Below are 56,519 nucleotides of genomic sequence, written 5' to 3'. Positions count from 1 at the left end.
ACCACGCCGTCGATAACGACGGCGAAGCGCTCGGTCAGGCCAGCGGCGGCCAGGACGGGCCGCGCGTTCTTCGAGCTTGAGACGACCGCGACGGCGACGCCGCCGCGCTCGAGGACATCGAGGACGGCGAGGGATCCGGGGTACGCCGCAATGCCCTCCTCCTCCAGCACGCGCGTAAATACGACGTTCTTGCGGTTGCCGATGCCGCACACCGTGTCGGCGCTCGGGTCGTCGTCCGGGCGCCCCCACGGCACCTCCACGTCGCGGCTGCGCAGGAGCGCCGCGACGCCGTCGTAGCGCTTGCGTCCGTCGAGGTGCGCGAAGTAGTCGCGCTCGGAGTAGGCCGGGCGAATGTCCCACGCGGCGAAGAGCTCGTCGAACATTACCTGCCACGCATGCATGTGGACCTGGGCCGTGGGCGTGAGCACGCCGTCCAGGTCGAACAATACGGCGTCGTAGTCGGCGAGCGCCGGAACGGATGCGCGGGCGGGGTCGGTGCTCCGTGTCACGGGTTCTCCGATCGGTCCGGGGGCCGGTTCCCTCGCCAGCGTAGGGCATCCCGCGGCCCTCGCCGCGCGCGCTCAGCCGGCGGCGACGCGGTCGAGCGTCTGGCGCGCGATCTCGAGCTCCTCGTCCGTCGGGACGACGAGGACCGCCGTGGGCTGGTCGTCGGGCGAGATGCGGGTGATCTCCCCCCGCGGCACCGTCGCGTTCTTCGCCGGGTCGACGCGCACACCGAAGGCGCCGAGGGTCGCGAGCGCGGCGGCGCGCACCCGGGCGACGTTCTCGCCGACGCCCGCCGTGAACGAGATGACGTCGACCCCGCCCAGCTGCGCGATGTAGGCGCCGGCGTAGCCGCGGAGCCGGTGGACGTAGACGTCGAAGGCGAGCCGGGCGTCCTCGTCGCCCGCGTCCGCGCGCGACAGGAGATCGCGCATGTCTCCGACGCCCGCGAGGCCCACGAGGCCGCTGCGCGAGTTGAGGAGCTGGTCGACGCCGTCCACGTCGAGGCCCGCGCGGCGCTGCAGGTGGAGGAGCACGGCGGGATCGAGGTCACCCGAGCGCGTGCCCATGACGAGGCCCTCGAGCGGCGTGAACCCCATGGACGTCTCGACCGACCTGCCCCCGTCGATCGCCGTAACCGACGCGCCGTTGCCGAGGTGGAAGACGATCTGGCGGAGCTCCGCGAGATCCCGGCCGAGGTGGTGCGCGGCGGCCTGGCTCACGAACTTGTGGCTCGTGCCGTGGAACCCGTACCGGCGGATCCGGTGCCGGCGCGCGAGCTCGCGGTCGATCGCGTAGGTGTATGCCGCGGGCGGCATGGACTGGTGGAAGGCCGTGTCGAACACCGCGACGTGGGGGATGTCCGCGAACGCGCGCCGCGCCGCGCGGATCCCCTGCAGCGCCCCCGGGTTGTGCAGGGGCGCGAGCACGGACAGCTCGTCGATGTTGATCTCGACGAGGTCGTCGATCATCGTGGCGTCGAAGAAGCGCGCCCCGCCGTGCACGACGCGGTGCCCCACGGCGGCCGGCGGGTGCGCGGCGAGCGAGGGGCCGTGCACCGCGAAGGCGTCGAGCATGGCCTGAAAGCCCGCCGTGTGGTCGGCGATCTGCCGGTGTGCCTCGTGCGTCGCGGCCGCCAGCGTGACCTGCGGGGTCCCGGGATCCGCCTGCGGGCGGACGGTGTGCACCGCGTGGCCCTCCTGCTCCCCGATGCGCTCGACGAGACCCGACGCGAGCACCCGCTCCGTGCCCATGTCGAGCAGCTGGTACTTGAAGGAGGAGGATCCGCTGTTGACGACCAGCGCGACGCTCATGGGTCAGCCTTCCTGCGCCTGGATCGCGGTGATCGCGACCGTGTTGACGATGTCGTCGACGAGCGCGCCGCGCGACAGGTCGTTGATGGGGCGGTTCAGCCCCTGGAGCACGGGGCCGATCGCGACCGCGCCGGCCGCGCGCTGCACCGCCTTGTAGGTGTTGTTGCCCGTGTTGAGGTCGGGGAAGACGAACACCGTGGCGCGCCCCGCGACGTCGGAGTGCGGGAGCTTCGCGCGCGCGACGGCCGCGTCGGCGGCCGCGTCGTACTGGATCGGACCCTCGATCGGCAGCTGGGGCGCGCGCTCGCGGGCGAACGCCGTGGCCTCGCGCACCTTGTCGACGTCGGCGCCCGAGCCCGACTCCCCCGTCGAGTAGGACAGCATCGCCACGCGCGGCTCGATCCCGAAGCGCCGCGCCGTCTCGGCGGACGAGATCGCGATGTCGGCGAGCTGCGCGCTCGTCGGATCCGGGATCACGGCGCAGTCGCCGTAGACGAGGACCCGGTCGGCGAGCGCCATGAGGAACACGCTCGAGACGACCGAGACCCCGGGCCGAGTCTTGATGATCTCGAACGACGGCCGGATCGTGTGCGCCGTCGTGTGCGCGGCCCCCGAGACCATGCCGTCGGCGAGGCCCATGTGGACCATCATCGTGCCGAAGTACGACACGTCGGTGACGAGGTCGGCCGCCTTCGCGTAGGTCATGCCCTTGTGGGCGCGCAGGCGCGCGTACTCGGTCGCGAACCGGTCGACGTGGACCGCGTCGAAGGGGCTGAGCACGTCGGCGGCCGCGATGTCGAGCCCCAGCTCGATCGCCCGCGCGCGCACCTCGAAGGGCTCGCCCAGGATCGTCAACCGCGCCACCCCGCGTTCCAGGAGGATCGCCGCGGCCCGGAGGATCCGGTCGTCGCCGCCCTCGGGGAGCACGATGTGCTTCAGATCGGCCCGCGCGCGTTCGTGTAGCTGGTACTGGAACATCAGCGGGGTGACGACGGTCGCGCGCGCGACGCCGAGGACGCGCGTGAGCTCGGCGATGTCGACGTTCTGGTCGAAGAGGCTGAGCGCGCGGTTGTAGCGCTGCGCGCTCGAGGCGGCGAGCCGACCGCGCGTGCGCATGATCCGCACCGCCGTCGCGTAGGTGTCGCCGGCCGCCCGGATGATGGGGATCGCGGAGTGGAGCCCCTCCATGAGCCGCAGCATGACCTCCGGGATCGGGAAGTCGCCGTTCAGGACGACGCCCGCGAGCGACGGGAACGTGCCCGAGCTGTTCGCCATCAGCGTCGCCAGCAGCGCGTCGCTCCGGTCGGCGGGGATGATGACGACGTCGCCCTCCTCCAGCCGCGGGAGGACGTTGACCATCGACATCGCCGCGACCGTCACCCCGAGCGCCTCGCGCCCGAGGAGTGCCTCGTCGCCCGTGAGGAGCTCGCCGTCGACGGACCGCAGGATGTCGCCCATCGTGGGGGCCACGAGGAGGCGGTCCTCGGGCAGCGCCCACACGGGCGAATCTCCCGCCACGGTGCGCACGGCGTCCACGATCTCGTCGCGGCGCTCGCCGTCGGCGCGGTTGACGATGACGGCGGCGAGGCGCGTCGCGCTGCGACCCAGCTCCCCGATCGCGAGCGAGGCGATCTGACCCATCTGCTCGGGCGAGCGCGCGGTCGTCACGCCGAGGGCCTCCGTGTCGCCTTGCAGGTGGCGGCCGCCGAGGACCAACAGGACGGGGGTGCCGAGGTTCGCCGCGATGCGGGCGTTGTACGCGAGCTCGGCGGGGCTCCCCACGTCGGTGTAGTCGCTGCCGAGCACGACGACCGCGTCGCACTGGCGCTCCAAGCGCCCGAAGCGGTCGACGATGTCGGCGAGCGCGCGCTCCGGGTCGGCGCGGACGTCGTCGTAGGTGACCCCGACGCAGTCCTCGTAGGCGAGGTCGACGCCGTCGTGGTCGAGCAGCATGTCGAGGACGTAGTCGCGCTCGGTCGTCGATCGCGCGATCGTGCGGAAGACGCCGACGCGCGCGGTCACGCGGCTCAGCGAATCGAGCACCCCGAGCGCGATCGTCGACTTGCCGGAGTGCCCCTCCGCGGACGTGATGTAGATGCTTCTCGCCACGGCTCCCAACCTACCGAGCACGTCCGACATCCGGGCGGGTTCTCAGCCGATCGATGACTCCCGCGCGAGGAGGCGGGCCTTCACGGGCTCGCCCCACGCGAATCCGCCGAGGGATCCGTCGCCCCGGAGCACCCGGTGGCACGGCACGAAGAGCGCGGCGGCGTTGCGCGCGCAGATCGAGGCCGCGGCGCGCACGGCCGTCGGGCGCCCGAGCGACGCGGCGAACTCCGTGTACGTGAGCGGCTGGCCCGGGCGGATCCGCCGGAGCGCGTCCCACCCCTCGCGCTGCAGCGCGGTGCCTTCCTGCCGCACGGCGACCCCGTCGATCGCGTGGGCGTCGCCGGCGTAGTACGCGCGGACGGCGTCGGCCGCGGCGCTCTCGCGCTCGCGCGCCGCGGGAGCGGGCGCGCGCAGCCGCGCCCGCAGCGCGTCGTGGCTCGCCGTCCACCCGGACGCGAGCACGGCGCCGTCGTCGTCGGCGAGCAGGGAGAACGGCCCGTCGGGCGTGTCGATCGTGCAGATGTCGGGCATCTCAGCCTTCCGGTTCGAGGGCGTGGGCCCAGAGGTGGGCGCTTGCGTGGGAGCGCCAGGGGGCGAGCCGCTCGGCCCACGCGCGGAGGCCGGCAGGGTCGGCGGGGACGCCCGCCCTCCGCGCCCCGGCGCGTAGGACGAGATCGCCCGGCAGGATCACGTCGGGATCCTTCGCGACGCGCATGCGCACGTAGTCGGCCGTCCACGGGCCGATCCCCGGCCGGGCGAGGAGAGCCCGCCGCTGGTCCTCCGGGTCGTCGTCCTCGCGCAGCGCGAGCGTGCCGTCCGCGAGCGCGGTCGCCGCCGCCAGGATGGCCGCGACGCGGCGGGCCGGCCCGCGCAGCACCTCGCCGCCGCGCTCCGCGATCTGGACCGCCGTGGGAAAGAGGATCCGCTCCTCGCCGGCCAGGTGGATCCGCTCCCCCAGCGCGTCCGCGAGCCGGGTGAGGTGCGTCCGTGCGGCCGCGACGGAGATCTGCTGCCCGACCATGGCCCGCACGAGCATCTCGTGCGGATCGGAGGCCCCGGGCACCCGGATCCCCGGCGTGCGCGCGACGAGCGGCGCGAGCTCGGGGTGCGCGGCGAGCGCCGCGTCGATCGCGAGCGGGTCGGCGTCGAGATCGAGCAGGCGCCGGACGCGGCAGGCGAGCGCTGCGCGATCGCGCGGATCCGTCAGCTCGGCCGTGAGCCGCACGCCGTCCGCGAGGTCTACGCGAAACCAGGCGGGACCGTGCGCGAGCCGGAGGGTGCGCTCGAAGGCGGACGACGTGACGCGCTCGACTCCCGCGACCGCGCGGGGAGCGAACCAGGAGAGCAGCCCCGGCGCGTCGAAGGGAAAGCGGACGGGGAGCGCCATCGAGATGCGCAGGTCGGGGGCGCGGTGCGGATCCGTGGCCATGCGTTCCCCCTCACACGGGCGACGCCCGCGAAAAGAAAAGACTCTCCGCGTACCCGGCAGAGCCCGGTTACCCTTGCTACGTTTCCGTCCTGGGGGAGTTGGCCTGGATGCCGTCACGCGGAGAGCTGACACCAGCCTAACAGGCCATCGGACCGGGGTCGCACCCGCCGCGGCGTCGCCACCCGTCGCTAGGCTGGCGCCACCCGACCGCGACGAAGGAGCTGCCGTGTCCTCCGTTCCCCTGTCCCCCGAGGAGTTCCGGGAGACGACGACGCGGATCGCCGACAACGTCCGCCGCGTCATCGACGGCAAGGACCACGCGATCCGGTCCGCCCTCGTCGTGCTGTTGGCGGAGGGCCACCTCCTCCTGGAGGACGTGCCGGGCGTGGGCAAGACCGCCCTCGCCCGCGCGCTCGCCGCGTCGATCGACGCGGACGTCCGGCGGATCCAGTTCACCCCGGATCTCCTGCCCGGCGACGTCACGGGCGTGTCGGTGTTCAACCCGGCCGCGCGCGAGTTCGAGTTCTCCCCCGGCGCCGTGTTCGCCCATATCGTCATCGCCGACGAGATCAACCGCTCATCGCCTAAGACGCAGTCGGCGCTGCTCGAGGCGATGGAGGAACGGCAGGTGTCGGTCGACGGCCGGAGCCACGCGCTGCCGCGGCCGTTCCTCGTCGTGGCGACGCAGAACCCACTCGAGATGGACGGCACCTACGCGCTTCCCGAGGCGCAGGTCGACCGCTTCATGATGCGGCTCTCGCTCGGGTACCCGGACGCCGAGGCCGAGGCGCTCATGCTGCGCCAGCGCGACGCCGGCAACCCGCTCGATGCGCTCGAGCCGGTCGTGTCACCGCAGGGCGTCGCGCGCATGATCGCCTTCGCGCGGGGTGTGCACGTCTCCCCCGCCATCGAGCAGTACGCCGTCGCGCTCGCCCGGGCTACGCGCACGCATCCCGGTCTCGTCCTGGGCGCGAGCCCGCGCGCCACCCTGCAGCTCGTGCGCGCGGCCAAGGCGTGGGCGGCCCTCCGCGGCCGCGACTACGTCGTCCCCGACGACCTGGCGCACCTCGCGCGCCCGGTCCTCGTCCATCGACTGATCCCGGCGCGCGCGCCCGCGGGACGCCGCGCGTCGGACGCCGCGCGGGAGATCGTCGACGAGGTCCTGGGGAGCGTCCCGGTGCCGATCGCGGACCGATGAGGCGCGCGCGAGCCGCCGCCGATCGCACGCGGCTGACCCCCGCGGGGTGGGGCATGCTCACCCTCGGCGCGGCGCTCGCGGCCGCGGCGGCGCTGCTGGCGCGGCCCGAGCTCGCGGTCGTCGGCACGGCGCTCGTCACCGGCGCGGCGTGCGCGGTCCTCGTCGTGCGGGCGCTGCCCCTCCCGCGGGTCGCCGCCGTGCGCCTCGCCGACGATGTCGTCGCGGTCGGCGACGCGACCCGCGCCGAGGCGGATCTCTCCGGGCGCGGCCCGCTCGCCGAAGCCGCCATCCTGCGCGCGGGCGCGGGCGTTCGCGTGACTGATCGCGGCGTCGCGGCAGGAGCCCTCACGCCGCTCGGACGAGGCGCGCACCGCGTCGGGCCGGTCGAGCTGCGGGCCGTGGGCCCCTTCGGCGCCGCGCGCCGGAGCGCGCTGCGCGGCGCGCCCGCCACGCTGCTCGCCGTTCCCGCCGCCGTTCCCCTCTCGACCACGCGGGACCGCGCGGCGCACGCCGCCGAGGGCACGCCCGTGCGGGCGCGCCTGGGCCAGGGATCCGACGACCTCATCCCGCGCCCCTACGCGCACGGCGACGCGATGCGGCGCGTGCACTGGCGGGCGTCCGCGCACCACGGCGACCTCATGGTGCGCGAGGAGGAGCGCGACGAGGCGCCGCGCGCGGCCGTCGCCCTCGACACGCGGGACTCCGCGTGGGGCGACGCGAGCGCGTTCGAGGAGGGCGTGATCGCCGCCGTTTCCGCGCTCGCGCGCCTCGCCGCCGATGGGTACGCCGCCGACCTCATCGTCGGCGCCGCGCGCGTGCCCGACGCGCATCAGGGCGCGGGCCGCGCCGCGGCGTGGGCGCTGCTGGCGAGCGCGGAGCGCGCCGAGGGCGACCCCGCGGCCGTCCCCCGCGACGCGGGCGCGATCGTCTGGGTCGGCGGCGATCCGCCCGCCACGCCGCGCGCGGTCCTCGCGATCCACCTCGCCCCGACGGGCCGCGGCGGGCGGGGGTGGCGCGGCGGCGACCTCCGCGCAGGCACCGCCGCGGCGTGGGCCGGGGCCGTCGGCGGCCGCGCATGACGGACCCCGCGCCCCGCCGGCCAGCGCCCCGCCGGCGCCCGAGGCTCGGCGCGCGGGCCGCGGCGCTCGCGTCCGTGATCGCCGCGCTCGCGCCGCTCATGAGCCTGCTGAGCTCGGGGTGGTTCGTCGCCGCCGGCGCGGCGGCCGCGGCCGTGGCGATCGCGGGCGCCATCGGATCCTTCGGCGGCCGCTGGGTGGGCGCCGTGAGCCAGCTCGCGGCGGCGTTCCTCGCGGCCTGGTGGGCCTTCCCCGGGCCCACCCTCGGCGCCGTCGTCGCGGCCGCCACGCGGCAGCTTGTCGACGGGGTCGCGCCGGTCGCGGTCGAGCCGCCGCTCCGCTTCCTCCTCGTCACGGCGACGGCCCTCACGATGGTCGCGGTGAATGCGCTCGTCGCGGCGCGCCTGCCGGTCCTGGCCGTCCTCCCCCTCGCCCTAATCCTCGTCCTGCCTCAGCTCGCCGTCCCGCGCGGCGACCACGTCGCGGAGGCCGTGCTCTTCGCCGCGTGCGCGCTGCTGATGGTCCAGGCGGGGAGCGCCACGCCGGGCCGCGGCATCGGGCCGCGCGTCGTCGCCGCCAGCACCGTCGCGGTCGCCGTCGCCGCGGGCGCGACACTGGGGCCCGCGCTCCCGGTGGTCCCCGCCGCGGACGCCGGGCTGTTCGCGCGCGGGACGAGCGTCGACGTCGACCTCGACCTCGGCGACGACCTGCGCTCGGCCGCGGGCACCGAGATCCTCCGCGTCCGCACCGACGCGGCCTCCGCGCCCTACCTGCGCCTCGCGACCCACGGGGCGTTCGCCGGCGGCGCGTGGGAGCGCTCGTCGACCGAGATCGGACCGCTCGAGGACGGCCTGGCCGCACCGGTGGTCTCGGGCGCGGCCGGGGACGTCCCCGTCGCCGAGGAATCGACCTGGGTGTCGGACGTGACGCTCGAGAACGGGTACCTGCCGCTCCCCGCGGGCGTCGTCGCGGTGACGGGGCAGAGCGCCGGAGCCTGGGCGGCGCGCGACGACCGGACGGCGACCTCCGGGCGACCGGCCGCCGGCGAGACCTACCGCGCGGTGGCCCAGACCCCGGATCCGACGCGCGCCCAGCTCGACGACTCCCCCTGGCTCCGCGACGCCTCCGAGGGCCTCCGGACCCGCGACGCGGCGGGCATCTCGGTCGCGGAGGCCGAGGCCGCCGCGGCGTTCGCCACCGTCGACGACGACGTCGTGGAGGGCCCCATCGGCGCCGCGGCGCGCGAGGTCGCCGGATCCGCACGGACGCCCTACGCGGCGCTGCTCGCCCTCCAGGACTGGCTGCGCTCGGACGCGTTCACTTACTCCCTGAGCACCCCCGTCGACGAGGGATTCGACGGATCCGACGCCGACGCCATCGCCCGCTTCCTCGAGGTGCGCGAGGGGTACTGCGTGCACTTCGCCTCGGCGTTCGCGCTCATGGCGCGCGCCGAGGGGATCCCGACCCGCGTCGCGGTCGGCTATCTCCCGGGCACGCCGACGGGGGGCCGCGTCGACGGGCTCAGCGTCTTCTCGGTCGATAGCGGCCAGCTGCACGCGTGGCCGGAGGCCTATCTCGTCGGGGTCGGGTGGGTCGCGTTCGACCCCACGCCCGGCGTCGCGACCGCCCAGGGCGTCGTGGCGGCAGAAGCCAGCGCCGCGCCGAGTGCGGCCCCCGAGGCCGCCCCGAGCGCGGAGGCCGAGCCGGAGGCCGCGCAGACGCCCACCCCGCCGGCCGCCGCCCCCGCGGAGGACGCGAAGGACGACGCCGCCGGCGGCCAGGCGCCTCGGGAGGCGCCGTGGGCGCTCGTGGCGCTCCTCGCCGCGGCGCTGGTGGCGGCCGCGCCCGCGATCGCCCGGCGCGCGCTGGCGGCCCGGCGCCGCGCCGCCGCGCGCGGGGGCGACGCGCGGGCCGCCTGGAGCGAGGCCCTGGCGGCGGCCGTCGACGCCGGGATTCCCGTGGCCCCGGCCGACACGCCGCGGCGCGTCGCGGCCCGGCTCGCCGAGGCCGGCGCACCGCCGTCCGACGCCGACGCTCTGGCCGCGGCGCTCGAGGCGACCGTCTTCGCCCGGGATCCCGCGCCCTCCGGCGACCTCTCGGGCCCGCTCGACGCCGTCACGCGGGGGATCCGCCCCACCTCCGCCCCCGCACGGGCCGCGGCCGCCATCCTGCCGCGCTCGCTGGTCCGGCCGCCCCGATTGGGCACGATCGCGCATCGCGGGTAACATGGCTCGAGGCCCGATTTCGGGCCGAGGAGGATTCGCCTAGCGGCCTATGGCGCACGCTTGGAACGCGTGTTGGGTGCAAGCCCTCGGGGGTTCAAATCCCCCATCCTCCGCCATTTCCTCGCCCCCGGATCCTCGTCGGTCCGGGGGCGAGGTCGTGTCGCGGCGCCTTCGCTACACTCGCGAGTGTGAACGACGGCGACGAGCGCGCGGACGCCACGCGCCGGGCCGAACGACCGGCCGGGGACCGCACCCGATCCGTGTGGCGACGGCAACTGGTCCTCGCCGTCAGCACGGTCGCGATCGCCACGGTGATCGCGCTGCTGGATCCGCTCCTGTTCACGGGCGCGCCCTTCGTCGTCGGCCTCGCGCTCATCGTCGCGATCACGGTCGGGACGATGGCCGTGCCGTGGCATCGGGTCCCCCGCGCGGGGCTCGCCGTCATCCCCTTCCTGGACATCGTCGCGATCGGATTCCTGTCACACTCGAGCGACGTCCGCCTGGGATTCCTGTGGGTCTTCCCCGTCACGTGGATCGCCACGTATTACAGCCTCGCGTGGCTCGTCGCGGCGATCTGCTCCGTCGGTGTCATCGTGCTCGCGAGTGGCCTCGTCGTGGGGTTCCCGACCGACCAGGCTCTGCGCCTGTTCATCCTCACCATCCCGCTCGGCTTCATCGGGATGACGATCCAGCGCGGATCCGCACGCACGCGCGCGGCGGCGCGCCTGTTGCGCCGGCAGTCCGGCCAGCTCTCCCGCATGCTCGAGCGCGCGCGCCAGGAAGAGCAGCGCCGCACGGCGCTCCTCGACACGCTGCAGACGGGGGTCGCGCAGGTCGAGCGCGACGGCACGATTCGCGCGTCCAACGCGGCATATCGCCGCATGTACGGCCTGGACGCCGTGCCGCAGCTCCACCCCTCGCGCGCGGTCGAGTACCGGGACCGGCGGGGCGATCCGGTGCCCGCGGAGGAGACGGTGATCGCGCGCGCCGCGCGCGGCGAGACGTTTTCGGGCGTGCGGGTGTGGCTGTTCGACGTCGTCGGCCGCTGGCGGGTCCTGGAGGTTGCGGCGCGCTACCGCATGGACGGCATGATCATCGTGACGGAAGACGTCACGGCCGAGGCCGAGGCCGCGCACGAGCGCCGCTCGCTCGCCCGCGTGGTCTCGCACGAGCTGCGCAGCCCCCTGACCGCCGTGCTCGGGCACACGGACCTGCTCCTCGAGCGACCGGATCTGCCCCGCGGCGCGCGCGAGCAGCTCACCGTCATCGAGAGCGCCGCGGAGCGCATGGAGGAGATGATCGCCCGCATCCTGCAGGATCCCGGGCGCGACCCCGCCGAGGACGACACGGTCGTCGACGTGGGCGAGGTCGTGCGGGCGTCCGTGGCGGGCTTCGCCCCCGCGGCCGCCGCCGCGGGGACCGCCCTCGACCTCGCCGCGCGCGACGGCGCCGCGATCCTCGGTAACGGCTTCCGCCTGCGGCAGGCCATCGACAACCTCATCGGAAACGCCGTGAAGTACACGCCCCGCGGCGGCCGCGTCGACGTCAGCGTCGAATCGGACGCCGACGCGGTCGTCGTCACCGTCTCGGACACGGGCATCGGCATCGCGAGCGACGAGATCGCCCACATCTACGACCCGTACTTCCGCGCGAACAGCGCGCGCGACAGCGGGATCCCCGGCACGGGAATCGGCATGGGGGTCGTGCGCGACATCGTCGCCCAGCACGGCGGGCGCCTCGACCTGCGCAGCGTGCTCGCGCGCGGCACCACCGCCACCGTCACCCTCCCCCGACGCGGAGCGAAGGAGCTGCCCGAATGATCCAGACCCCCGACGTCCCGTTCATCGCCATCACGACGCTGGCGTGCGTCCTCATGATCGGCCTGGGCTTCCTCCCGCGCCCGTCGGTCGCCACGGCGATGTGGTCGTTCGCCTTCGCGCTCGGGACGCTCGCGTCCTACGCCTTCCTCGCCGCGGGGCCGGCGGACTCCGCGCTCCTCCGGGGCCTCGGATCCGGCATCTTCCTGCCCGCGAACGCCCTCATCTGGGTCGGCCTCCGCGCGGCGGCGGGACGTCGGCGCACGCTGTGGCAAGTCGCCGTCGCCTACCTCGTCGTCTCCCCCGTCGCGCTCATCGCGACGGCCGGGACGAACGCGTACTCCGTGACGTTCCGCGCAGATTTCGCGGTCGCCGCGGTCTTCGGTGCCCTGATCGTCGTGGAGCTCGTGCGGATGTACCCGACCTACCGCGACGTCGTGCTGCCCATGATGCTCGCGGGCGCGCTGTTCCCCGTCTTTGCCGTCTACGGGATCCTGGAGGGCGTCATGCGTGCCCTGTCGGGCACGACGGCAGCGGATGACCTCGCGGACGTGCGCAGCGTCAACAGCGTCGGCACGGGCGTGTACCTCTTCTGCGCGGTCGTGAGCCTGCTGCTCCTCGCGCGGCACGACGCGCCGGCCGCGTCCGGATCCGCGGGCGGCTTCGACGAGATCGCCCGCGCGCGGCTCGTGCGCGCCCGCGCCGCGGCCGACGAGTGGTGGTCGGTGGTCGAAGTGCGCCTCGACGACCCCGCGGACATCCGCACGGCGCTCGGGGAATCCACCTTCGCGCGCGTCGCGGGCCGCTTCCGCGCGGACGTGCTGGCCGAGCTGCCCGCCGACGCCGACTACGCCGAGGTCGACGAGACGACCTTCGTCGTCCTCGTGCCCCGGTCTCAGGAGGCCGTGCGCCGACTCGTCATCGCGATCCTGGAGCGCGTCTCCCTCCCGGATCCGGAGCGCCGCCTGCCGCTGCGGGTCTCCGCAAGCATCGGGTGGGCGCCCGCGCAGATCGTCGGGTACGAGCTCGACGCGCTGCGCGCCGCCGCGACCGAAGCCGCCAGCATCGCCCGCGCGAAGGGCGGCGACCGCTGGGAGCGCACGACCGCGCCGTGCGACGCCGCGCCCGGGGTGGTGTGAGCCCGCGGCGGCGCGGCGCGGTTGCGGCCCTCGCCGCCGCGCTCGCGCTCCTCGTCGGGTGCCAGGCCGCGCCCGAGCGGGCGATGCACCCCGGATCCCCTCGCCCCACGCCGACGGCCGCGGCGCCGATGGCCCCCGGGGACGGCGCCCCACCCTGGTCCGACGACGCCTTCCTCGCCCCGTCCGGGTCCTCCGCCCGCGCCGCGCTCGCGGCCGATCCCGGGCCCGAGGAGGAGCGCGCGGCGACCTACCTCGCCGACCGGCCGACGGCGAGCTGGCTGACCCCGGAGGCCGCGCCGCCCGGATCCGTCGCCGGTGCCGTGGCCGCGCTCGTCGACGAGGCGGCGGACGAGGGCGCCGCGCTCGCGCTGGTGGTCTACGGCATTCCCGACCGCGACTGCGGCGGGCACTCCGCGGGCGGATTGGACGCGGCCGCGTACCGCGCGTGGGTCGCGGAGATCGCGGGCGCCCTCGACCCCCGCCGCACACCGACGGTCGCGATCCTCGAGCCGGACAGCCTCGGGCTCGCGCGCGAGTGCGCGCACCTCGGCGAGCGCCAGGCCGATCTCGCCGCGGCCGCCTCCCTCCTCGCGGACGCGGGCGCCTGGGTCTACCTCGACGGCGGGCACAGCGGCTGGCTGCCGCCCGAGGAGATGGCCGCGCTGCTCGCCGGCGTCGACGCGCCGGGCGCGATCCGCGGCTTCGCGACGAACGTCGCGAACCACAGGGCCACGGCCGACGAGGTGGCCTACGCGCACGCCGTCTCGGCGCTCACGGGCGGCCTGCACGCCGTGATCGACACCTCCCGCAACGGCGGCGAGACGTCGGCGACCGCGTGGTGCAACACCCCGGGGCGCCTCGTCGGCGAGGATCCGGCGACGCTCGCCGACGCGGTCGTCGACGGCAATCTCTGGATCAAGCCGCCCGGCGAGAGCGACGGGCAGTGCGCGGGCGGGCCGCCTGCCGGAGCCTGGTGGCCCCAGGCCGCGATCGCGCTGACGCGGGGTGCGTCGTGACGCGGCGCGGGCTCGCTCCCGGCGCCGATATCATGGGCCGACACGACGTGAGGGGGACGGAATGAGCAGCACGGCGGACGCGCTGAAGACCGCGGTCATCGTCGAGGACGACCCCGACATCCGGCACCTGCTCGAGAACGTCCTGGAGTCGGCCGGGTTCTCCACGGTCTCGGTCGGCAACGGCATCGACGGCGTGCGCGCGGTCGCGACCTATCAGCCGCTCATCACGACCCTCGACGTGAACCTCCCGGGCATCGACGGCTTCGAGGCGGCGCGACGGATCCGCGCGGCGAGCGACACCTACATCATCATGCTCACGGCGCTCGACGAGGAGGCCGACGTCGTGCTCGGGCTGAGCTCGGGCGCCGACGAGTACCTCAACAAGCCGTTCCGCCCGCGCGAGCTGCGCGCGCGCATCGAGGCGATGCTGCGCCGCCCGCGCCAGGCGGCGCCGCAGGCCGCGCCGAGGCAGGAGGCGTCGGGCCCATCGTTCCCCGCGCCTCGCCCGGCCTCGGCGGATCCGCCCGCCCCCGAGGATCCGCCGGACCCCGCCCGCGCGACGATCCCCGCACCGGTCGCGCCTGCTCCGGTCGCCGAGGTCGTCCGCGTCGCCGAGCCCACGCCCGCGACGCTCCCCACCACCGGCCTCGGCCCGCACACGATGGTGCACCGCGACCTGCTGGTCGACCCGGAGAGCCGGATAGCCCGGATCGGATCCGCGGACCTCGATCTCACGCGGACGGAGTTCGACCTGCTCGCGACACTCATGGAGTCGAAGCGCCGCGTGCGCAGCAAGGCCGACCTGACGCTCGTCCTGCGCGGCGAGTCCTACGTGACGAACTACCTCGTGGGCGACGCGGACAAGCGCGCGATCGAGGCCCACATGACGAACCTGCGCCGCAAGCTCGGCGACAGCCCCGCGGCCCCGCGCTACGTCGAGACGGTGCGGGGCGTCGGGTACCGCCTCACCTCGGACGCGACGCAGGCGGCCTGAGGGCTCAGACCTCGTACCCCTGGTGCCGGCGCAGCAGGGAGAACAGCATCGTCACGGTCTGGAGCACGGTGACGACGCCGAGGATCGGCCAGCCGACCCAGAGGATCGACGACTGCACGACCGGCCCGAGCATCGACCAGATGACCGCGGCGGCGGCGATCACGACCGCGACGAGCACGAACGGCAGCCAATACGTGCTGCGCCCGCCCTTCTCCGCGCGCGCCTGCATCGCCCAGTTGTCGACCTTCTTGCGCGAGAGGAACCGGGTCCACGAGCGCGCGAAGTGGCTGAGGCGGACCCACATGAACAGCTCTGCGGGCACGAGGAGCGCCGCGAAAAGGTAGTCGCGCGCCGTGCGGGTCCGCATGCTGCGCGCGATGCGGAGGTTCAGCGCGGTCGCGACGGCGGGCGGGATCAGCCACCAGGCGGAAAACACGAAGGCGTCGATGGAGAGGGAGCCCGCGAGCAGGACGACGAACGCCAGCCGCACGAAGAGGTTCATGAGCATCGACAGGTTCTCGAGCCACCGCAGGCGGAGATTGGGGTGGAACGGCTGCCCCTTCGTGTCGCCGCGCTGGCCGGGCCACATCAGCTCGATGGCGCCGTACGTCCACTTCACCTGTTGCGCGTCGTAGGCGCGCAGGGTCGTCATGCCGCCCACGTCGGCGCGCGCGAACGGGCTGATCTTCGTGAGGTACCCCGCGCTCTTGATCTGGAGGGACAACAGCGAATCCTCCACCTCACTGTCGCGCACCCACGGGGTGGACTGGTGCCCTTCGGCCATGACCTGCCGGAGGGCCGCGGTGGAGAAGATGGAGAACTGCCCCCCGAGGACCGCCATGTTGCGCCCGCGCAGGAGGTTCTGCATATTGAACGCCGCGAACTGCGTGCGCTGCCCGGCGATGAGGAACCGCGCGATGGATCCGTGCGTCCCGCGGTCGTCGATGGAGTAGATCGCCGAGATCCCGCCGATGCGGGAGTCCGCGACGGCCTCGTTCTCCAGGTGCTCCACGGCGCGCGGATCCGCGACGGTGTCGCCGTCGACGCCCAGCAGGTACTCGCACCCCTCCACGAGCGCGTAGCCGTAGTTCAGCGCCCCAACCTTCTTGTCCGGGTTCTTGCCAATGTCGTGCACGAACACCTCGGTGAACTGGTCGCCCAGCGGGGTCGAGACCTCGTGCGGGCCGGCGAATTCGGAGGCGACGCGCACGGTGCCGTCCGAGGAGTTGTTCACGACGACGTGGATCACGTCGGGAACCCGCGTCTGCGCGAGCAGCGCGCGGAGGACGTCGCCGATCGACTCCTCCTCGTTGTAGGCCGGGATCACGCACCCGATCGTCGAGCGATGCCCCGTCACGTCTTCGAGGACGGCGGAGAAGTCGTCGACGAGGGCGGGGTCGGTGGCGCCCGGGTAGGGCACGAGCGCCTGCGAGTCGCGATCCATGAGCCGTCCGATCAGTGCGGTGGAGGGGGTGCAGGTCGATTCTGCGGGGCGAACCTCTCGCCCCGCCGCGAGGTGGGCGCAAGATCCGCTAAAGGGTTTCTCAGCCGGCGGGGAAGATGGCGATCGGGATCTCCTGGTCGAGCGTCACCGTCTGAAAGTCTCCGCCGTCCGCGGCTCCCTCGATCGCCAGCGTGAGGGTCACCTCGAGCGTCACGCCCGTCGTGTCCGCGGGAACGGCGCCGAGCGCCGTCTCGGGCAGGAGAAGCCCGCCCTGGTAGCTGTTGAGCAGCAGGCCGCGGTCGGAGCGCGTCGTGTCGGCGGGGACGAGGGTGCGCGGATCCGCCTGGAACGCGAGCGGACCGGCGGCGCCGGACGGTGCGAGCGTCGAGGCGATCGCGATGTCCGCGAGGTACACGCGGCGCTTGTCGGCGAGCACCGCCCGCTCCTCCGCGCGGTAGTCGGCGACGTTGACCGCCAACCCGAACGTGTTGGCCGCCGCCGGCGTCCACTCCGACGTCCGCTTCGAGTCGACCGCCCACGCCTCGAGGCGGACCTCGAGCGCATCGGCGACGTCGGAGGTCAGCAGGACGGATCCGTCCGTCGTGAAGTCCGACGCGAACGCCGTGGCCGTCTCGGTGGGCTCGGCGGGCGCGAGCGCCGCGTCGACGGCGCCCTCGATGCGGGCGCAGCCGGCGGCGGCGAGGACGGCGACCAGCGCGAGGGCGGCGGCGAACGGGCGTGCGTGCATGGGTGCTCCGAGAGGAAGGAGCCTGCGCGCCCAATCGGGTTCGGGCGCGCAGGCGGTGGCCGCGCCAGGGCGCGAGGGGGAGGGTACGCGCCTCGGGCGGCGCGCCGTCGCCCGCATCCCTGCGAGGCGACGTGACTATGCAAGCACGGCCGGGCGGGCAGATCGGCCGCCCGGGGCGACAATTGCGCGAGTCTTGCGGCGTCCTTGAGGTCCGGCGCCCTCAGCCCACGAGCGCGATGGTCAGCGTGTCGGTCGCGGTCTGCTTGGCGTACTCGTCCGACGTCGGCGTCGTCTGCACGAGGAGCTCGTAGCGCAGCGACACGGTGATCGAGGCGGTCCCCTCGGGGACCGCGCCGAGGGCGAAGGACTGCGAGTAGCTGTACGGCGCGCCGATGAGGTAGCCGGGGCTCTCGGTCGCGGTGTCCTCCGCGGTCGCACCGCTTTCTCCCGTGGCCGTCTGCACGGCGACCGAGGCCCGCTGGAGGTAGATCCCCTGGCCGTCGTCGGGGTCGATCGAGGCGGTCAGCGACAGGCTCAGCGGCTTCGCGGATCCGGCGGTCCACTCGTCCATCGCGAGATCGGACCAGTACGTCACGTCGATCTCGACCGCCCCCGCCGTCAGCGTGCGCTCGAGGCTCCCCGCCGCGAGGTCGCTCGCGACGGGCGTCGCGGACGGAGTCGCGGCGGGCTCGGCGGCGGTCGTCCCCTGGCCGAAGGTCCGCTCGGCGGTCGGAGTGGGCGCCGCCGTCTGGCCGGGCGCCGCCCAGGGCGCGCTCCCGCACCCCGAAAGCCCCGCCGCGAGCGCGAGAATCGCGATCGCGGCGCCGTGCCGTCGCCCCATGCCGCGTCCTCCCGCCGTCGCGAGCAGTCTAGGGGTCCGTGGGACCTTGCCGCGCGCCGCCCGCCCGGGGCACGGCTCTCGCGCGCGTGTCGGTGCCCCGTGACAGGCTGGGGGCATGGCCGACACCGATCTCGAGACCCGCGCCCTGGCGGCGCTCCGGCGACTCGTCGGGCGGGAGGACGCCGCGTTCCACGACGGCCAATTCGAGGCGATCGCGGCGCTCGTCGGCGAGCGGCGCCGCGCGCTCGTCGTGCAGCGCACGGGGTGGGGCAAGTCGGCCGTGTATTTCGTCGCGACCCGCCTGCTGCGCGATCAGGGCGCGGGGCCCACCGTGCTCGTCTCGCCGCTCATCGCGCTCATGCGCGACCAGATCGAGGCGGCCGCGCGCGCCGGGGTGCGCGCCGTGGCGATCAACTCGACGAACGCCCACGAGTGGGAGGACGTGACCGCGCGCCTGGCGGAGGGAACGGTCGACGTGCTCCTCCTCTCCCCCGAGCGCCTGAACAATCCCGCGTTTCGCGACGAGCAGCTCCCCCGGCTCGTCGAGCAGATGGGGATGCTCGTGGTCGACGAGGCGCACTGCATCAGCGACTGGGGCCACGACTTCCGCCCGGACTATCGGCGCCTCGGCGACCTCATCGCGCGGATGCCGGATGGCGTGCCCGTGCTCGCGACGACCGCGACGGCGAACGAGCGCGTCGTCGGCGACGTGGTCGAGCAGCTCGGCGCGGATCGCGTCACGACGATCCGCGGCCCGCTCGCGCGCGCGTCCCTACGCCTCGGGGTCATCCGGCTCCCCGATGCCGCGTCGCGCCTGGCCTGGCTCCTCGCCCACCTCGACGACCTCCCGGGATCCGGCATCATCTACACGCTGACCGTGTCGGCCGCCGAGGACACGGCCCGGCTGCTCCGCGAGCAGGGGCACGAGGTGCGCGCCTACACGGGCCAGACCGACGCCGACGAGCGCGCCGAGTCGGAGCGCCTCCTCAAGGACAACCGCGTCAAGGCGCTGGTCGCCACGAGCGCGCTCGGGATGGGCTTCGACAAGCCCGACCTCGGTTTCGTCCTCCACCTCGGCGCGCCCTCTTCCCCCGTCGCGTACTACCAGCAGGTCGGCCGCGCGGGGCGCGCGACCGCGTCCGCCGACGTCGTCCTCCTCCCCGGGCCGGAGGACGAGGAGATCTGGCGGTACTTCGCCACCGCCTCGATGCCCGACGCCGAGCACGCGCGGCGCGTGCTCGACACGCTGGGCGACGCGGGCCGCCCGATGTCGACCGGGGCGATCGAGGCGGCCGTCGACATCCGGCGCACCCGGTTGGAGCTGCTCCTCAAGGTGCTCGACGTCGACGGCGCGGTCCGGCGCGTGCGCGGCGGCTGGGAGGCCACGGGCGCGAGCTGGGCGTACGACGTCGAGCGCTACGAGCGGATCGCGGCGGCCCGCCGGGCCGAGCAGGCCGACATGCTCGCCTACGAGCGCGGCGACGAGTGCCGCATGGCATTCCTCCAGAGCCGCCTCGACGACGACACGGCCGCTCCCTGCGGGCGATGCGACGTGTGCGCGGGCGCGTGGTTGGGCGCGGGCATCGACGCGGGCAGGGTCTCGGAGGCGGCCCGGTCGCTCGACCGCGTCGGCGTGCCGATCGAGCCGCGCCGGCAGTGGCCGACGGGGCTCGACCGCCTCGGCGTCCCCCACCGCGGGCGCCTCCCCGCCGAGGAGCAGGCGGCGGCGGGCCGCGGCCTCGCGCGCCTCACCGACCTCGGCTGGGGCGGGCCGCTCCGGCAGCTGTTCGCCGAGGGCGCGCCCGACACGCCCGTGCCGGAGGCCGTCCTGGCCGCGTGCGTGCGGGTGCTGGCCGAATGGGACTGGGACGCGCGCCCCGCCGCGGTCGCGAGCGTGCCCTCCCGCCGGCGCCCGGTCCTGATTGACTCGCTGGCGACCGGCCTCGCGCGCGTCGGCCGGCTGCCCTACCTCGGGCCGCTCCACGCCGCGCCGGCCGAGGCGCGCCGCGGGCCGGCCGGCAACAGCGCCTTCCGCGTGGCCGAGCTCGACGGCCGCTTCTCCGCCGCGGGCCTGGCGGTGCCGCCCGCGCCCGTGCTCCTCGTCGACGACCTCGTCGACTCGCGCTGGACGCTGACGCTCGCGGCCCGCGAGCTCCGCCGGGCCGGCGCGAGCGCCGTGCTTCCGTTCGCCCTCGCCCTCACGTCCTGACGGGCGTGACAGGCTGGCATGACAACGATAAGGAGTCTTCATGCGCGCAGCCGTCGCCGTCGCTCAGTCCGCCGAAGATCCCCTCGCGGGCCTCGCCCTCGTGGAGGACCACCCGCGCCCCGCCCCGCGCCCGGGGTGGACGCGGATCCGCGTCCACGCCGCCTCGCTCAACCCGCACGACGTGTGGACGCTCCGCGGCGTCGGGCACCCGGCGGAGCGGATCCCGATCGTCCTCGGCTGCGACGCGTCCGGCGTCACGGAGGACGGCCGCGAGGTCGTCGTGCATCCCGTCTCCGGCGACCCGTCGCGCGGCGACGTCACGCTCGACCCGCGCCGCGCCATCCTCAGCGAGACATTCGACGGCGGGCTCGCCGACGAGCTGATCGTCCCCGACGAGATGCTCGTCGACAAGCCTGCCGAGATCAGCCACGTCGACGCGGCGGCGCTGGGGATCGTGTGGGGCACGGCGTACCGCATGCTCTTCACGCGTGCCGGGCTCGCGCCGGGCCACCGCGTTCTCGTCCAGGGCGGCGCGGGCGGCGTCGGCAGCGCCTCGATCGCGCTCGCGCGCGCCGCGGGCGCGGTCGTGTACGCGACCGCACGCACGGCAGAGAAGCGGGAGTTCGCGGCGGCGCAGGGCGCGCACGTCGCGCTCGAGCCGGGCGCGCGCCTGCCCGAGCGCGTCGACGTCGTGATCGACACGGTGGGCGAGGCGACGTGGGCGCACTCGATGCGCTCCGTGCGGCCCGGCGGGGTCATCGCCACGTGCGGCGCCACGACGGGAGGCATGCCGCCGGCAGAGCTGCAGCGCGTCTTCTACCAGCAGCTGAGCATCGTCGGCTCGACCGGGTGCACGCTCGCCGAGTTCGAGGCGATGCTCCGGATGGTGACGGCGACGGGCCTGCGCCCCGCGACCGAGACCCTCGCGTTCGACGAGGTCCCGGCGGGCTACGCACGGCTCGACGCGGGCGACGTGCGCGGGAAGCTCGTGGTGGACTTCACGCGCTGACGGACGGCTCCCGCGCGGGCGACGGCCGCGCGGGAGCCCCGCTTTTACTCCTGCGGCTCGGCCGGGGCCGACGCCTCCTGCTGCTGACCCGTCGCGATCCCGCGGCCCACGGACGTGCCCTGGATGACGCTCGACAGGTCGATTCCGGTGGCCTCGCGGACCGTGTCGAACATCGCGCGCATGCCCATGGCGGCCTCGCCGGCCATGTGGCTGGACGCGCCGCCGTCGCCTGATCCGGCGAGCACCGTGACGCTGCCGACGTTGGCGTAGCCCTTGGCGAACTCCGTCATCATCGGCACGAGCACGTCGAGCGAGCGCTGAGCGAGCACGGCCTCCTGGTTCTGCTTGAGCGCCTCGGCCTCCGCGCGGATCGCCGCGGCGCGGGCCTCGCCGGCCAGGCGGATCGCGTCGGCCTCGGCCTGGGCCCGGGCCCGGGCGGCGTCGGCCTCGGCCTGGGCCTGCACGCGGATCGCCTCGGCCTCGCGCTCGGCCTTCTGCGCGTCGGCCTCGGCCGCCTTGATCTGCACGTACGCGTCGGCGTCGGCCTTGCGCTGCTGCTCGTACTCGCTGATGTCCGCCTCGCGGCGCTGCACGTCGGCGGCCGCCTCGGCGTCCTTCATGCGCGAGTACGCGCGCGCATCGGCGCGCTTCTGCTCCTCGTACTGCGCGGCGTCCGCCACGCGCTTGACGTCGGCGTCCAGCTGGGCCTGCCGGTTCTCGGCCTGCTGCATGAGCACGCCCTGCTCGGCACGGGCGCGGGCCAGCGCCTCCGCCTGCTCCGCCTCGGCGCGCGCCTCGCCGACGTCCGAGGCCGCCGCGGCCTGGTTCTTGTCGAACTGCGTCTGCTCGACGAGGGTCTCTTCGCTCGTCGCGATCTCGCGCGCCTTAATCTGCCGCTCGGCGTCGATGCGCGCGATCTCGGCCTGGCGCTTGACCTTCGAGACCTCCTCGGCGCCGAGCGCGTGCACGTAGCCGTTCTCGTCCGTGATGCCCTGGATCTGGAAGCTGTCGAGCACGAGGCCTTGCTCGTCGAGGTCGCTCTTGATGAGCGTCGCGATCTGGTCCGAAAGCTCCTGGCGGTCGCGCATGAGCTGCTCGACCGACAGCGTGGCGACGACGCCGCGCAGGGCGCCCTCCAGCTGCTCGGTCGTGAAGACCTCGATGGCCTTGTCCTGCGAGACGAAGCGCTCGGCCGCGCGCGCGATCGACTGGTTGTCGGATCCGACCTTCACGAGCGCCACGCCCGTCACGTCCACCGTGACGCCCTGGATCGACTGCGCCGTCGGCTGCACCATGATCTGGCGCGCGCGCAACGACAGCGTCTCCGCGCGCTGGGTGATCGGGTTGACCACGGCGCCGCCGCCGCGGATGACCGCGATGCTCGACGTCTGCCCGTCAGACTTGCGCTGCCTCCGGCCGACGATCACGAGCGCCTCGTCCGCGCGCGCCACCTTGTACCAGGCGCGCATCAGCAGGACGACGACGAGGGCGATGATGGCCGCGACCACGAGCAGGATGATCACGACGATCGCGATCCCGGCGCCGCCGAGGGCGGCAAAGAGTCCACTCACAATTCTCCCCTTCTGCGCCCGGCGCCGGCACCCCGACGGCGCGGCGCACCGGACGCCTCTCACCCTATTGACCCGCGGCGCCGGGCGCACGGGGAGATCTGCTCGCGCGGGGGATCCCCAGCGCCGGTTCGTAGACTGGGGGCATGGCTGAGACCCCCGCCCCCGACGCGACGCGCCCCCGCATCACCGCCCTCGACGCGCTGCGCCTCGTGAGCGAGATCCTCGCGATCGCGTCGCTCGCACTGTGGGGCTTTCTCGCGTGGCCCCTGCCCTGGGCCGTCGTGTGGGGCCTGGGCGCGCCGATTGTCGCGATCCTCGTGTGGGCCGCGTTCGTCTCGCCGCGGGCGATCTTCCGGGTGCCGTCGGTCGTGCGCACCCTCGTCGAGGTGCTCGTGTTCGTGAGCGCGACCCTCGCGCTGTGGGACCTGAACCTGCCGTGGGCCGGCCTCGCCGTCGGTGCGTTCTGCGTCGTCGTGGGCGTCCTCACGGGCCGTCGCGCGCTGCGCTAACGGCCGCGCGCGACGGCGCGGCTCAGATGCCCTGCCAGGCGGGCTTGCCGGCGTACGTGTCGCGGTAGTACTCGGCAAGCTCGAGGCGCGAGGCGGCCGCCTCGTCGACGAGAACCGTGACGTGCGGGTGCAGCTGGATCGCCGACGCCGGCAGCATCGCGGTGACGGGCCCCTCGACCGCGCCCCGCACCGCTTCGGCCTTGCCCTCGCCGAACGCGAGCAGCACGAGGTGGCGTGCCTCGAGGATCGTGCCGAGCCCCTGCGTCAGGCAGTGCCGGGGCACCTCCTCGGGGTCGTCGAAGAAGCGCGCGTTGTCGGACCGCGTCTGGCGGGTGAGCGTCTTCACGCGCGTGCGCGACGCGAAGGACGATCCGGGCTCGTTGAACCCGACGTGCCCGTCGGTGCCGATTCCGAGCAGCTGCACGTCGACTCCGCCCGCGGCGCGGATCTCGGCGTCGTAGCGCTCGCCCGCCGTCCGGAGGTCCGGGTCGTCGGCCGGCGGCGTGCGCACGAGCTCGGGCGTGAGGCCGAGCGGCTCGATCACCTCGCGGCGGATCACGGAGCGGTAGGACTCGGGGTGCGCGGGGTCGAGGCCGACGTACTCGTCGAGCGCGAATCCGCGCACGCGCGCGAGGTCGAGGCCCGCCGCGCGCTCCGCGAGCGCCCGGTACACGGGAAGCGGTGTGGATCCGGTCGCGAGCCCGAGCACGGCGTCGCCCCGGCGCTCGATGAGGGCGACGATCGCGTCGGCGGCGAGGTCCCCCGCCGCCTGCGCATCGGGAACGATCACGATTTCAGCCATGGAGGGGGTGCCTTTCGGGACGTGTGGGAGGGGGTTCCGGTCACCGCGGGCGATGCTCGGCCCCCTCAGCATGATGGCACGGGCGCGGGGGCGGGCTCCGCCCGGCGGCCCGACGCGGCGAGCGCGGCGCCCACGGCCCCGGCCGGGACGCCCCGCGCGCTGGGCCTCGAGCGCCTCTGCCGGGAGTCGGGGATCGCGGTCGGGGCCACATCGTGAACGGTTCGTAATCGGACGGCGCCCCCTGCCCCGCCTCGCCGCTTTAGCATGAAGGAATCCGCGCCCGCGCGGGAATTCTTAGGGGAGACCACCATGACCGATCTTGCGACGAAGCCAACCTCGGGCGGCGACGAGCCCGTTGCTGGCACGCCCACCGTCGAGTGGGTCATGCCGCCGGAAGCGCCCCGGCGCTCGCGCCGCCGCATGTGGCTCGGCATCGGGATTCCCGCGGCGGCCCTCGTCGCGGCGTCGGGCCTCGCGGTCGCGTCGACCTTCTTCATCGCGCCGGGCACGACCGCGCTCGGCGTCGACGTCGGCCTCTCGACGGCCGCCGGCGCGGAGGACGCGATCGCGCAGCACATCGCCGAGACCCCGATCGAGGTCACGGCGGGCGGCGCGACGTCCACCTTCACGGGCGCCGAGCTCGGCCTCGCGGCCGACGCGAGCCAGGTCGCGGCCGACACCCTCGCGGAGTACCCGCTGTGGAAGATCGGATCCTGGAACCCCGGATCCGTCGACGCCGACCTCGCGGTCGACACGAACGTCACGGCGGCGGCGCTGGAGGAGGCGTTCCCCGACGCCTACGCGGCCCCCGTCAACGCCGATCTGTCCTTCGCGGACGGCGCGTACACGGTCGTCGCCGACGAGCCGGGCCTCGGGATCGACGTCGACGCGCTGGCCGCGGAGGTCGCAGGCGAGCTGTCGCGCTCGCAGGACGTGCAGGCCCTCGCCGCGGGCGCCGGACAGGCCCCCGCCGCGGACGCGACGATCCGCGTCGAGGCGCAGGTCGTCGAGCAGGCCGCGGCCTTCACCGCCGCGGACGCCGAGGCCGCCGCGGCCTCGCTCAACGACACGATCGCCGGCGTCGAGTTCACCCTCGACGACGACGTCGTCGACGCCGCCCCCGCCGATCGCGTCGCCTCCTGGCTCACGGTCTCGGTCTCGGACGCGGGCGACGTGACCGTCGCGGCCGACGCCGACGCGATCCAGGCCTACGTCGATGAGCTCCCCGAGAAAGTCGACCAGAAGCCGGTCGACGCGGAGGTCGTCACGAACGCGGCCGGCGACCCGCTCCTGTCGAAGGTCGAGGGGCAGGACGGCTACCAGATCTCGTCGACCGAGGGCATCGGCGCGGAGCTCGCCGGGTCCCTCGAGGCGCTCGAGGCGCAGCCGGTCGCCCTGGCCGGCGAGAAGGTCGCGCACGAGACCACCGAGATGTTCCGTCGCGCCGTCGTCAACAAGAGCGAGGGTATGGCGTACTTCTACGAGACGATCGACGGCGGCGACGAGCGCCTCGTGAAGTCGTTCCCCATCGCCATCGGCCGCGAGGGCTACGACACCCAGGTCGGCGAGTTCACCGTGTACGGCCAGCTGACGATCCAGAACATGGGCTCGTGCGACGCGGACGGGAACTTCGTCGAGGGCGGGGCGTTCGACTACTGCACGCCCGACGTGCCCTACCCGACCTACTTCAACGGCGACCAGGGCTTCCACGGCACCTACTGGCACGACAACTTCGGCGCCGGGGCGCGCATGAGCCACGGCTGCGTGAACCTCACGGTCTCCGCCTCCGAGTGGGTGTACTCGTTCCTGCAGGTCGGCTCGCCCGTCTCCGTCCGGGCCTGATCCGATCGGTTCCGCGCGGGCGCGGCGTCCTCTACAGTGACATCATGAGCGAGCTGCACGTCGAAGAGCTGTCGGCCGACACGATCGTGGCGGCGAATAGCCTCAGCCTCAAGCCGGGCCAGGAAGAGTTCATCGCGCCCACCACGTACGCCGTGGCGATGGTCGTCGCCGACCCGCAGAAGACCTGGCAGCGCGTCGTGCTCGACGGCCGCGAGGTGGTGGCGTTCGTGCGCGCCTACTTCGACGACGAGTCGCCGACGGACTACCTGCGCGCGGCGCTGTGGCGCATCAACGTGGACGCGAACGCCCAGGGGCGCGGCGCGGGCCGCTTCGCGGTCGACGCCGTCATCGCGGAGGCACGCAAGCGCGGGCTCTCGCGCCTGACCGTCGTGTACGAGGCGGGCGACGGCGGCCCCGAGGCGTTCTTCCGCCGCGTGGGGTTCCGACCGACGGGCGAGAGCGAATACGGCGAGGTCGTCGCCGAGATCGCCCTCTGACCGCGGCGCACGCACACGGCGCCCCCTCCGGCCCGGGCCGGAGGGGCGCCGTGTGTCGCCTAGACCAGCGAGTCCTCCCACGCGCGGTGCAGCTGGGCGAACCGGCCCTCCCCCGCCGTGAGCTCCGCCGGGGATCCGTCCTCGATCACGCGCCCGTGCTCCATGACGAGCACGCGGTCCGCGATCGCCACGGTGGACAGGCGGTGGGCGATGATGAGCGCCGTGCGATCGGCGAGGAGCGTCTGCAGGGCGTTCTGAATCGCCCGCTCGGAGGGGATGTCGAGCGAGGCGGTCGCCTCGTCGAGGATGAGGACCGCCGGATCCGCCAGGAACGCGCGCGCGAACGACACGAGCTGGCGCTGCCCCGCCGAGACGCGCCCGCCGCGCTTGTTCACGTCGGTGTCGTACCCGTCCGGCAGCTGCTCGATGAACTCGTGCGCGCCGACCGCCTTCGCCGCCCGCACGATCTCCTCGGGCGAGGCGCCGGGACGCCCGAGCGCGATGTTGTCGGCGACCGTGCCGCTGAAGAGGTACGCCTCCTGAGTGACCATGACGATCGCGCGGCGCAGGTCGGCGGGCGAGAGGTCGCGCAGGTCGACGCCGTCGAGCGCGACGCGCCCGCGCGTCGGGTCGTAGAAGCGCGAGACGAGCTTCGCGAGCGTCGACTTCCCGGCGCCCGTGGTGCCGACGAGCGCGACGGTCTGCCCCTCGGGGATGTCGAGCCGGAAGTCCGGCAGGATCGTCTTCCCGTTCGCGTAGGCGAACTCGACGTCGTCGAACAGCAGGTGGCCGCGGGCGCGCTCGAGGGCGACGGGCGAGGAGGGATCCGGCACGGACGGCTCCTCCTCCAGCACGCCGGACACCTTCTCGAGCGCGGCCGAGGCGGCCTGGAACGAGTTGATGAACATGGCGACCTCCTGCAGCGGCGTGAAGAAGTTCCGGACGTACAGGACGACCGACAGCAACAGGCCCACGGAGAACTCGCCCCACGTGATCCGCACGCCGCCCCAGAGGACGACGGCGCCGATTGCGAAGGCCGAGATCGCCATGAGGGCGGGTTCGAAGGTGCCGAACAAGCGGATGACGCGCATGTTGGCGTTGCGATAGTCCCACGCCAGCCCGCCGAAGATCTTCTCGTTGCGCGGTTCCGTGCGGAAGGCCTTGCCGGCGCGGATCCCCGTCATCGTCTCGACGAACTTCACGATCACCTGCGCGCTGATCACGCGGGTCGACCGGTAGGCGACCTGCGACCGCCGGTAGAACCAGCGCATGAGAAGCGCGAGCGGGACGAGCGAGGCGACGATCACGAGCCCCGACTGCCAGTCCACGATCGCGAGCGCGATGAAGGTGAACACGCCGTACAGCACTCCGTTGACGAGCTGGGTGAGCCCGCCGTTGAGCAGCTCGCGGATCGTCTCGAGGTCGCTCGTCTGGCGCGAGATGATGCGCCCCGACGTGTAGGTCTCGTGGAACTCGAGGCTCAGGCGCTGCGTGTGGCGGAAGACGCGCGTGCGAAGGTCGAGCAGCACGTTCTGCGTGACGCGCGCCGCGAGTAAGTCGTACCAGGCGAGCAGCGCGGCGCCCGCGACGGCCGTCACGGCGTAGGCCGAGGCCACGAGCCAGGTGGGCCCCCAGTCGGCGCCGTCGAGCACGGCCGGGAGCGCCGCGTTCAGGCCGATGCCGAGCAGCGCGGGCCCGAGCACACGCACGCCCGTCTGCGCGACGACGACGACCGCCACGAGCACCACGCGCCACTTCATCGGCGCGAGGAGCGAGACGAGCAGCCGCCAGGAGCGCCGGCGGATCGCGGCGCTCTCCTCGCGTGTGTAGTCGTTGCGGTCCTCGCCGGATACGCCCTGCACGGAGGCACCCATCACGCGCCCTCCCTCTCGGTGATGATGTCGATCTCGGAGGTCGGATCCGTGCGCTGGGCGCTCTCCTCGCGCTCGTCGCGCTCGAGGCTCGAGATGACCGACCGGTAGCTGGCCGAGCGCGCCATCAGCGCGCTGTGCGTGCCGACGTCCGCGATGCGCCCGTCCTCGAGGAGCGCGACGCGATCGGCGAGCGCGACCGTCGAGGGCCGGTGCGCGACGACGAGCGCCGTCGTCCCGGCGAGCACGCGGCGCAGCTCGGTCTGGACCCGCTCCTCCGTGTCGACGTCGAGCGCCGAGAGGGGGTCGTCCATGACGAGCACGCGCGGCCGCGCGGCGACGGCGCGCGCGAGCGCGAGCCGCTGGCGCTGGCCGCCGGACAGGCTCATCCCCTCCTCGCCGATCATCGTCTCGGCGCCGTCGGGCAGGCCCGCGACGAACTCGGCCTGCGCCACGTCGAGGGCCTCGCGCATCACGCGCTCGGCCTCGTCCGAGAAGGCGTCGAGGTCGTCGCGGCCGAGGAGGACGTTCTCGCGCACGGACGCGGAGAACAGGGTCGCGTCCTCGAACGCGGTCGCGATCTGGGTGCGCAGGTCGACGAGCGCGAGGTCGCGCACGTCGACACCGTCGAGGGTGACGGATCCGCCCGTGACGTCGTACAGGCGCGTCGGCAGCGTGGTCAGCGTCGTCTTCCCCGAGCCGGTTAGCCCGACGAGGGCGAGCGTCTCGCCCGGGACGAGCTCGAGGTCGATGCCGTCGAGCAGGTCGCGCTCGTGGGGCCGGGCATCCTGGTAGCGGAAGTGCACGCCGCGGAACGCGAGCGCGCCGCGCGGATCCGCGATGCTCCGGGGCTCCGCCGGATCCGTGATCGTCTCGACGGCGTCGAAGACCTCGAAGACGCGGTCGGTCGCGGTCCGGGCGTCGAGCATGAAGGAGAACAGGAAGCCGATCGACTCGATCGGCCAGCGCAGGATCGTCGCCATCGCGAAGAACGCGAATAGCTGGGAGACCTCCATCTGGCCGTTCGCGGTCAGCCAGATGCCCGCGGCGAGGCTGACGGCGAACGCGAGCTCCGGCATGAGCACGAGCACGAAGTCGACGCCCGCGATCGCGCGCGCCTTGCGCATCTCCGTGCCGCGCAGGCCCTCGGCCTGGCGCGTGAAGCGCGTGAGCGCGTGCGGCCCGCGGCCGAAGGCCTTGAGCACGCGGATCCCGTGGACGCTCTCCTCGACGCTCGTCGCCAGGTCGCCCTGCTGGTCCTGGCTCCGGCGCGTCAGCACGCCGTACACCTTCTCGAACCGGAAGCCCTGGATCCACAGCGGGATCCCCGAGACGACGAAGATCGTGCCGAGCAGCCAGTGCCACTGGAACAGCAGCACGGATCCGATCACGACCGTGAGGACGTTGACGACGAGCATGATCAGCCCGAAGGCCATCCAGCGCCGGATGAGGCCGATGTCCTGCATCATGCGGCTGAGGAGCTGCCCGCCCTGCCAGCGGTCGTGGAACTCGATGGGGAGCTTCTGCAGGCGGTTGTAGAACGCCGAGCGCACGTTGAACTCGATGGCCGTCGCCGGCGCCAAGACGAACCAGCGCCGCAGGTACACCATGAGCGCCTCGAGCAGGCCGAGGCCGAGCACCGCGACGGCGCCCCAGACGACCGCGGGCGTCGTCCCGGAAGCGATGGGGCCGCCCACCACCCACTCCAGCACGGTCGGGATCGCGAGCGCGACGATCGACGCGGCCAGCGCCGAGAGGCCGCCGAGGCCGATGCGCGGCAGGTCGCGCCGCGCGAACGGCAAGAGCCGCGCGAGCGCGCGGTGCAGCGGAAGGCGCGCGGGCGCGCCGGAGGTATCAGATGACATCACAGCCCCGTCAGGTGAACGCGGTCGCGGACGCGACAGCCTTCCAGCCTATGTCATCCTGGGCGCGCGCGACGAGGACCCGATGAACCCGCCGCATACGACAGCGGGCGGGGCGCCGGAGCGCTCCCGCCCGCATCCGCGAGGCGTCAGTGGAAGAAGTGGCGCTCTCCCGTGAAGATCATCGTCACGCCGCGCTCCTTCGCGAGCGCGATCGTCTCCTCGTCGCGCACGGATCCGCCCGGCTGGATAATGACCTTGACGCCCGCGTCCATGAGCACCTCGGGGCCGTCGGAGAACGGGAAGAACGCGTCGGAGGCGGCGATCGATCCCGCCGCGCGGTCGCCCGCGCGCTCGACCGCGAGGCGGCAGGAGTCGACGCGGTTGACCTGGCCCATGCCGATACCGACCGTCGCGGAGCCCGACGCCAGAACGATGGCGTTCGACTTCACGGCGCGGCACGACTTCCACGCGAACACGAGGTCGGCGAGCGGCACATCGGGCTCGTCGCCCGCGACGACGCGCCAGTCGCTCGCCACCGACGCAAAGTCGTCCTCGGGGAAGAGGTCGGCGTCCTGCAGCAGCAGGCCGCCCGAGACGAGGCGCACGTCCATGCGCTCCTGCTTCCACCCGGCGGGGAGCTTGAGGAGGCGCAGGTTCTTCTTCGCCGCGAACAGCTCGAGCGCGGCCGGCTCGAAGTCGGGAGCGACGATGACCTCGGTGAAGATGTCGCGCAGGTTCTCGGCCATCTTCAGGGTGACCGTGCGGTTCGCCGCGATCACGCCGCCGAACGCCGACAGCGGGTCGCACTCGTGGGCGCGCAGGTGCGCGCTGGCGATCGGGTCGAGCGCCTTGGGGTCGGCGACCGCGATGCCGCATGGGTTCGCGTGCTTCATGATCGCGACGGCGGGCAGCACCATGTCGTACGCGGCGCGCAGCGCGGCGTCGGCATCCGTGTAGTTGTTGAACGACATCGGCTTGCCCTGCAGGAGCTCCGCCTGGGCGATGCCGTTCCCGCCGACGCGGCTGTAGATCGCGGCGCGCTGGTGGGAGTTCTCGCCGTAGCGCAGGTCGTCGATCTTCTCGGCCTGGATCGTCAGGTGGTCGGGGAGGTGCTGCTCGCCCGCGAGCGTCTCCTCGGCGAACCACTGCGCGACGGCCGTGTCGTACGCCGCGGTGTGCGCGAAGGCGCGGGCCGCGAGCTCCTTGCGCTCGGTGAGCGTGGTCCCGCCCGCGGCGATCGCCTCGATGACGGCGGGGTAGGACGCGGGACTCACGACGATCGCGACGTTGGCGTGGTTCTTCGCCGAGGCGCGCACCATCGCGGGGCCGCCGATGTCGATCTGCTCGACGACGACGTCGCCCTGGGCGCCGGAGGCGACCGTCTCGACGAAGGGGTAGAGGTTGACGACGACCAGCTCGAAGGGCGTGATGCCGAACTCGCCCAGCTGCTCCTCGTGGTGCGCGAGGCGGATGTCGGCGAGCAGGCCGCCGTGGACGCTCGGGTGGAGCGTCTTCACCCGGCCGTCGAGCATCTCGGGAAACCCGGTGATGTCCGCGACGTCGCGCACCTCGTGGCCCGCCTCGCGGATCCGCGCGGCCGTGGATCCGGTCGAGACGATCTCGACGCCTGCGTCGGCGAGGGCCTGCGCGAGCGGCAGCAGGTCGGTCTTGTCGCTCACGGAGACGAGTGCCCGGCGGATCGGAACCCGGTCGCGGCGACGGTAGAGCGAGGGGTCGTGGCTCGGACCGGCCATGATGATCTCCTTGGGGTGGTGCGGGAGGACGCGGCTCAGGCCCGCGCCCCGGTGAGGTCGATGTCGCCCGTGGCGATGCGGCGAACGACATCGATGAGCAGGCGGCGCTCGACGGGCTTGATGCGGGCGTGGAGGCTGTCCTCGGTGTCGCCCGGCAGCACGGCGACGCGCTCCTGCGCGAGGAGGGGGCCCGTGTCCACGCCGTCGTCGACCTGGATGATGCTCGCGCCCGTCTGGTCGACGCCCGCCGCGAGCGCGTCGCGCACGCCGTGCGCGCCGGGGAACTCCGGCAGGTAGGCGGGGTGGGTGTTGATGATCCGCGGCGCGAACTCGCTGACGACCTGGGGCGGGAGCAAGCGCATGAGGCCGCTCAGCACGATGAGGTCGGGCTCCCAGGCGCGCAGCTGCTCCGCGAGGGCCTCGCCCCATTCCTCCCGCGAGGAGAAAGCCGCGTACGGCACGGAGAACGAGGGCGCGCCGAAGTCGGCCGCGTGCTGCAGGCCGGGGGCGTCGCGATCGGCGCCGACGACGACGACGCGGGCCGGGTAGGCGGGATCCGCCGTCTGCTCGAGGAGGGCTCGGAGGTTCGAGCCGGTGCCCGAGATGAGGACCGCGACGTTCAGCACTCCCCCAGTGTACGCACGCGGCCCGTCCGCCCGTGCCGCCCGGTCCCTCAGGCGGGATCGGGCTCGGTGTCGACCCCGTCGGCGTCGGCGGGCGCCGCGCGCCCGGCCGTCAGCCGGCCGGCGGGCGCGAGGAGCAGGATGCTCGCGCCGACGAGCGCCTCGAGCCCCAGCGCGAGGGCGACAGGGCCCGGATCCGGCCCCACCTCCGCCATCCGCCCCGGGCCGAACGCGCCGCTCGCGCACGCCGCGGCGAGCGCGCCCAGCGCCCCGACGACCGCCGCGATGCCGCCCGCGATCGCGAGGCGCGGCAGGACCGGCTCCGCACCGGCGCCGTCGAACGCCCATTCCCGGGCGAAGGCACGGCGGCAGACCCCGCCCGCGGCCGCGGCGAGGCCGACGGGGATCGCGACCGCGATGAGCTGCCAGGCGGATCCGCCCTCCGGCAGGAGGCCCAGGATGGGGATCCCCGGGACGACGCCGAGGGACACCCCCGCGGGCGAGACGGCCGTCGCGGTGCCGACCGCGAACCCGGGCCCCGCGAGATAGGCCACGACCCAAACCATCGCCGTCGGCAGGTACGCGAGGTGCACGAGCGTGAGCGCGCCGGCGCCGACCGCGTCGACCCGCGCGCGCTCGAACAGCGCGATCACCTCGCCGCCGCGGACCGCGAACAGCGCGGCGAGCACGACGCCCGCGATGGCGACGAGGCCCATGGCCACGATCCCGGCCCCGCGGAGCACGAGCGCGGGCACCTCGCGCCAGGCCGGGCCCGACGCGTCGAGCGCGTCGTGCAGGCGGTCGAGCGGGCCGCCGTCGCCCGCGTCCCACGCGCGCGGGACGGCGCCGAGGAGGAAGCCGGCCGCGTACACGGCCGCGGGCAGGACGATCGCCTGCCACGGCGTGACGGCCGCGACGGGCGCGGTGCCGGAGGCCCACGCGACCACCGCGGCGACCGCGAACGCGGCGGTTCCCGCCGCGAAGCCGCTCCAGGGCGCGCCCGCGTCGACGGCGCGGCGCCCCGACCGCGCGGCGAACAGGAGCGAGAACAACGCGAAGGCGAGCGGCGCGACGCTCACCCAGAAGGCGGCCCCGTCCGCGTCGATGCCGACGGCCGCGGCCCCGGCGTCGTCGAGCGCGATCGACACGGGCACGAGGTGACCCAGTTGCCACACGCGCGCGGTCGTCGGCCACAGCGCCGACCACGCGCCCTCCCCGCCGAACACGGCGAGCCAGACGAGGACGAGGGGGGCGAGGATCGCCCCGAGCGCGGCGGCCGCGCAGACCAACGCGTCAACGACGGCGAGCAGGGCGATGGTGAGGCGGTGCATGGCCGTTCGAGGCTACCCGCGCGGGCGACCGATGCCGCGCAGGCGCCCCGCGAGAACGCCGCGAGGCCCCGCCGTCGGCGGGGCCTCGCGGGTGCTGCGGGAGGGGATCAGAGCGACTGCATGATCTCCCGCATGAGCTGGGCGGTCTCGCTGGGCGTCTTGCCCACCTTCACGCCCGCGGCCTCGAGGGCCTCCTTCTTCGCGGCGGCCGTGCCGGCGGATCCCGAGACGATCGCGCCCGCGTGGCCCATCGTCTTGCCCTCGGGGGCGGTGAAGCCCGCGACGTACCCGACGACCGGCTTCGTGACGTGCGCCTTGATGTAGTCGGCCGCGCGCTCCTCGGCGTCGCCGCCGATCTCGCCGATCATGACGATCGCCTTCGTCTCGGGGTCGTCCTCGAACGCCTGCAGCGCGTCGATGTGCGTCGTGCCGATGACGGGGTCGCCGCCGATGCCGATGGCGGTCGAGAAGCCGAAGTCCTTCAGCTCGAACATCATCTGGTAGGTCAGCGTGCCCGACTTCGAGACGAGGCCGATCGGGCCCTTGCCCGTGATGTTCGCGGGCGTGATGCCCGCGAGCGCCTCGCCCGGCGTGATGATGCCGGGGCAGTTCGGGCCGATGATCCGGGTCGCATTGCCCTTCGACTGCGCGTAGGCCCAGGCCTCGGCGCTGTCGCCGACCGGCACGCCCTCCGTGATGACGACGAGGAGCGGGATCTCGGCGTCGATCGCCTCGATCATCGCGTCCTTCGTGAACTTCGGCGGCACGAACGCCACGGAGGCGTTGGCGCCCGTCGCGGCCATCGCCTCGGCGACGGACGCGAACACGGGCAACTCCACGTTCTCGCCGTTCTGGTCGACGTGCGAGACCGTCGTGCCGGCCTTGCGGGCGTTGACGCCGCCGACGATGTTCGTCCCGGCCTTGAGCATGAGGGCCGTGTGCTTGGTGCCCTCACCGCCCGTGATGCCCTGGACGATGACCTTCGAATCCTTGTTCAGGTAGATCGACATTTCGTAGTCCTTCGTATCGTCTCAGGCGTTGGCCAGCTCGGCGGCCTTGTCGGCGCCCTCGTCCATGCCCGCGGCGAGCGTGACGAGCGGGTGGTCGGCGGCGGCGAGGATCGCGCGCCCCTCCTCGACCTGGTTGCCGTCGAGGCGCACGACGAGCGGCTTGGTCGCCGCGTCGCCGAGGATCTCGAGCGCCTTCACGATGCCCTCCGCGACCGCGACGCAGCTCGTGATGCCGCCGAAGACGTTGACGAAGACGCTCTTGACCTGGGGGTCGCCGAGGATGACGTCGAGACCGGACGCCATGACCTGCGCGTTCGCGCCGCCGCCGATGTCGAGGAAGTTGGCGGGCTTGACGCCGCCGTGGTTCTCGCCCGCGTAGGCGGTGACGTCGAGCGTCGACATGACGAGGCCCGCGCCGTTGCCGATGATGCCGACCTGGCCGTCGAGCTTGACGTAGTTCAGGCCCGCCTGCTTGGCCTTCGCCTCGAGCGGGTCGGCCGCGCCCTTGTCCTCGAGCTCCTCGTGCTCAGGATGGCGGACCTCGGATCCGTTGTCGTCGAGCGACACCTTGCCGTCGAGCGCGACGATGTCGCCCTCGCCGGTAAGCACGAGCGGGTTCACCTCGACGAGCGTGGCGTCCTCGCCCTTGTACACGTCGAACAGCTTCACGAAGACGGCGGCGACCTTCTCCACGAGCTCGGCGGGGAAGTTCGCGGCACGGGCGATCTCGATCGCCTTCGCCTCGTCGATGCCCGTCAGCGGGTCAACCTCGACGCGCGCCAGGGCCTCGGGCTTCTCGACGGCGAGCTGCTCGATCTCCATGCCGCCCTCGACGCTGCACAGCGACAGGTAGCTGCGGTTCGCGCGGTCGAGCAGCACCGAGAAGTAGAACTCCTCGGCGATGTCGGCTCCGGCCGCGACCATGACGCGCTGGACGACGTGGCCCTTGATGTTGAGGCCGAGGATCGCCTTCGCGGCCTCGTACGCCTCGTCGGGGGTCTTCGCGACCTTGACGCCGCCCGCCTTGCCGCGGCCGCCGGTCTTGACCTGCGCCTTGACGACGACGACGCCGCCGATCTTCTCTGCCGCTGCCTTCACCTCCTCGGGGGTGTCGGCGACGATGCCGGCGAGCACCGGCACCTCGTACTTCTCGAAAAGGTCTCGAGCCTGGTACTCGTAGAGATCCACGTTGCATTCCTTCGGTGGGGCACGGGGAAAGAGGCAGCCGCGCTCGTGGGTTGGACTGTCTCGATGTCGAGAGACCTCGACCAGTCCCCCAGCCTACTACCGCGAAAAACCGTCGCCGTGCACGACGACGAGCGCCCCGCGGACCGATCGGTCCGCGGGGCGCTCGTGAGGCGCGAGGGCTACTTGGCGCTCTTCATCATCGGCAGCGCCATCGCGAGGCACACCGCGAGGATCCCCGCCGTGAAGATAACGGCCTGGAACGAGGTCGCCATGAAGGCGACGGCGAACAGCGCGAGCCCGCCGACGAACAGGATCAGCGACAGAATGAACATCATGTGGGTCAGCCCTCCGGGAAAGTCTGCTCCCCAGCTTACCGGCTGTCGCCGGTCGACAAAGACATCGCGCCGGGCGGGGGCGCGCCCCTAGCCTTCCCCCATGGCAACGGAGCACCTCCCCGGCGAGCGCCGCAGCGCGTACGCCGTCACCGACCCGCTCGGCACCGACTACTACGACGTCTTCGCCGACGTCGCGGGCCCCGACCGCGACGCCTGGGCGCGGGCCCGCCGCGTCTCCGCGGACCTCGCGCCCGAGATGCTCGCGGCGTGGGACGCCGCCGCATACCCGCACGAGCGGATCCTCTCCGCCCTCGGGTCCGCGGACCTCCTCGGCGACGGGATCGCGCACGAGGGCCTCACCCCGATGTCGCCGCTCGCGGCGGGGCTCGTGAACATGGAGCTCTCGCGCGGCGACGGATCCGTCGGCACGGTCCTCGCCGTGCAGGGCGGGCTCGCGCTGCGCACCCTTGCGCTGTACGGCTCCGACGCGCAGAAGGAGCGCTACCTCGGCCCGCTCTCGCGCGGCGAGGTCCCGGGCGCGTTCGCGCTGACCGAGCCCGACCACGGCAGCGACTCGACGGGACTCGAGACCACGGCGACGGCGGAGGCGGGCGGCTGGGTGCTGCGCGGCGCGAAGAAGTGGATCGGCAACGGCGCCTCGGGCGGGATCACCTTCGTCTGGGCGCGGATCGTGTCGCCGGGCGACCCTGACGACCAGAAGGTGGGCTGCTTCCTCGTGCCGCAGGAGACGCCCGGCTACCGCGGCACGGTCATCTCCGGGAAGGTCGCGCTGCGCGCGATCCACCAGGCCCACATCGCGCTCGAGGACGTGCGGCTGGACGGATCCGCCCGACTCCCCGGCGCCCACGCGTTCGCGGACACCGCGCGCGTGCTCTTCGCCACGCGCTCCGGCGTGGCCTGGTCGGCCCTGGGACACGCGACAGCCTGCTACGAGGCGGCCCTGTCGTACGCGCGCGAGCGGATCCAGTTCGGGCGCCCGCTCGCGGGGTTCCAGCTCGTGCAGGAGCGTCTCACGCGCATGCTGTCCCAGCTGACGACGATGCAGCTGTTCTGCCGCCGCCTGGCCGACCTCGAGGCCGAGGGCGCGCTCCGCCCGACGCAGGCCTCGCTCGCGAAGTACACGAACACGCGCCACGCCCGCGACATCGCCCGCGAGGCCCGTGACCTGCTCGGCGGCAACGGGATCCTGCTGGAGAACCGGGTGATCCAGCACCTCGCCGACATCGAGGCGATCCACACCTACGAGGGCACCGAATCGGTGCAGGCCCTCCTCATCGGCCGCGACATCACGGGCGTCGGCGCCTTCGTCTGAGGCGCGCTACCGGCGCAGCACGCGGCGCGCGATCGCGTTGCCCACGGCCTGCACGATCTGCGTAACGATGACGATGGCGACGAGCGCCGCGATGATGACGACCCAGTCGTTCTGGCGCTGCCCGTAGGCGATGGCGTAGTTGCCGACGCCGCCGCCCCCGATCATGCCCGCGACCGCCGACATGTCGATCACGGCGATCGTGACGAAGGTGTAGCCGAGGATGAGGGATCCGAGCCCCTCCGGCAGGATCACGGTGAGGATGATCCGCCAGGGCCCCGCCCCCGTGGCGCGGGCGGCCTCAATGACGCCGGGGTCGACGCCGACGAGGTTCTGCTCGACGATGCGCGCGACCGCGAAGGTCGCCGCCACGGAGATCGCGAGGATCACGGCCGTGTTGCCGATCCCGCTGGAGAGCACGAGGCGCGCGAGCGGCTGGAGCACGGCGAGCAGGATGATGAACGGGATCGGCCGCACGGTGTTGACCAGCGCGCCGAGCACGCCGTAGACGACGGGCTGCTGGAGGATCGCGCCGCGCCGCGTGACGGTCAGCGCGATGCCCACCGCGAGGCCGACGATGCCGCCGATGACGAGCGAGGCCGCGACGAGCCAGAGGGTGATCGCGGTCTGCTCGAGGATGTCGGGCAGCACCTCGGCGATGCGCTCGGACAGGTCGTTCATGCCGCCACCTCCGTCACCGTGACGCCCGGGCCAATGCCGCCGAGCGCGCGCGAGACGGCCCGCTCGTCGCCGCGCACCGCGATCGTGAGGAGCCCGTAGACCCGGCCCTGGATGTCGTCGACGCCGCCGTGGACGAGATGAAAGTCGACGCCCTCGCGCGCGAGCGCCTGGAAGACGCGCGCCTCGGAGGCGCCGGCGTCGGTGAAGGCGATCGTGAACAGGCGCCCCTCGGTGCGCGCGGCGAGGTCCGCGAGCGCGTCCCCCTCGGGCAGCGCGCGGACCACGGTGCCGACGAAGCGCCGCGCCGTCTCGGTCGCCGGGCGCGTGAACACGTCGTAGGTCTCCCCCGTCTCGACGACCCGGCCGCGCTCCATGACCGCGACGCGGTTCGCGAGCCGCGCGATGACGTCCATCTCGTGCGTGATGACGACGATCGTGATGCCGAGCTCGCGGTTCACGCGCGCGAGCAGGTCGAGCACGCCGTCGGTCGTCTCGGGGTCGAGCGCGCTGGTCGCCTCGTCGGCGAGGAGGATGGTCGGCTCGGCCGCGAGCGCGCGGGCGATCCCGACGCGCTGCTGCTGCCCGCCCGAGAGCTGCTCCGGATAGGCGTCCTCGCGATCGGCAAGACCGACGAACCGGAGCAGCTCCCGCACGCGCGCGTCGCGGCGATCCCGGGGCCAGCCCGCGACTTCCAGCGGATACGCGACGTTGCCGCGCACGGTGCGCGAGGAGAGCAGGTTGAACCGCTGGAAGATCATGCCGATGCCCTGGCGGATCGCGCGCAGTCGGCGCTCGGGCAGGGCCGTGATCTCGACGCCGTCGATCTCGATGGATCCGCTCGTCACGGGCTCGAGGCCGTTGATGAGGCGCACGAGGGTGGACTTGCCCGCCCCCGAGTACCCGATCACGCCGAAGACGTCGCCCCGCTCGATGGCGAGGGAGACGCCCTCGACGGCGGCCACGGGGGTCGCCCCGCGACGGGCCGGCGGGTAGATCTTCGTCACGTCGGTAAGGGTGATGTGCGCCATGGCTCCTCGGTTCGCCACACGGAAACGGTGCGCGGGCGGCCGGGCCGCCCGCGCACCAGGGTATTGCTCCCGGCTGGGGAGGATCAGCCCGCGTCGCGGGCGGCGTCCTCGACCTCGGCGAGCGAGGCCTGCAGCTCGTCCTTCGGCGTCGTGGCCGGCACGGCGGTGCCGCCGGACGTCTCGATGACGCCGTCGAGGACCTCCTGGTTGGTCTGGTAGATCTCCACGAGGCGGTTCAGCACCTCGTCGTCGACGTCGTCGGCACGCGTGGCGAAGATGTTCACGTACGGCTGGGCGGACGGATCCGCCGGGTCGTCCTGGAAGATCGCGTCGTCGCTCGTGAGCCCGGCTGCCTCGAGGAAGTCGTTGTTAATGATGGCCGCGTCGGCGTCGGGCAGCGACGGGGCGAGCAGCGCCGCGTCGAGCGCCTTCACCTCGACGCGCGACGACTCGGCGATGACGTCGTCGAGCGTCGAGAACGGGCTCCCGCCGTCCTCGAGCTCGAGGAGGCCGGCCGACTGCAGCACGAGGAGGCCGCGAGCCTGGTTGGTCGTGTCGTTCGGGACGAGCACGGTGCCGCCCTCGGGGATCTCCGCGATGTCGTCGTACTCGGCCGAGTACAGGCCGAGCGGGTAGGTCACGGTCGCGCCGATCGGCTGCAGGTCGTCGCCCGCGGCGACGTTGTAGTCCGCGAGGTAGATCACGTGCTGGAACTGGTTGATGTCGAGCTCGCCGGCGGACAGCGCGGGGTTCGGCTGCGTGTACTCCGTGAAGTCGACGAGCTCGACGAAGATGCCCTCGTCCTCCGCCGCCTCGGTATACGTCTCCCAGTACGGGTCGCTGGCGCCCACGACGCCCATCTGGACGGGGTTCTCCTCGGAACCGAGCTCGGCATCGGAGGCGCCGGTGGCGCATCCGGACAGGGCGAGGACGCCGGCAACGGACAGCGCGGCGAGCGAACGGGCACGGTGTGACATGGGGGTGCTCCTTGTGTGGACGGGCCTCGAGAGTAGGCACGCCGCTCCCCCGGGCGCGAATTCGCTCGACACACGGCGCAATGCGCCGCGGGTCCCGGAGTCAGTCGCTAGCGGCGAGCGGATCCTCCCCCGCCTCGGCGGCGAGGGCGAGAACTGGATCCAGTTCCTCGCGCGTGAGCGTCATGAGCGGGCCCGCGGGGTCGAGGATGATCCCGCCGAGCTCCGGGTGGTCGACGAGCACGCGCGCGATCTTCTCGATGCCGAAGGGCATGGCGCGCTCGGTCCGCCCCTGCGCGACGACCTCGAGCGGGTGCGAGTACACCTGGAGCAGGCGCGTGCCGTTGGCCAGGCGCGCCTCGGCGATGCCCATCTTCGACTCGTCGTCGGGCGACGGGCCGACCGCGACCCACAGCGGCGGGCGCGCGGCGAGGACCGCGGCGACCTTTTTCGGGGTGTCCGTGTCGCGCGGCTGGGCGAGCGCCGCCTTCACCCGCAGCTCGGGGTCGGCCTGGCCGAGCGCGCGCTCGAGGACCTCGCGCGGCAGCACGATCCGCCGCGGGGCCGAGGCGCCGTCGACGATGAGGCCGTCGAAGCCGTTGTCGATCATGTGGCGCAGGATCATCCCGACGGGCTGCGCCACGGCCGACGTGGCCTGGTTGCCGTCGGCCTTCACGGCGTCGGAGAGCGCACGGCCCGAGCTGAACACGAGCATGTAGCTCTTGTCGCCGTTCTTCGCGACGCCGAAGGACAGCGTCGCGCGGCCGCCCTCCTCGATCTGCTCGCGTACGTCGCCCGTGACGCGGAGGAAGATGTGGCCGTGCAGCAGCTGGCGCGCGACGCCGAGGAGCTGGGCGGGCGTCGGCTTCTCGGGCAGCGCCGCGAGCGCGTCGCGCAGGAGCGTGTTGTCGCGCAGCCCCTTGACGGTCTCGAGCTGAGCGGGCGGCGCCGCGGGCGCGAGCGGGAGCTCGCGCGCGGGGGTGCCCTGGGACGGCCGCGCGGGCGGGTCCGCGGGCGGATCCGCGGGAGCCGGGTCCGCGGGCGCGGCGCCGGGCGCGTCCCGCGCCGGGCCAGAGCCCGCCCCGACGCCGCGGAACGACGAGAAGGAGATGTTCACCTCGGGGGTCGGCTCGCCCGCGGCCTCGGCGGCGTGGTCGCCGTCGGTGGCCTCCGGGGCCGGCGACTCGTCGCGCCGCGCGTCGTCGCCGTCGTCGGACTTCTTCTTTCGCGAGAACAGACCCATGCGCCCAGCCTACGGGGGCGTTCAGCCCTCGTCGGCCGTCAGCCGGACGATCGGCGCGACCTTGATGAGGAGCTTCTTCGTCCCCACCTCCTCGAACCGGACGTGCGCGATGCGCTTCGCGCCGACGCCCGTCACGGCGTCGACCGTGCCCTCGCCGAAGTCGTCGTGCCGGATCCGGTCGCCGGGCGCGAGCTCGAGGTCGCCGTTATCGCGGACCTTGCCCGTCACGCGATTCGTGAACTCCGCGAGCGACGCGCTTCGCGTCTTCTTCGGCTCGAGCGGGGCCTGGCCGAACCGCCCACTCTCGCGGGGCCGGATGGCGTTCAGGGCTCGCGAGGAGGTGCCGCCGCGCGAGTTCACGTCGCCGGGCGACTGCCGCCAGGCGATGAGGTCGGCGGGGATCTCCTGCAGGAAGCGGCTCGGCATCGCGGCCGAGACCTCCCCGAACTGCGCGCGCGTCATCGCGAGCGACAGGAACAGGCGCCGCCTGGCCCGGGTGATGCCGACGTAGAACAGCCGGCGCTCCTCCTGCGGGCCGCCCGGCTCGCCCGCCGCGATCCGGTGCGGGATCAGGTCTTCCTCGACGCCCGTCAGGAACACGGTGTCGAACTCGAGGCCCTTCGCCGTGTGGAGCGTCATGAGCGAGACCACGCCCGAATCGTCGGCGAGGTCGTCGCTGTCGGCGACGAGCGCGACCTCGGTGAGGAAGTCCACGATCGTGCCCTCGGGGTTGTTGCGCGCGAACTCTCGGGTCACGGCGACGAGCTCGTCGAGGTTCTCCACGCGCGCCTCGTCCTGCGGATCCCTGCTCGCGCGGAGCGCGTCCAGGTACCCGGATCCGTTCAACAGCTTCTGCAGCCCCTCGGTCACCGAGGTGGGCCGGGCGCGACCGTCGGGCAGGAGGATGTCGGTGGCCTCGCGGAGCACGGCGTCGAACTCGGCCAGCACCTTCTGCTGCTTCGCGCCGAGCCCCATATCGCTGGCGAAGCCGAGGGCGGCGCGGAAGCTCAGGTCGTTGTCAGCGGCGAACTGCGCGATCCGCGTCTCGGTGACGGCGCCGATCCCGCGCTTGGGCTTGTTGAGGATCCGCCGGACCGCGAGGTCGTCGGCCGGGTTGGCGACCGAGACGAGGTACGCGAGCGCGTCCTTGATCTCGGCGCGGTCGTAGAACTTCGTGCCGCCCATGATCTTGTACGGCACGGCGGAGCGGATAAAGATCTCCTCCAGCGCGCGCGACTGCGAGTTCGTGCGATAGAACACGGCCATGTCGGAGTAGCTCGTGCCGCCGCGGCGGAGCTTCTCGATCTCGTCAGCGACGAACTGGGCCTCGTCGTGCTGCGAGTAGCCGGTGAACCCCGTCACGTCGTCGCCGGCGCCCTGATCCGTCCAGAGCTTCTTGTCCTTGCGGTCGAAGTTGTTGCGGATGACGGCGTTCGCGGCGTCGAGGATGTTCTGGCTCGAGCGATAGTTCTGCTCGAGCATCACGACCTTCGCGCCCGGGAAGTCGCGCTCGAACTCGGTGATGTTGCGGATGTCGGCGCCGCGGAATGCGTAGATCGACTGGTCGGAGTCGCCGACGACCGTCAGCGAGGCCGGCTCCTCCTTCTTCTCGGGGAGGAGGGCGAGCATGCCCTGCCCCACGTCGAGGGACTCCCCCTCGGGCGCGCGGGTGAGCTCGCGGATGAGCTGGTACTGCGCGTGGTTCGTGTCCTGGTACTCGTCCACGAGGATGTGGCGGAACCGCCGGCGATACACGTCGGCCACGTGCGGGAAGGCCCGGAAGAGGAAGACCGTCTGGGCGAGGAGGTCGTCGAAGTCGAACGCGTTGGCGCGGCGCAGCTGGCGCGTGTAGTCCTGGAAGATCTCGACGAAGATGCGCTCCGCCGGATCCTCCATCTGGGCCTGGCGGCGGTAGGAATCGGCGTCGTGCAGCTCGTTCTTCAGCTTCGAGATCCGGCTCTGTACGCCCGCGGGCGTGAGCCCGTACGCGTCGGCCTCGTGCTCCTTGACGAGGCGCTTCATGAGCGCGCGCACGTCTCCCGAGTCGTAGATGGTGAACGACTTCGTGAAGCCGAACTGCTCGGCCTCGCGCCGGAGGATCCGCACGCACGCGGAGTGGAACGTCGAGATCCACATGCCCGCCGCCTGCTCGCCGACGAGCTGGCCCACGCGCTCACGCATCTCGCCCGCGGCCTTGTTCGTGAACGTGATCGCGAGGATCTGGCTGGGCCACGCCTCGCGCGAGCGCAGCAACGACGCGATGCGATGCGTGAGCACGCGGGTCTTCCCCGAGCCGGCGCCCGCCACGATCAGCAGCGCGGGCCCGCGGTACTCGACCGCCTCGCGCTGGTGCGGGTTGAGCCCGTCGAGGAGCGGATCGGCGTCGGAGGGGATCAGGGCGTCGGGTGCATCAGACATGTCCCTGCCGAGTCTACGAGAGGGGTCCGACAAGCCACCCGCCCGCGGCCGGCCCGCGCCTGTAGGCCGCCACGATATTTTGCGCCTCCCAGCAGCATAATGGTCTATACCAGTTATCGTTCCAGGGAACCCACTCCCCCCGAAGGACACGCGATGGACGAGAGCATTCCGCTCCCCCGCACCATGCGCCTCGCCGACGCCGTTTACGAGCGGCTGACCGAGGCGATCATTTCCGGCGACCTCGCCCCTGGCGAGCGCGTCCGCGACGGCGAGCTCGCCGACCAGCTCGGCGTCTCCCGCATGCCCGTGCGCGAGGCGCTCCAGCGCCTCGAGCGCCAGGGCCTCGTCGAGATGGTCGCGAGCCGCTACACGCGCGTGACCGAGATCACCCCCGACATGCCCGCGGCCTCGATGGAGTTCCTCGGGTATCAGTTCGGCGTGCTCCTGCGCATCGCGATCCCGCGCCTGGACGAGGCGGGGCGCGACCGCGCCGCGCGCGACGCGCGCGAGCTCGCCGACGCGGTGATGGCGGATCCGGCGCTCGCGTACGACACCGCGCGGCGGTTCAGCGAACACCTCGCGACCGACAGCGGAAACCCCCTCGCCGAGCACCTCCTCGCCGACAGCTGGGTGACGCTCACGCGCAACGTGCGCGGGGCCTTCCCGCTCGTGAAGGACGCGGGCGAGCTGCGTTCCGAGCTCCTCGAGCTGGCGGCGATCATCGAGGACGGCGACGCCGCGGCCGCCGAGGCGAAAATGCGCGAGGTGTTCCTCCTCGGACCCGGACAGCCGGGTCCGGCCCAGGCCGTGGCGCACCTCGGGGAGGCGGCGACCGCCGACTAGCGTGAGCTCTCGTGCACGGACGTTCGTGCACGGACGAAGGGACACCCTCACATGGCCGGCGACATCGAAGCCTTCCTCAGCGCCGTCAGCGGGATCGTGTGGGGCCCGTGGCTCCTCATCCCCCTGCTCCTCGGGACGGGGCTGTACCTCACGATCCGTCTCGGCGGGATCCAGTTCGTGCGCCTCGGCGCGGCGCTCCGGCTCGGGCTGTTCCGGCGGCGCGACACGGGCGCGGAGGGCGACATCTCGCAGTTCCAGGCGCTCACGACGGCGCTCGCCGCCACGGTCGGCACGGGGAACATCGTCGGCGTCGCGACCGCGATCGGCATCGGCGGGCCGGGCGCGCTGTTCTGGATGTGGGTGACGGGCCTCGTGGGCATGGCCTCGAAGTACTCCGAGGCCTTCCTCGGCGTGCGCTTTCGCACGACCGACGCGGCCGGCGAGAAGAACGGCGGACCGCAGCAGTACCTCGAGCGCGGCATCCCCGGCCCCTTCGGCAAGGTGCTCGCCACCGCGTTCGCGATCTTCGCCGTCCTCGCCTGCTTCGGCATCGGGAACATGACGCAGGGCAACTCGGTCGCGGCGAACCTCGAGTCGAGCTTCGCCGTCCCCACCTGGGTCACCGGCGTCGTCCTGACCCTCGTCGCGCTCGCGGTCCTCGTCGGCGGGATCAAGTCGATCGGCCGCGTGACCGCCGGGTTCGTCCCCGTCATGATCGTCTTCTACGTCATCGCGGCGCTGTACATCCTGCTCGCGAACGTCGCCGACATCCCGGCCGCGCTCGGCACGATCTTCGCGGACGCGTTCACGGGCAGCGCGGCCGCGGGCGGCTTCGCGGGATCCGTCCTCATCGCCGCGATCCAGTTCGGCGTCGCGCGGGGCATCTTCTCGAACGAGTCCGGCATGGGCTCGGCGGCGATCGCGGCGGCCGCGGCGCAGACGAGCCACCCCGTGCGGCAGGGGCTCGTGTCGATGACGCAGACCTTCATCGACACGATCATCGTCGTGACGATGACCGGCCTCGTGATCGTCACGACCGGCGCCTACACGTTCACGGACGACTCGGGCGCCCAGATCGACGCGTCGCTCATGACGGGCGAGGCGTTCTCGCATGGGCTCCCCGGCGAGTGGGGCCACTGGGTCGTCACGCTCGGCCTCGTCATGTTCGCGTTCTCGACGATCCTCGGCTGGGCGTACTACGGCGAGCGCAGCCTCGAAAAGCTGGCCGGCCGCCGGGCCGTCCTCCCGTTCCGCGTGCTGTTCTCGCTCGTCGTGTTCGTCGGCTGCACGACGCAGCTCGGCGTCGTGTGGGCGTTCTCCGATGTCATGAACGGCCTCATGGCGCTACCGAACCTCATCGGGCTCCTCGTCCTCTCGGGCCTCGTCGCGCGCGAGACCCGCGCCTACCTCCGTCACGACCCGCGCCTGGTCGCTTCCCCGGCCGAGGTCGCCCGCTTCATGGCTGGCGACCCGGGCTGGGAGGCTTGGCGCGCCACCGAAGCGCCGTCGAAGCCCTGACTCCACGTCCACATTTCTCCGGTAGGTCTCCGCGGATTCCGCGGAGACTTACCGGAGAAATGTGGACTTAGGGGGCTTGAAGGCGGCGCGCGCGAGGTCGGGGTGGTCGGCGAAGATCCCGTCGAGGCCCGCGGCCACAAGCGGCTCCCACTCGGCCCGCCAGTCGCCGTGCGCCGCCGGATCCGCCGAGCTGCGGTTCCGGCGGCGCAGGAACGCGTTCTCCGGCCTCGCCGTCCAGGCGTAGACGGCCAGTCCCGCGTCGCGCGCGCGCTCGAGGAACGGATCCGCCCGCCGCGGCCCCGCGATCAGCGACGCGTGCACGCTGATGCCGTCGGCACGCCCGGCGATCCCCTCGACGCGCGCCAGCTGCTCCCGATACGACGGCGCCTCCCCGCCCGCGAGGAGCAGGTCGACGGCCGTGCCGGAGCGCTCGACGAGATAGACGAACGCGGCGCGGATCCCCTCCTCCCGCACGCGGTCGAGCGCGCTCTGCTCGAAGGACTCCACGACGAGGCCGTGGAGCCGCGCCTCGTCCTGCCAGCCCTCCGCGACGAGGTCGGCGGCCACGAGCGCCGGCAGGTCGATCCCGATCGACCGGAAGTACGGCTCGTGCTTCAGCTCGACGACGATGCCGACCCCCGCCTCCCGCGCGAGGGCGAGCACCTCCCGCAGCGACAGGATCGGCCAGCGGCCGTCGTACGCCGCGCTACCCGGGCGGATCTCCGGGATCCGCTCGCGGCACCTCAGGACCCGCAGCTCGTCCCACGTGAAGTCCTCCGCGAACCAGCCGTCGATCTCCACGCCCGCGAACGCCTTCCGCGTGCGGCGGTCCGCGAACTCGGGGCGGTCCGCGACGTCCGTGGTGCTCGAGATCTCGTTCTCGTGGCGGACGATCGCGACCCCGTCGCGCGTGGCGACGACGTCCGGCTCGATCGCGCCGGCCCCCAGCGCGATCGCGAGCTCATAGGATCCGCGGGTGTGCTCGGGCCGGTACCCGGGCGCGCCGCGGTGGCCGATGATGAGGGTCTCGGGTGCTGCCATCCCCCGAGGGTAGGGCTGCCCCGAAAATTCCGCATGAACACAGCGCGGGCATAGCCGTCGGCCGATATCGTGGACCCACCGCGCACACGCGCGACCCAGAAACCAGGAGTGTGACCACAGCTATGGCCAGCGCCGGATTCAACAACCCGTACTTCACGCAGGACCGCGCCCCCAGCGCGTACCCGACGCCCCTCTCCCCCGACCAGGCCGCACAGCAGCGCCAGGCGGCGCAGGCCCCGCACGCCGGCGAGCAGGCGCACATCGAGGGCATGTACGCCGCGCCGTCGGCGGGCACCCCGCAGACCGGCCGCATGACCTACGAGGACACGATCGTCAAGACGGCGATCCTCTTCGTCGTCATGCTCGCGGTCGCGGCCGTCAGCTGGATCATCACCCTCGGCGGCTCGCTGTCGGCGACGACGGCGACCTCGTTCAACATGGTCCCGATGGTCGTCGGCGCGCTCGGCACGCTCGTCATCAGCCTCGTCATCGCGTTCAAGAAGACCGCCTCGGTCGGGCTCGTGATCGCCTACGCGGTCGTCGAGGGCCTGTTCGTCGGCGGCATCTCGGCGTTCTTCGAGTTCCTCTACCCGGGCATCGTGATCCAGGCGGCGCTCGCCTCGGTCGCCGTGATCGCCACGACGCTCGCGCTGTTCGCGAACGGCAAGATCCGCGCCTCGGCCCGCATGACGAAGATCGTCCTCATCGCGATGATCGGCTACGCGGTCTTCTCGCTCCTCAACGTCGTCCTGATGATGTTCGGCGTCTTCCCCGAGGGCATGGAGTTCGGCCTGCGCTCGGCCGAGATCTTCGGCATCCCGCTCGGGCTGATCCTCGGCGTCGTCGTCGTCCTCATGGGCGCCTACATGCTCGTGCTCGACTTCGACGCGATCCAGCGCGGCGTCCGCAACGGCGCGCCCGCGAAGCTCGCGTGGCAGGCCGCCTACGGCATCCTCGCGACCGTCGTGTTCATCTACATCGAGATCCTCCGCATGATCGCGATCCTGCGCGGCAGCGACTAACTCGCGCCGCACGCAGAAGCGCCCGCCCGGTCCGCCGGGCGGGCGCTTCTGCGTGCGCCCGGGGCCGGGAGCGATTCATCACTCCGACCGCGAGCGGGCATAGGAACCGCATAGGGAGCGGGCGTTACCTAACGGTGAACGAAAGGTGAACGCCATGTCCGACGTCTCGATGCTCCTCATCGACCTCGCCGCAATCGCGGTCCTGACCCTCGCCATCTACTTCCGCCGGCACCGCCGCCGCGACCTCGTCGTCGCGTTCGTCGGGGTCAACATCGGCGTCTTCGCCGTGAGCTGGGTCCTCGGCACGACGGGCGTCGCGGCCGGCCTCGGGCTCGGGCTGTTCGGCGTGCTCTCGATCATCCGGCTCCGCTCGACCGAGATCTCCCAGCGCGAGGTCGCGTACTACTTCGCGGCCCTCGCGATCGGTCTCATCACGGGGCTGACGACGTCGTTCAGCGCGACCGCGACCGCGCTCGTCGCGATCGTCGTGGGCGCCCTGGCCGTCGTCGACCACCCGGCCCTGTTCGCGTCCTACCGCCACCGCACGGTGCAGCTCGACGAGGCCGTGGGCGACGAGGACGCGCTGCGGGCCGCGCTCGAGGACCGGCTCGGCGGGCAGGTCCGCAGCCTCACGGTGCAGCACCTCGACTTCGTCAACGACACGACCCTCGTCGACGTCCGCTACCGCGCCCATCGCCGCACCGGCCCCGCCCGCCGCCGCGCGGCCGCCCGCCAGGCGGTGGCCGCGTGAGCGCCCCCGGCATCGTCGGCCGCCTCGATGCGATCGGCCTCGACGAGCTCGTCGGCCAGGCCGAGCTGCTCACGCGCGTCGACCGCAAGTACGTCCTCACGCGGGCCGAGACGGATCGCGTCCTCGCCGCCGTGGACCCCGCGACGCGGGTGCTGGAGATCGACGGCGCGCGCGGGTCCACCTACGGAACCATGTACTTCGACACCCCCGACCTCCTGAGCTATCACCTCGCGGCGCACGGCCGCCGGCGCCGGTTCAAGCTGCGCTCGCGGCACTACGTCGACACCGACGCCGCCTTCCTCGAGATGAAGACGCGCGGCGCGCGCGGCACGACGGTGAAGGAGCGGATCCCCCACCCCGCCGACGCCGTGGACACGCTGACGCCGGAGGGCCGGGCGTACGCCGCGGAGGCGGTCGCCGGTCTCGGGCTCGGCGCACACGTCGCCGACGAGCTCGCCCCGACTCTCCACACCGCCTATCGGCGCACGACGCTCCTCCTCCCCGAGGGCGCACGGGCGACGATCGACACGGAGCTGGCGTGGGCCGACGCCTGGGGCCACCGCATGCAGCCGGACGACCTCGTGATCGTCGAGACGAAGTCGGCCGCGCAGGCCTCCTCGCTCGACCGCCTGCTGTGGCGCGCGCGGATCCGCCCGGCACGCATCAGCAAGTTCGCCACGGGACTCGCCGCGCTCCGGCCCGACCTCCCCTCCCACAAGTGGAACCGCATCATCCGCACCCATTTCCCCCGCGGCGCGAGCGCCGCCCTCGCCGCCTGACGCAAGGAGACACCATCATGACTCGCCCCACGCCCCCTCGCCGCCTCCGGGCCGCCTCCGGCGTCGGCCTCACCTTCGCGCTCGCCGTCGCGGCGCTCACCGGCTGCTCGGCCCTCGCCTCAGCGGAGGCCGAGACCGGATCCGCAGCCCCCGCGTCGTCCTCCGCGTCCGCATCCGACGCGTCGTCATCGTCCGACTCGACCACGTCGTCGTCCGACGCGTCGACCCCCGCCGGCGTCTCGGAGATCATCGAGGCGAACTCCGACCAGACCGTCGTGAACGACGACGAGTGGTCGGAGGCCGACGCGGTCGACATCGCGCTCGACGGGACGACCGCCACCACCTCCTCGGAGAACGTCGCCGCCGCGGAGGGATCCGTCACGATCACCGCCGCGGGCGTCTACCGCCTCACAGGCGACTTCGACGGCGTCATCGCGATCGACGCGCCGGAGGACGCGCAGGTCGTGCTCATCCTCGACGGCGTCTCGATCGAGACGACCGACCAGGCCGCGATCGGGGTCGTCTCCGCCGACGACGTCGCGATCGTCTTGGCCGACGGATCCGAGAACACCGTGACGTCGACCGGCACCTACGCGGACAGCGCGGACGCGAACGCCGCGATCTGGGCCGACACCGACCTCACGATCAGCGGCACGGGCGCGCTCACCGTGGAGGCCGGCGCGAACGACGGCATCACGAGCAAGGACGACCTCGTCATCCTCTCCGGCTCTCTCGAGGTCACGGCCGCCGACGACGGCCTGCGCGGCACGGACTCGCTCACGGTGCGCGGCGGCGATATCGTCATCGACGCCGGCGGGGACGGTCTCCTGTCCGACCAGGAGGACGACGACTCCCAGGGGTGGGTGCTCGTCGAGGGCGGGACGCTCGACGTCGAGGCCGGATCCGACGGCATCGACGGCTACACCGACGCGATCGTCACGGGCGGCGAGGTCACAATCACCTCCGAGGAGGGCATCGAGGCGGGCACCGTCGCGATCGGCGGGGGCACGATCTCGATCACCACGACGGACGACGGCATCAACGGATCCGCCGGCACCGCCGACGACACGGCCACGAACGACGAGTTCGCGGGCGGCATGGGCGGCGGCGGTATGACCGACACGGGCGAGTACGTGCTCATCGCGGGCGGGGAGATCACGATCGACGCCGAGGGCGACGGGCTCGACTCGAACGGATCCCTCGACATCACGGGCGGCACGACGATCGTCCTCGGGCCGACGAACGGCGGCAACGGCGCGCTCGACACGAACGGATCCCTGACGATCTCGGGCGGGACCCTCCTCGCGCTCGACTCGGGGGGCATGTCGGGCTCGCCCTCCACGGATTCGGCGCAGGCCTGGGTCGCGACGTCGGCGTCGGGATCCGCCGGATCGACGGTCCAGATCCTCGCCGCCGACGGGACGGTCCTGTACGAGGCGGAGGCGGCGAAGGCCTTCGGCGCCCTGGTGTTCTCCAGCGCCGACGTCGTCGCGGGCGAGACATACTCCGTGACGGTAGACGGCACCGAGGTCGCATCTGCCGCGACGGGCCAGGCCCTCGCGGGCGGCATGGGCGGCGGCCCCCGCTAGCTCGACGACGACGATCGACTGCAGCGGCAACTTCTGCCCCGCGGTCGCGAGCACGGGCGAGTCCGCCTCGAGCACGCGTGTCGCCAGTATGTCCGGTCGGTTCGTCGAGGCGTCGTCCGTGACGGGCATGCTCTTGAGAGTCTTGTCGGACGCGAGGTAGTCGTGGAAGACGAGCCGCTCGTCCAGAATCCACAGGTTCGACGCATCGACCCCCACATCGTTCGAGTCCTTGCGCATGGGGAAAAGCAGCTCGTGGACGAGGTCTTCGCGAGCATACTTGCCATCTCCGTCCGACTCGATGAGTTTTGCTAGGATGTCGAGGGTCGTGCGGCGCCGAGCAACGTGCCTTCGGGCGACCTTCTCTCGGAGCGCGACAGCGCTTCATCGAACCATGAAGGAGTAGTCGGAATGTCCACTGCCAAGGTCGCTCTCGTCTCGGGCGCAGGTCAGGGAATCGGTCGCGGAATCGCGCTCCAGCTCGCGAAGGACGGCTTCGACGTCGCCGTCGCAGACCTCACGTTCCAGGAGGAGAAGGCGCGCGGCGTCGTCGCGGAGATCGAGGCGCTGGGCCGCCGTGCGATCTTCGTGGCTGCCGACGTGTCGAAGAAGGAAGACGTCGTCGCCGCTGTGGACGCAGCCGCCACGCAGCTCGGCGGGTTCGACGTCATCGTGAACAACGCGGGCATCGCGCAGGTCAAGCCGATCCTCGACGTGACGGCGGAAGAGCTCGACAAGATCTTCTCCATCAACGTGAACAGCGTGGTCTTCGGCATCCAGGCCGCTGCCGACAAGTTCATCGAGCTCGGTGTGAAGGGCAAGATCATCTCCGCCGCGTCGATCGCGTCGATCAAGGGCTTCCCGATCCTCGGCGCGTACTCGGCGTCGAAGTTCGCCGTGCGCGGCCTCACGCAGGTCGCGGCGCAGGAGCTCGCCCCGAAGGGCATCACCGTCAACGCGTACGCTCCCGGCATCGTCGGCACGGGCATGTGGGACCTCATCGACGAGAAGCTGTCGGAGATCAACGGCAAGCCGCGGGGCCAGAACCTCAAGGAGAACGTCGAGAGCATCGCCCTCGGCCGCATCGAGACGCCCGAAGACGTCGCGAACGTCGTGTCGTTCCTCGCAAGCGAGAAGGCCGACTACGTGACCGGCCAGGTGCTGCTCGTGGACGGCGGAATGCTCTACAACTGATGCATCCGAAGGGGGCGCGGGGAGGACATGTCCTTCCCGCGCCCCCTTTTTTGCGAAGTCTTCGCGAGGACGCCGCGCCCGGCCGGTTCCTCATCAGGCCGCCGGCAGGTGCCGGCGCCAGCTGAGCGCGACGATCCCGACGCTGACCGCCGCCAGGACCGCGCCGGCGAGGAACATCGTCGTGTACGGGATCCACGCGCCGAGCGCGGCGAGGATCGCCGGGATGAAGAACCCGAGATACGTCAGTGAGTAGTACACCGCGGTGAGTCCGGCAAGATCGCGCGGACCGGCGATCCGCTGAATCTCGCGCAGTCCCCCGACGAGCAGCATGCCGTAGGCCGCGCCGAGTGCCGCGGCGGCCACGAACGCCCAAGCGAGCGAGTTGAGGCTCACCGCGACGGCGGCCAGGATCATGGCGGGAACGGTGACCGTCAGCGCGATCCCGATGCCGCGGGCCGACAGCGGGGTGTCGACCTTCGCGGCGAACCGCTGCACCGCGACACCGCATCCGAGCGCGACGACGCACAGCAGACCCGACACACCGATCTGCAGTCCCGGCGCCTGCGACATCATGAGGCCCGGCAGGATCGCGTACGCGCTTGCGGCGGTGCCGAAGACCCACGGCGCCATCGGGACGACGACGAGGAGGAACCGGCGGTGCATCGCGGTGGGGATGCGCAGGTCGGCGAGGAGCGGCCCAGAGGTGTCTCGGCGCGGCCGGCTCTCCGGCGCCGCCCACAGCAGCACGAGCGCGACGAGGGTGAGAGCGATGTGCAGGAGGTAGGGCGACGCGGTGGGGATCGGGCCGAACTGCCCGAGCGCCGCAGCGAATCCGGCGCCCAGCGCGAACCCGGACGTCAGTGCGAGTGCAGCGCGTGAGGCGCCACGGCCGTCGACGGCGCGGGTCGTGAACGGAGGCTCGGAGAGCTCTTTCACCCAGCTCGTGCCGACTGCCATCACGAGCCCCAGCGCGATACCCGACAGCACCCGCCCGGCGAACAGGAGCGGCATCGAGGAAGCCCCGACGGCGAGGAGCGTGCTGCCCGCAATCGCGATGATCGGGGCGGGGACGAACAGCGGTCGGCGGCCGTACCGGTCGGACAGCGGGCCGCCGAGAAGGAGCGCGGGCACGATGCCCAGGACATATGCCCCGAGCAGTACATTCACGCTGAAGGCGCTCATCTGGTCGATCTGGCGGTACATCACGAGCAGCGGTGTGAACTCGTTTCCACCCCACGCGACAGCGAACAGGGCAGCGCTCACGCGCATCCAGGGGACGATCGCGATCCGCTCTCCGGCGGCGGCTCCCTCGGAGGACATCTCACTCATGACAGCAGCTCCCGGTGGGTCTTCTTGATGTGACGGCCGAGTTCCACCTCGAACGCCGCGGTCTCGCCATCGCCGATGAGGCGGACGAGCAATCCGTGATCGTCGAGCACCTGCTCGGCTCGGTCGCCGCGTCGCCAGAGCGACCACGCGAGCATCCGCCTCTGCCGATCGCGCAGCGTCGCGAAGAACTCTGCGAGCAGGGCGTTCCCGCCGGCCGCGACGATCCGGGCGTGGAAGGCCGTGTCTGCCTCGGCGAGCCGCGCGAGGTCGGATGCCTCGTACGCGCGGCGTTGCTCGTCGAGAATGTCGGAGAGCTCGTCGACGACGTCCTGCACCCGTTCGGAGTCACGGACGAGCCGCCGCACGGCATCGGTCTCGATGAGGATGCGCGCCTCGACGACGTCGTCGAGCTCTCCCGGCGTCACATCGCGGATCAGCGCACCGCGCTTGGGGTACAGCCGCATCCACCCCTCGACCTGCAAGCGCAGGAACGCCTCGCGGACGGGGGTGCGGCTCATCCCGAGTTCGTCCGCGATCGTTCCTTCGCTGACCATCGTCCCGCCGGCGAGATCGCCGTCGAGGATCCGCTCCTTGACCTTCGCGTACGCGGCATCCGCGGCGGATGCCTCCGTCTCCTGATGCTCCATGACCCCGTCCCCGTGCTGATGAACAAGATAGATACTAGTTGCATCTCAGCCCGGTGCAAAGTGGCTCTTCGGACGTTCGGTGGGGGTCATGGGGTGAGGCCGCCGGCGGCGAGGAGCATGCGGAGGCGGTAGTTGTGCCGGTTGCGATAGCCGCGGGCGAGGCGCCGGTGCAGCTCGATGATTCCGTTGATCGCCTCGGTGCCGCCGTTGTTCGCGCGCCCGGTCGCGAAATACGCGAGGAACGCTGACCGCCACCGGCGCAGGGTGCGACCGAGGCGGGCGATCTCCGGGATCGCGCAGGTGTGGAATGTCTCGGCGACTCGCTCCGCGATTCGGCGGCCCTCGGCGAGATCGTTCGCGTGGTAGGCGGATCGCAGTTGCTACGCGCACTGCCACGCAACGAACACCTCGTCGTGCGCAGGATCTGCCTCGATCGCCGCGGCCAGCCTGACTCGCTGCTTGTCGGTGAGGTTCTCCGCTCCGGCGCGCAGGATGGTCTGGATCCCGTAGAGCGGCTCTCCCTTGCGTCCGCGGTGGCCGAGCGTGTCGTGTTGCACTCTGCGGCGGACCTCGTCGACCGCGGCGGTGCCGAGTTTCACGACATGGAACGCGTCGAGCACCGCGACAGCGTCTTCCAGCTTGTCGTTGATCGCGGTCTTGTATCCGGCGAAGGGATCCAACGCCGCCACCTCCACGTTTTTCCGGAACGCGTCGCCGCGCTCACCGAGCCAAGTCGCGTAGGCCTTCCCGGACCGGCCGGGTACGAGATCCAGTAGCCGCGCACGCACCCGGCCGTGCTCGTCGCGGGTGAGGTCGACCATCCCCGTCAGTTCCTTCGGACCGCGCTTGCGTGGATCGACGTGATGCCAGACATGCTCGTCGACACCGAGCGTCGTGACGCCATCGAACCGGGATTCGTCCGCGGCGAGGCACACGAGTTCGGGCTCGACGGCGCGCCACACGGTCTTCCACGATGTTCCGAGCTGACGGGCGAGCCCAGCGATGGTCGCGTGCTCGCCTCGTAGCTGTCCGATAGCCCAGGCGATAGTGCGCTTCGTGATCGACCCCCGGTGTGCGACCAGCGACGGGGGCGTGAGGAACGGATTGGTGACAACTGATCGTTAGTGCGGGGAGGCGCTGGCGGGGAGGATGTCATCATGCCCGGTCCCTATCCCAGAGAGTTCCGCGAGGACGTTGTCGCGGTCGCTCGCAGCCGTGAGAGCGGCGTCACCATCAAACAGATCGCTACTGACTTCGGTATCAGCGAAGCGACGTTGCAGAACTGGCTCCGCCAGGCCGACGTCGAGGAAGGCAATCGGCCTGGTCAGACTGCGGCGGATGCTGCGGAAGCGCGGGAGCTGAAGAAACGGATTCGCCTACTCGAGCAGGAGAACGAGGTGCTCCGGAGGGCTGCGGCGTATCTGTCGCAGGCGAATCTGAAACTCGGTGGCTCCCCAAAATGACGTACCCGCTCGTATCTGAGCTCGCCGACGCGGGGATTCCCGTCACAGTGTCGTGCCGGGTCCTCAAGCTCGCCCGCCAGCCCTACTACCGGTAGAGAGGCGACCCTGTCCGGGACGCGGACGTGCTCCGCGCGCACCGGATCAACGCCCTGCACGACGCTCACCACGACGATCCGCCGTTCGGATACCGATACCTCGCCGACGAGGCCCGCCGTGCGGGTTGGCGAATGAGCCGCCGGACCGCATGGAAGTTGTGTTCTCAGGCGGGGATTCTCTCGTCTGCGCAGCGCCGCCGACGAGGGAAGGGCAAGAAGGCTGGCCCGCCGGTGTTCGATGATCACGTGAAGCGCGTGTTCCGCGCTGACGCGCCGAACCGGGTGTGGCTGACCGACATCACCGAGCA

Annotated in this window: 48 protein-coding genes, 1 tRNA gene, 1 other RNA gene and 1 pseudogene (1 of these 51 running past the window's edge); 23 read left to right on the top strand and 28 right to left on the bottom strand. The window is 72.7% G+C overall.

All coding sequences use genetic code 11. The features are described 5' to 3' along the window. The 6 genes from GJQ66_RS09990 to ffs form a co-directional block, all read right to left on the bottom strand. Positions 1-509: the 5' portion of an HAD family hydrolase gene (locus tag GJQ66_RS09990; RefSeq protein WP_368732866.1), read on the bottom strand. The gene continues 250 nt to the left of window position 1, outside the view; only the first 509 of its 759 coding nucleotides appear in the window; its start codon is at positions 507-509; its stop codon lies off the left edge, out of view. A 72-nt stretch (positions 510-581) separates the two neighbouring features. Then, positions 582-1,817, bottom strand: a complete 1,236-nt coding sequence (locus GJQ66_RS09985; protein WP_155049228.1) for an acetate/propionate family kinase — start codon at positions 1,815-1,817, stop codon at positions 582-584. Between the two features lie 3 nt (positions 1,818-1,820). Then, the gene (gene pta / locus GJQ66_RS09980) at positions 1,821-3,926 is read right to left on the bottom strand and encodes a phosphate acetyltransferase (RefSeq protein WP_368732865.1); all 2,106 of its coding nucleotides are present in this window, start codon (positions 3,924-3,926) and stop codon (positions 1,821-1,823) included. A gap of 42 nt (positions 3,927-3,968) precedes the next feature. Next, positions 3,969-4,457 (bottom strand): methylated-DNA--[protein]-cysteine S-methyltransferase, encoded by a 489-nt coding sequence (locus tag GJQ66_RS09975; protein ID WP_155049226.1) that lies wholly within the window; start codon positions 4,455-4,457, stop codon positions 3,969-3,971. A gap of 1 nt (position 4,458) precedes the next feature. Further along, positions 4,459-5,355 (bottom strand): DNA-3-methyladenine glycosylase, encoded by an 897-nt coding sequence (locus GJQ66_RS09970; RefSeq protein ID WP_155049225.1) that lies wholly within the window; start codon positions 5,353-5,355, stop codon positions 4,459-4,461. A gap of 33 nt (positions 5,356-5,388) precedes the next feature. After that, an RNA gene (gene ffs, locus GJQ66_RS09965) (signal recognition particle sRNA small type) lies at positions 5,389-5,485 on the bottom strand. Positions 5,486-5,581: 96 nt separating this feature from the next. On the opposite strand from ffs, the gene GJQ66_RS09960 reads away from it, so the two are divergent. The 8 genes from GJQ66_RS09960 (at position 5,582) to GJQ66_RS09925 (ending at position 14,820) form a co-directional block, all read left to right on the top strand. Further along, positions 5,582-6,553, top strand: a complete 972-nt coding sequence (locus GJQ66_RS09960) for an AAA family ATPase (protein ID WP_368732864.1) — start codon at positions 5,582-5,584, stop codon at positions 6,551-6,553. Beyond that, the gene (locus GJQ66_RS09955; RefSeq protein ID WP_155049224.1) at positions 6,550-7,632 is read left to right on the top strand and encodes a DUF58 domain-containing protein; all 1,083 of its coding nucleotides are present in this window, start codon (positions 6,550-6,552) and stop codon (positions 7,630-7,632) included. Before GJQ66_RS09960 ends, GJQ66_RS09955 begins: the two co-directional genes overlap by 4 nt. Next, positions 7,629-9,854 carry a transglutaminase domain-containing protein gene (locus GJQ66_RS09950; protein ID WP_155049223.1) on the top strand — a complete coding sequence of 742 codons (2,226 nt, stop codon included), beginning with the start codon at positions 7,629-7,631 and terminating at the stop codon, positions 9,852-9,854. The genes GJQ66_RS09955 and GJQ66_RS09950 overlap by 4 nt, the downstream gene beginning before the upstream one ends. Positions 9,855-9,882: 28 nt before the next feature. Further along, positions 9,883-9,970, top strand: a tRNA-Ser gene (locus tag GJQ66_RS09945). Positions 9,971-10,042: 72 nt separating this feature from the next. Next, entirely contained in the window at positions 10,043-11,674 is a 1,632-nt protein-coding gene (locus GJQ66_RS15305) for a PAS domain-containing sensor histidine kinase (RefSeq protein ID WP_155049222.1), read from the top strand. Continuing rightward, positions 11,671-12,810: a hypothetical protein gene (locus GJQ66_RS09935; protein WP_155049221.1), complete on the top strand. Its 1,140-nt coding sequence runs from the start codon at positions 11,671-11,673 to the stop codon at positions 12,808-12,810. The genes GJQ66_RS15305 and GJQ66_RS09935 overlap by 4 nt, the downstream gene beginning before the upstream one ends. Further along, entirely contained in the window at positions 12,783-13,826 is a 1,044-nt protein-coding gene (locus GJQ66_RS09930; RefSeq protein WP_368732863.1) for a glycoside hydrolase family 6 protein, read from the top strand. The genes GJQ66_RS09935 and GJQ66_RS09930 overlap by 28 nt, the downstream gene beginning before the upstream one ends. A 61-nt stretch (positions 13,827-13,887) precedes the next feature. After that, a complete protein-coding gene (locus GJQ66_RS09925) occupies positions 13,888-14,820 on the top strand; it encodes a response regulator transcription factor (protein WP_155049220.1) in 933 nt (310 codons plus the stop codon). A 4-nt stretch (positions 14,821-14,824) separates the two neighbouring features. On the opposite strand, the gene GJQ66_RS09920 is transcribed toward GJQ66_RS09925, so the two are convergent. From GJQ66_RS09920 to GJQ66_RS09910, 3 genes are all read right to left on the bottom strand, one after another. Beyond that, positions 14,825-16,264: a glycosyltransferase family 2 protein gene (locus GJQ66_RS09920; RefSeq protein WP_155049219.1), complete on the bottom strand. Its 1,440-nt coding sequence runs from the start codon at positions 16,262-16,264 to the stop codon at positions 14,825-14,827. Positions 16,265-16,364: 100 nt separating this feature from the next. After that, complete coding sequence (locus GJQ66_RS09915) at positions 16,365-17,012, bottom strand: fructose 1,6-bisphosphatase (RefSeq protein ID WP_155049218.1); 648 nt, start codon at positions 17,010-17,012, stop codon at positions 16,365-16,367. Positions 17,013-17,232: 220 nt separating this feature from the next. Beyond that, complete coding sequence (locus GJQ66_RS09910) at positions 17,233-17,853, bottom strand: hypothetical protein (RefSeq protein WP_155049217.1); 621 nt, start codon at positions 17,851-17,853, stop codon at positions 17,233-17,235. Between the two features lie 115 nt (positions 17,854-17,968). Here GJQ66_RS09910 and GJQ66_RS09905 point away from each other — a divergent pair, with 115 nt between their 5' ends. Next, the gene (locus GJQ66_RS09905) at positions 17,969-20,062 is read left to right on the top strand and encodes a RecQ family ATP-dependent DNA helicase (protein WP_155049216.1); all 2,094 of its coding nucleotides are present in this window, start codon (positions 17,969-17,971) and stop codon (positions 20,060-20,062) included. A gap of 40 nt (positions 20,063-20,102) precedes the next feature. Beyond that, a complete protein-coding gene (locus GJQ66_RS09900; protein ID WP_155049215.1) occupies positions 20,103-21,071 on the top strand; it encodes a zinc-binding dehydrogenase in 969 nt (322 codons plus the stop codon). 44 nt (positions 21,072-21,115) lie between these two features. On the opposite strand, the gene GJQ66_RS09895 is transcribed toward GJQ66_RS09900, so the two are convergent. Then, positions 21,116-22,642, bottom strand: a complete 1,527-nt coding sequence (locus tag GJQ66_RS09895) for an SPFH domain-containing protein (protein WP_368732862.1) — start codon at positions 22,640-22,642, stop codon at positions 21,116-21,118. Positions 22,643-22,785: 143 nt separating this feature from the next. Here GJQ66_RS09895 and GJQ66_RS09890 point away from each other — a divergent pair, with 143 nt between their 5' ends. After that, complete coding sequence (locus GJQ66_RS09890; protein WP_155049213.1) at positions 22,786-23,151, top strand: YrdB family protein; 366 nt, start codon at positions 22,786-22,788, stop codon at positions 23,149-23,151. A gap of 22 nt (positions 23,152-23,173) precedes the next feature. On the opposite strand, the gene nagB is transcribed toward GJQ66_RS09890, so the two are convergent. Next, complete coding sequence (gene nagB, locus GJQ66_RS09885) at positions 23,174-23,953, bottom strand: glucosamine-6-phosphate deaminase (protein WP_155049211.1); 780 nt, start codon at positions 23,951-23,953, stop codon at positions 23,174-23,176. Positions 23,954-24,262: 309 nt separating this feature from the next. On the opposite strand from nagB, the gene GJQ66_RS09880 reads away from it, so the two are divergent. After that, on the top strand, positions 24,263-25,795 hold the full coding sequence (locus GJQ66_RS09880) for a L,D-transpeptidase family protein (protein WP_196215854.1): 1,533 nt from the start codon (positions 24,263-24,265) through the stop codon (positions 25,793-25,795). Positions 25,796-25,839: 44 nt separating this feature from the next. Continuing rightward, positions 25,840-26,292, top strand: coding sequence for a GNAT family N-acetyltransferase (locus tag GJQ66_RS09875; protein WP_155049208.1), 453 nt, complete (start codon positions 25,840-25,842; stop codon positions 26,290-26,292). 59 nt (positions 26,293-26,351) lie between these two features. On the opposite strand, the gene GJQ66_RS09870 is transcribed toward GJQ66_RS09875, so the two are convergent. The 8 genes from GJQ66_RS09870 to GJQ66_RS09835 all read right to left on the bottom strand — a co-directional run bounded on the left by GJQ66_RS09870 (position 26,352) and on the right by GJQ66_RS09835 (position 36,269). Further along, a complete protein-coding gene (locus GJQ66_RS09870; protein WP_155049233.1) occupies positions 26,352-28,166 on the bottom strand; it encodes an ABC transporter ATP-binding protein in 1,815 nt (604 codons plus the stop codon). Next, positions 28,166-30,028, bottom strand: a complete 1,863-nt coding sequence (locus GJQ66_RS09865) for an ABC transporter ATP-binding protein (RefSeq protein WP_155049206.1) — start codon at positions 30,026-30,028, stop codon at positions 28,166-28,168. Before GJQ66_RS09865 ends, GJQ66_RS09870 begins: the two co-directional genes overlap by 1 nt. 146 nt (positions 30,029-30,174) lie before the next feature. Next, positions 30,175-31,782, bottom strand: a complete 1,608-nt coding sequence (purH, locus tag GJQ66_RS09860) for a bifunctional phosphoribosylaminoimidazolecarboxamide formyltransferase/IMP cyclohydrolase (protein ID WP_155049204.1) — start codon at positions 31,780-31,782, stop codon at positions 30,175-30,177. A gap of 35 nt (positions 31,783-31,817) precedes the next feature. Then, positions 31,818-32,408: a phosphoribosylglycinamide formyltransferase gene (gene purN, locus GJQ66_RS14730; protein WP_368732861.1), complete on the bottom strand. Its 591-nt coding sequence runs from the start codon at positions 32,406-32,408 to the stop codon at positions 31,818-31,820. 47 nt (positions 32,409-32,455) lie between these two features. Next, on the bottom strand, positions 32,456-33,736 hold the full coding sequence (locus GJQ66_RS14725) for a DUF6350 family protein (protein ID WP_155049202.1): 1,281 nt from the start codon (positions 33,734-33,736) through the stop codon (positions 32,456-32,458). Positions 33,737-33,843: 107 nt separating this feature from the next. Continuing rightward, the gene (sucD, locus tag GJQ66_RS09845) at positions 33,844-34,746 is read right to left on the bottom strand and encodes a succinate--CoA ligase subunit alpha (protein ID WP_155049200.1); all 903 of its coding nucleotides are present in this window, start codon (positions 34,744-34,746) and stop codon (positions 33,844-33,846) included. Positions 34,747-34,767: 21 nt separating this feature from the next. Then, positions 34,768-35,934: an ADP-forming succinate--CoA ligase subunit beta gene (gene sucC / locus GJQ66_RS09840; RefSeq protein ID WP_368732860.1), complete on the bottom strand. Its 1,167-nt coding sequence runs from the start codon at positions 35,932-35,934 to the stop codon at positions 34,768-34,770. 179 nt (positions 35,935-36,113) lie between these two features. Next, positions 36,114-36,269 (bottom strand): hypothetical protein, encoded by a 156-nt coding sequence (locus GJQ66_RS09835; protein WP_155049197.1) that lies wholly within the window; start codon positions 36,267-36,269, stop codon positions 36,114-36,116. A gap of 100 nt (positions 36,270-36,369) precedes the next feature. Here GJQ66_RS09835 and GJQ66_RS09830 point away from each other — a divergent pair, with 100 nt between their 5' ends. After that, positions 36,370-37,602, top strand: a complete 1,233-nt coding sequence (locus tag GJQ66_RS09830) for an acyl-CoA dehydrogenase family protein (RefSeq protein ID WP_155049196.1) — start codon at positions 36,370-36,372, stop codon at positions 37,600-37,602. 6 nt (positions 37,603-37,608) lie between these two features. Here GJQ66_RS09830 and GJQ66_RS09825 read toward each other — a convergent pair whose 3' ends face one another. The 5 genes from GJQ66_RS09825 to GJQ66_RS09805 form a co-directional block, all read right to left on the bottom strand. After that, complete coding sequence (locus GJQ66_RS09825) at positions 37,609-38,280, bottom strand: methionine ABC transporter permease (RefSeq protein WP_155049195.1); 672 nt, start codon at positions 38,278-38,280, stop codon at positions 37,609-37,611. Then, on the bottom strand, positions 38,277-39,308 hold the full coding sequence (locus GJQ66_RS09820; RefSeq protein WP_155049194.1) for a methionine ABC transporter ATP-binding protein: 1,032 nt from the start codon (positions 39,306-39,308) through the stop codon (positions 38,277-38,279). Before GJQ66_RS09820 ends, GJQ66_RS09825 begins: the two co-directional genes overlap by 4 nt. 83 nt (positions 39,309-39,391) lie before the next feature. Then, positions 39,392-40,285, bottom strand: a complete 894-nt coding sequence (locus GJQ66_RS09815) for a MetQ/NlpA family ABC transporter substrate-binding protein (protein WP_155049193.1) — start codon at positions 40,283-40,285, stop codon at positions 39,392-39,394. 100 nt (positions 40,286-40,385) lie between these two features. Then, positions 40,386-41,525, bottom strand: a complete 1,140-nt coding sequence (locus GJQ66_RS09810) for an SseB family protein (protein ID WP_155049192.1) — start codon at positions 41,523-41,525, stop codon at positions 40,386-40,388. Positions 41,526-41,546: 21 nt separating this feature from the next. Then, complete coding sequence (locus tag GJQ66_RS09805) at positions 41,547-43,943, bottom strand: ATP-dependent helicase (protein WP_155049191.1); 2,397 nt, start codon at positions 43,941-43,943, stop codon at positions 41,547-41,549. 153 nt (positions 43,944-44,096) lie between these two features. Here GJQ66_RS09805 and GJQ66_RS09800 point away from each other — a divergent pair, with 153 nt between their 5' ends. Together GJQ66_RS09800 and GJQ66_RS09795 are read left to right on the top strand one after the other, a co-directional pair. Beyond that, positions 44,097-44,786 carry a GntR family transcriptional regulator gene (locus GJQ66_RS09800; RefSeq protein ID WP_155049190.1) on the top strand — a complete coding sequence of 230 codons (690 nt, stop codon included), beginning with the start codon at positions 44,097-44,099 and terminating at the stop codon, positions 44,784-44,786. A 51-nt stretch (positions 44,787-44,837) separates the two neighbouring features. Next, positions 44,838-46,304 carry a sodium:alanine symporter family protein gene (locus GJQ66_RS09795; protein ID WP_155049189.1) on the top strand — a complete coding sequence of 489 codons (1,467 nt, stop codon included), beginning with the start codon at positions 44,838-44,840 and terminating at the stop codon, positions 46,302-46,304. A 48-nt stretch (positions 46,305-46,352) separates the two neighbouring features. Here GJQ66_RS09795 and GJQ66_RS09790 read toward each other — a convergent pair whose 3' ends face one another. Beyond that, entirely contained in the window at positions 46,353-47,345 is a 993-nt protein-coding gene (locus tag GJQ66_RS09790; RefSeq protein ID WP_155049188.1) for a glycerophosphodiester phosphodiesterase family protein, read from the bottom strand. Between the two features lie 122 nt (positions 47,346-47,467). On the opposite strand from GJQ66_RS09790, the gene GJQ66_RS09785 reads away from it, so the two are divergent. From GJQ66_RS09785 to GJQ66_RS09765, 5 genes are all read left to right on the top strand, one after another. Further along, on the top strand, positions 47,468-48,367 hold the full coding sequence (locus GJQ66_RS09785; protein ID WP_155049187.1) for a Bax inhibitor-1/YccA family protein: 900 nt from the start codon (positions 47,468-47,470) through the stop codon (positions 48,365-48,367). Positions 48,368-48,521: 154 nt separating this feature from the next. Then, the gene (locus tag GJQ66_RS09780) at positions 48,522-49,118 is read left to right on the top strand and encodes a DUF4956 domain-containing protein (protein WP_155049186.1); all 597 of its coding nucleotides are present in this window, start codon (positions 48,522-48,524) and stop codon (positions 49,116-49,118) included. Further along, complete coding sequence (locus GJQ66_RS09775) at positions 49,115-49,897, top strand: polyphosphate polymerase domain-containing protein (RefSeq protein WP_368732859.1); 783 nt, start codon at positions 49,115-49,117, stop codon at positions 49,895-49,897. Before GJQ66_RS09780 ends, GJQ66_RS09775 begins: the two co-directional genes overlap by 4 nt. A gap of 17 nt (positions 49,898-49,914) precedes the next feature. After that, positions 49,915-51,486 (top strand): carbohydrate-binding domain-containing protein, encoded by a 1,572-nt coding sequence (locus tag GJQ66_RS09770; RefSeq protein ID WP_155049185.1) that lies wholly within the window; start codon positions 49,915-49,917, stop codon positions 51,484-51,486. Between the two features lie 408 nt (positions 51,487-51,894). Beyond that, entirely contained in the window at positions 51,895-52,677 is a 783-nt protein-coding gene (locus GJQ66_RS09765) for an acetoin reductase (RefSeq protein WP_155049184.1), read from the top strand. A gap of 93 nt (positions 52,678-52,770) precedes the next feature. Here the strand turns inward: GJQ66_RS09765 and GJQ66_RS09760 are convergent, their stop codons facing one another. The 3 genes and pseudogenes from GJQ66_RS09760 to GJQ66_RS09750 all read right to left on the bottom strand — a co-directional run. Beyond that, complete coding sequence (locus GJQ66_RS09760; protein ID WP_051216769.1) at positions 52,771-54,006, bottom strand: MFS transporter; 1,236 nt, start codon at positions 54,004-54,006, stop codon at positions 52,771-52,773. After that, on the bottom strand, positions 54,003-54,653 hold the full coding sequence (locus GJQ66_RS09755) for a GntR family transcriptional regulator (protein WP_155049182.1): 651 nt from the start codon (positions 54,651-54,653) through the stop codon (positions 54,003-54,005). The genes GJQ66_RS09760 and GJQ66_RS09755 overlap by 4 nt, the downstream gene beginning before the upstream one ends. Positions 54,654-54,739: 86 nt before the next feature. Next, positions 54,740-55,741, bottom strand: a pseudogene (locus GJQ66_RS09750) (ISL3 family transposase); the annotation flags it as partial. 69 nt (positions 55,742-55,810) lie between these two features. On the opposite strand from GJQ66_RS09750, the gene GJQ66_RS14720 reads away from it, so the two are divergent. Continuing rightward, entirely contained in the window at positions 55,811-56,116 is a 306-nt protein-coding gene (locus tag GJQ66_RS14720) for a transposase (protein ID WP_230379516.1), read from the top strand. 122 nt (positions 56,117-56,238) lie between these two features. Beyond that, positions 56,239-56,519, top strand: a 281-nt coding sequence (locus GJQ66_RS09740; RefSeq protein WP_368732858.1) for an IS3 family transposase, incomplete at its 3' end; no start/stop codon positions are given.

The organism is Microbacterium sp. ZXX196 (assembly GCF_009709595.1).
In the GTDB taxonomy this organism is placed as follows: Bacteria; Actinomycetota; Actinomycetes; order Actinomycetales; family Microbacteriaceae; genus Microbacterium; species Microbacterium excoecariae.
The sequence above is the reverse complement of the archived record's forward strand: the minus strand, read 5'-3'. Positions and strand labels throughout refer to the sequence as shown.

Bases quoted from the DNA above. Each gene is read 5' to 3' on its own strand.
- GJQ66_RS09985 (WP_155049228.1), bottom strand. From the start codon at position 1,817: ATGAGCGTCGCGCTGGTCGTCAACAGCGGATCCTCCTCCTTCAAGTAC.
- GJQ66_RS09975 (WP_155049226.1), bottom strand. From the start codon at position 4,457: ATGCCCGACATCTGCACGATCGACACGCCCGACGGGCCGTTCTCCCTG.
- GJQ66_RS09970 (WP_155049225.1), bottom strand. From the start codon at position 5,355: ATGGCCACGGATCCGCACCGCGCCCCCGACCTGCGCATCTCGATGGCG.
- GJQ66_RS09955 (WP_155049224.1), top strand. From the start codon at position 6,550: ATGAGGCGCGCGCGAGCCGCCGCCGATCGCACGCGGCTGACCCCCGCG.
- GJQ66_RS09950 (WP_155049223.1), top strand. From the start codon at position 7,629: ATGACGGACCCCGCGCCCCGCCGGCCAGCGCCCCGCCGGCGCCCGAGG.
- GJQ66_RS09935 (WP_155049221.1), top strand. From the start codon at position 11,671: ATGATCCAGACCCCCGACGTCCCGTTCATCGCCATCACGACGCTGGCG.
- GJQ66_RS09925 (WP_155049220.1), top strand. From the start codon at position 13,888: ATGAGCAGCACGGCGGACGCGCTGAAGACCGCGGTCATCGTCGAGGAC.
- GJQ66_RS09920 (WP_155049219.1), bottom strand. From the start codon at position 16,264: ATGGATCGCGACTCGCAGGCGCTCGTGCCCTACCCGGGCGCCACCGAC.
- GJQ66_RS09915 (WP_155049218.1), bottom strand. From the start codon at position 17,012: ATGCACGCACGCCCGTTCGCCGCCGCCCTCGCGCTGGTCGCCGTCCTC.
- GJQ66_RS09910 (WP_155049217.1), bottom strand. From the start codon at position 17,853: ATGGGGCGACGGCACGGCGCCGCGATCGCGATTCTCGCGCTCGCGGCG.
- GJQ66_RS09905 (WP_155049216.1), top strand. From the start codon at position 17,969: ATGGCCGACACCGATCTCGAGACCCGCGCCCTGGCGGCGCTCCGGCGA.
- GJQ66_RS09900 (WP_155049215.1), top strand. From the start codon at position 20,103: ATGCGCGCAGCCGTCGCCGTCGCTCAGTCCGCCGAAGATCCCCTCGCG.
- GJQ66_RS09890 (WP_155049213.1), top strand. From the start codon at position 22,786: ATGGCTGAGACCCCCGCCCCCGACGCGACGCGCCCCCGCATCACCGCC.
- nagB (WP_155049211.1), bottom strand. From the start codon at position 23,953: ATGGCTGAAATCGTGATCGTTCCCGATGCGCAGGCGGCGGGGGACCTC.
- GJQ66_RS09880 (WP_196215854.1), top strand. From the start codon at position 24,263: ATGACCGATCTTGCGACGAAGCCAACCTCGGGCGGCGACGAGCCCGTT.
- GJQ66_RS09875 (WP_155049208.1), top strand. From the start codon at position 25,840: ATGAGCGAGCTGCACGTCGAAGAGCTGTCGGCCGACACGATCGTGGCG.
- GJQ66_RS09870 (WP_155049233.1), bottom strand. From the start codon at position 28,166: ATGGGTGCCTCCGTGCAGGGCGTATCCGGCGAGGACCGCAACGACTAC.
- GJQ66_RS09865 (WP_155049206.1), bottom strand. From the start codon at position 30,028: ATGTCATCTGATACCTCCGGCGCGCCCGCGCGCCTTCCGCTGCACCGC.
- purH (WP_155049204.1), bottom strand. From the start codon at position 31,782: ATGGCCGGTCCGAGCCACGACCCCTCGCTCTACCGTCGCCGCGACCGG.
- GJQ66_RS14725 (WP_155049202.1), bottom strand. From the start codon at position 33,736: ATGCACCGCCTCACCATCGCCCTGCTCGCCGTCGTTGACGCGTTGGTC.
- sucD (WP_155049200.1), bottom strand. From the start codon at position 34,746: ATGTCGATCTACCTGAACAAGGATTCGAAGGTCATCGTCCAGGGCATC.
- GJQ66_RS09835 (WP_155049197.1), bottom strand. From the start codon at position 36,269: ATGATGTTCATTCTGTCGCTGATCCTGTTCGTCGGCGGGCTCGCGCTG.
- GJQ66_RS09830 (WP_155049196.1), top strand. From the start codon at position 36,370: ATGGCAACGGAGCACCTCCCCGGCGAGCGCCGCAGCGCGTACGCCGTC.
- GJQ66_RS09825 (WP_155049195.1), bottom strand. From the start codon at position 38,280: ATGAACGACCTGTCCGAGCGCATCGCCGAGGTGCTGCCCGACATCCTC.
- GJQ66_RS09820 (WP_155049194.1), bottom strand. From the start codon at position 39,308: ATGGCGCACATCACCCTTACCGACGTGACGAAGATCTACCCGCCGGCC.
- GJQ66_RS09815 (WP_155049193.1), bottom strand. From the start codon at position 40,285: ATGTCACACCGTGCCCGTTCGCTCGCCGCGCTGTCCGTTGCCGGCGTC.
- GJQ66_RS09810 (WP_155049192.1), bottom strand. From the start codon at position 41,525: ATGGGTCTGTTCTCGCGAAAGAAGAAGTCCGACGACGGCGACGACGCG.
- GJQ66_RS09805 (WP_155049191.1), bottom strand. From the start codon at position 43,943: ATGTCTGATGCACCCGACGCCCTGATCCCCTCCGACGCCGATCCGCTC.
- GJQ66_RS09800 (WP_155049190.1), top strand. From the start codon at position 44,097: ATGGACGAGAGCATTCCGCTCCCCCGCACCATGCGCCTCGCCGACGCC.
- GJQ66_RS09795 (WP_155049189.1), top strand. From the start codon at position 44,838: ATGGCCGGCGACATCGAAGCCTTCCTCAGCGCCGTCAGCGGGATCGTG.
- GJQ66_RS09790 (WP_155049188.1), bottom strand. From the start codon at position 47,345: ATGGCAGCACCCGAGACCCTCATCATCGGCCACCGCGGCGCGCCCGGG.
- GJQ66_RS09785 (WP_155049187.1), top strand. From the start codon at position 47,468: ATGGCCAGCGCCGGATTCAACAACCCGTACTTCACGCAGGACCGCGCC.
- GJQ66_RS09780 (WP_155049186.1), top strand. From the start codon at position 48,522: ATGTCCGACGTCTCGATGCTCCTCATCGACCTCGCCGCAATCGCGGTC.
- GJQ66_RS09770 (WP_155049185.1), top strand. From the start codon at position 49,915: ATGACTCGCCCCACGCCCCCTCGCCGCCTCCGGGCCGCCTCCGGCGTC.
- GJQ66_RS09765 (WP_155049184.1), top strand. From the start codon at position 51,895: ATGTCCACTGCCAAGGTCGCTCTCGTCTCGGGCGCAGGTCAGGGAATC.
- GJQ66_RS09760 (WP_051216769.1), bottom strand. From the start codon at position 54,006: ATGAGTGAGATGTCCTCCGAGGGAGCCGCCGCCGGAGAGCGGATCGCG.
- GJQ66_RS09755 (WP_155049182.1), bottom strand. From the start codon at position 54,653: ATGGAGCATCAGGAGACGGAGGCATCCGCCGCGGATGCCGCGTACGCG.
- GJQ66_RS14720 (WP_230379516.1), top strand. From the start codon at position 55,811: ATGCCCGGTCCCTATCCCAGAGAGTTCCGCGAGGACGTTGTCGCGGTC.